Raw genomic sequence first — 57,671 nt, forward strand, 5'->3', positions numbered from 1 at the left:
AAACATGCAGTTGCATTGTTATCCATAGTTTTATTGTCGTTCAATATGAAAAATATGTACTATGATCGCAAATGGAATCAAGCTATTAATCAGATAAAGCACGGAACGACTAAAGAACTTCTATCCGAATATGAAAATTTGCACCCTGACTTTCACAATAACCCTTTTTTCCTTTATAATTACGCCGCGCTACTTAACAATATGAGATATTGGGACAATAGCGCAGAAATAATTCGTAGCTGTGAAAAATATTTGAATGACTGTGATATTCAAATGTTAAAAGGCGATAATTATAAAAAACGACATCATCTTATGCAAGCAAAAGTATGTTTTGAATTAGCATCGCAGATGTGTCCCGGAAAATTTGCTCCGTTATTTGAGTTGGTTAATGTATATGACAGTATTAATCAACCGATTCGGGCGAAAGAATTAGCTGACCATATAATAAACATGCAGGTAAAGGTTCCTTCTGCAACCATTACGGCTATAAAAATGAGAATGATTAAACGTGTGGAAGCGGAATAATTTTTGGTATTAAGACACCTAAATTTTAGACGGTTATGTGTTTTAATAATTCTCAAAGTAAAAACGCCGAACAAATCGCACGGGAATACGGGCGGAAAACGGATATTATCGAAGCATGGAAAGAGATCGTCGAGGAACGTCGCCGCAACGGGGAAAAAATATTCGACCTGACCGACGGAGCATATAACGTTCCCGCCATACTCAGTCCTTTTTCGGCCATCGTGACCGACGAAGAACAGTTAAAGCCCATGCGCTGGGGCCTGATTCCCTACAATACGAAAGATTGGAAAACGGTGCAGCAGAAAGATAAAAGCGGTTGGTACAAAAATGCCAAAGCGGAAAAAGTGTTCGACACTTGGCCCTATAAACTTTCCATCGAACACAAACGCTGTATCATTCCGTCAACGGGATATTTCGAACCCCATTATAATCCGGACGGAACGAAAGCGCCTTATTACGCCCACCTGCCCGAAACCGAAATATTTTCCATCGGCGGATTATGGAGCAGTTGGAAAGACCCGGACACCGGAGAAGATATAGAATCCTATACAATGATAACCATTGGGGCAAACGAACTAATGAGCCAAGTACATAACGGAGGCAATAGCCCGTTTCGCATGCCTTTAATCATCGACCCGAATAACGTGGACCGTTGGCTCGATCCCGATCTGCCCGACCAAGAAATAAAGACACTGTTTCGGAAATTTCCATCCGAGCGAATGGAAGCCTACGAAGTTTCAAAAGCCATGTGGTCGCCCCGCAATATGATGGACCGGCGAATCATAGAGAAATCAGCTAACTGAAATCAATCCTTGGCTTTTACTTTCAGAATGTCATTTATATCGGTCGTGAATTGCCGCGACAGATGTTCGTGCACCGTCTCCAACAGTTTATGCCGCCCTGCCGCAACGCCGACCGTCCCACGTCCCTGTTTGCGGTTCAGATCGTCCATGACGGACATCAGCCGGGAATGTTTACCCCGGTCGATCGGATCGAAAAGGGAAACCTGTACGCCCGTTCGGGGCGAAATATCCCCTAAAATCACTCCGGCTTTTTTGTAACCGAAACCGCTCCTGTAAATCTGCCGCAGAGCGTCGGCGGCCATAGCGGTCAATTCCAACGTGCTGTCCGTCGGCGTAACGAGTTTTACGATGCGCCGTTCGAAACTTTGCGATTGCTCCTTGTGCCAGTCGGTATAGATGAACACGTACAGTTCCCCGCAAACGCTCTTTTGTCTGCGTAACTTTTCGGCGCACGTCGCCGTAAACGAAGCTACGGCGGTATGCAGCATGTCGAAATCCGACACTTCGGACGGGAACGAACGCGACGTGCATATATGTTGCTTGTCGGGGGCGATCTCGTCGATCTCGATACAGGGTTCTCCGCGCAGCTCTTTCCACGTCCGCAGTCCCACGACCGACATTTTTTTGCGTACCCATTGCGGGGGCATCTGCGTAAAATCGTAGGCCGTATTCACTCCGGCGGCGTTCAGCATTTTTTCATACCTCGGCCCGATGCCCCATACATCGCCGACGGGAAATTTCTTTAATACCTTTTCAATATCTTCCGCTTTGTGCATCAAACAGCAGCCGTTCAGTTTTGGATACTTCTTGCACAGCTTCGATGCGATCTTCGCCAGCGTTTTGGTCGGTGCGATCCCGATGCTGACCGGCAGCCCGGTCGAGTGCCGTACCGTCCGGCTGATCGTGTGGCCGAGCGCGTCCAGTTTACCGGGATCGAAACCCCGGAAATCCAAAAAGGCTTCGTCAATCGAATAAACGATTGTCGGGGCGAAACGTTTCAGTATTGCCTGCATCCGGTCGGACATATCCTGATACAGCGGAAAATTCGGAGAGCACAACGCCACGTTGTAAGTGCGAAGCGTGTCCCGCACCTGATAAATCGGTTGGCCCATTTTTAGTCCGATGGCCTTCGCCTCATTGCTTCGCGCGATGATACAACGGTCGTTATTGGACAGCACCACCGCCGGGCGACCGTTCAAAGCCGGGTTAAAGACACGTTCGCACGAAATATAGAAATTATTCGCGTCGCAGATACCTACCATAACTTTACGAAAAGGTTGATCGACGCGAGCACTTTACCCCAGACGGTCAACTCATCGTCCGGGTGCACCTCGATAGGCCGGTATTTCTCATTCGACGGGAGCAGCCATAATTTATCCTGTTCTTTCTTTACCCGTTTCAGCGTAAATTCCCCGTTCAAAAAACAAACGCATATATCGCCATTATCGGGTACGGGAGTCTTGCGGATAACCAGCAAATCCCCGTCGTTGATTCCGTCGTCTTTCATGCTTTGTCCGTCCACCCACGCAAAAAACGTAGATTCCGGGTCCTTAACCAAGTCCCGGTTCAGGTCGATGCGGCGTTCGATGAAGTTTTCCGCCGGAGAGGGAAAACCCGCCGATATGCCGCCCTCGGCCAATGGTAACGATACATGAATATCTGTTTGCGCTTTTACAAGCGTCAGTCTCACATCTTTTTTAGACATACGCTATACAAACGGTAGACAAGTGGCGCATGTTGTATAGGCTCGTTTTCTGATTTCGTGTACTGAATATCTTCTGGGGCGTTTATTTTCTGTTTGCGAAACAGTTATTATTATAAAAAACAATATTCGAAAAAGTAAATTATTTACCCGAAGATATTTCTACAAACAAGCGCGGAAGTGAAAATATTTCGCTTGGTCTTGTGCTGCTATTTTTCTAATACGGTCTTTATTTTTCTTGAATCCCATTAAACGAACGCGAACACAAAGGTAAGGGGGCAGGGCATCCGCCGATATTTCCGGGAAAAAAATCATCCTCGCTGCGCTCCGGTATTTTTTTCCCGGAAACCCCGGCTTGCATGCCCTTATCGCCCCCTTGATACAGCGTGTATCGCGTTGTTAAACAGCAAAATTAAAAATTGATGTTAAACAATGTAATTAATTAATTCTAAAACATTTATTAATATGAAAAGAAAGTTAATTACATGGATCGTAGCGGCTGCCGTAATCGGGTTGACGATTTATTATTGGAAAACGATCCTGCACTGGATTCTGATGCTTATCGCCGGGCTGTGGGTGCTGCGGTTCCTATTCCGGCTGGCATGTCGGCTTATGCCGCTGATCGTTGCCGGATATATCATTTACACATTATTCACTAAATAAATTTTAAACGATGCAAACACGAAAGGTTTATCAAGAAAGAGGCTACAAGAACAGAACCGATTACCTCAGATCGCTGGCCGAGAAATACGGCATAGCAGAGGAACGAGTTTTTGTACTGGGCGATATATACGAACCTGAACAGGATTTCAACGAACTCGTAGAGCATGTTCGGGACATGGCAGGGTTGACAGTATTGTAACAACACGATGCAATTCACGGCAAAGGGGCGGTTTATCCGCCCCTTTGCCATTTTATAAACCTTTTAAAATAAATAATTATGAACAGAAAAGAGAAACAGCAAGCAAGGGCGGAACGTTACGAAGAACTTGCCCGCAAAGCAGAAACGCAGTCTACACAAGCGTGGGAAAAATCACATGAAATGGTATCGCACATTCCGATGGGGCAGCCTATTCTGGTAGGACACCATTCGGAGCGGGGACACCGCCGACTGCTCGACCGTTCGTGGAACAAGATGGGCGAGAGTGTAAAACTCGGCGAAAAGGCCGACTACTACCGGCAAAAAGCGGAAGCGGCGGCGAACAACGATGCGATCTACACCGGGGATGATGATGCCGAAGAACGCCTAAAGGAAAAGATCGCCAAGTTGGAGCAATTACAGGAACAAATGAAAACGGCGAACAAAATCATCCGTAACAAGAAAACAACGGAACAGGAGAAAGTCGCACAGTTGCAGGAGTTGGGAATATCCGAAACCAATGCAAAGGAACTGCTTAATCCGGATCGGTTCGAAGGGTTGGGATTCGCTTCGTTCAGTTTGCAAAACAACGGGGCTTGCATCCGAACGGCCAAACTAAGGCTGGAAAAGGTCATTGCACTGAAGAACGCTGAAACAAAGGAGTACGAGATCAACGGCGTAAAAGTAGTGGAAAATACCGAAGAAAACCGTTTGCAGTTGTTTTTCAACGGAAAACCGTCCGAGGAAATCAGATCAAAACTGAAACACAATGCCTTTCGATGGTCGCCCTCAAACGTTTGCTGGCAATCGTACCTGAACCGCTGGCAGATAAGCCAAGCCAAAACTCTGTTAAACGAATTGTAATCAAAGCGGGGAAACCCGCTTTTTTCTTTTTATAAATTTAAAATCAATAAAAATGGAAGTACAAGAAATCGCAGTTTTAATAGCCCTCTATTCGGACGAATCCATCCGCCGGGCTAAAATACTGCTTGAAAAAAGAGCCGAGGTCGCACGGATCAAACCGATAGTACGGGAGTATCAAACCCGCATACTGGCGGAAAACAGGTGGATTAATGAATTGGAAAAACCTTTTATAGATGTTCATGGCAACGAGGAGAAATACAAAGAACGGATCATACGTTCCCCTGAAGAAACGCACTGGTTGGCAGACGACGATTTTAACGAATACCTGCGACTGTGTTATCAGGAATGTATTAAAGCAGGATTTCATGTGGAAGACAGCGAACATTGCCCCTTGATGGATGCCGAGTATTGCGAGTTACAAGCGGAAAAAGATTTTGTCACTTTTTGGTTGAAACACATCCCCGAAGCCCAAAATATAACATTCGAAAAATTCAAGTTTACCGATCCTGACCGCTATCGTGACATTCTCGACCGTGCTTTAGTTATAATTCAGGAATATTTGGAAAATAAATAAAAATAAGCAGCCGGAACGGGAACTATTTAAGGTTCCCTTACCGGCTGCTTATTTTAAACAGTATTATAATGAGTTACGAGATTATTAAACGAATCCGGTACATTCAGGGCAGGGTAATTGGGGCCAATATCCGATCAAAATACTGCGAGGTAATAACTTGGTACAGTGTTTAAAAGATTATACGATTTTTAACTCTGCCGAGGATGCTGAAATTTGGGCCATGTGTTCCAAATACGATGAAAAACAATTTAGGATCGTTAATACAGAATTGTTATGGAAACAATAATTAGGCTATTGCAGAAAAAACGGAAACTGAAAGAAACATTAGAACAAATCAACAATGACAGCCGTTACAGAAATATTTCTTTTGTTTGTGCAGGCAGCCTGAGAAAAGGCAGCCGCAACTACATGAATCGCATGACGGACAAACTTTGCCGGACGTATGACGAGTTGGAACGCTGTAAAAGGGCTATAAAGATCGTTACAGGCGGTTATTTCGGGCTGGACGATGTAGATTCCTGTCGGACAGACATAATGGCTTATTGGCCCGAATATGAGGCGAACCTGACGATGTATGAACCGATCGTGTATTACGTCGAGATAATCCGCAAATCGTTTTGGGGAAAGTATAGGAACGTATTGGAGAATTACCCGATACGTTTGGACTTCGATACGCCCAACCGTACCGTATTTTGGGTGTATTCCAATAACATCATTCTGCACAGGTCGAAAGACCGACTTGAAAAATATATTTGTTTGAAAAACAAATAATTAGTATATTTGTTATGATGATTGATGAGAAAAGTTCTTAAAAAGGGAGTTTAGGCACATTTTTTAGGCACAAAATAAAAGAGGTCACGATTTTCATCGTAACCTCTTGATTTTCTGGCTCCTCAACAAGGACTTGAACCTTGGACCCCCTGATTAACAGTCAGGTGCTCTAACCAACTGAGCTATTGAGGAATATGTTTCCAAAAGAGAGCGGTTGAAGTTTTTTAATCGAACCCGATGTTTCTCTTTTGCGAGTGCAAATATATACCAAATAATTTATTCTGCAAACAGTTTTGGTAAAAATATCTTCGCTTTTTGCTATTACGACCGCGGGCGTGGCGTATCGGGAATATTGGTGTCGGTCGAGGCGGTCTTCCGTTCGAATGAAATGAAAAAATCCGGAACGTTTCTGATCCTCAGAAAACGTTCCGGATAGGGTCGGGATCGGTTACGGGAACCGGATCCGATCGACGGGCAGCGAATTGTGGAACGCCGTCCGCCGGTCGTTATTGCTGGAAAATTTCTTTGTACTTGTTGATAAAATAGACCGGTGTACAGCTCCAGGCATGGCAGTAGCTGTTGATCGGGTAGAAATTATAGGGGGATTTAAAGTCGTCCTTCGGATCGTACACTTCCCAGAAAGTGTCGGCTCCCTTGCGGATCATACTGCCCCAGTAATCGACCAGCAGTTCTTTTGCCTGCCGGTTCATGCCGCAGTGCAACATTGCTTCGATCAGATAGTGGTAGGCGTAGGGAGAGCCCGGATAGCAGCTTGCCGGATCGGCAAATGCGGCTTCGAGCGCCCGGACGCTCTCTTTTTGGGACAGCGTGCCCGAAAGAATCATCCATACCTGCGATAGGTAGGAAACCTGCCTGTCCGGGCCGGATACGACGACTCCGTTTTTCGAATCGTAGAAGTTTTTCCGCGAAGCCTTCCGCATGGCTTTGACAACTCCGGGCCATTCGGCCACTTCCTGTTCGCGTCCGAGCATCCGAGCGAGTTCGTAGCTCCGGTCAATGGCGAAAGTCATCAGCCCCTGCATCGGCGCGTGGCGGTTCAGGTCTTCTTTCCAGTCGAAAACAAGCCACCATTGCGGTTTCTTGTCCATGTCGTAGATGTCGTCTTTGAGGTAGGTGCGGGCGAATTCGATCTGGCGCACCACCACCGGCCATAGATCTTCGGCGGTTTCGCGGTCGCCGGTGGCCTTCAGGTATTCGTACAGGGTCACTCCGTAGAGCAGGCTGTAATCCATGCAGTGTTGCCCGGTTTGCGGGTGCGGGTCGGGGTATTCGAACACCGTCGCATGCAACCAGCCGTCTTCGTCGGCCAGCGCGGCGAGCAGGTAGAGGCAGCGCCGGGTAAGTTCATGGTTCTTGAACGAGTAGGTATTGGCGAGGGATTCGAGGTACAGATCGCCGATCCACAGCCGTTGGTCGCGTTTCGGGCCGTCTTCGTAGACGGTCTGCATACACTCTTTCAGCGTGATCAGGCCTGTCCGGTTGATCTGGGCGATTATGGGATCCGTGGTCGGAGCCAGTTCTTCGGGCGTGCCGCTCGCCGACGTTACGGCGGTAAACTGCATGTCGGTAATGGCGAAATCGAACGACGAATGGGCCAGCATCTCGATCTTTACATAACGGAAGGCCATACGGCGGGGCAGCGTGACCGTCGCCGGCGCGCGCATCACGGTGACCACTTCGTCTTGCAGCCATGCGCGGCTCAGACCGCCCGGATAGGGATCGAATGGGGTATTCAGTTCGGCGGGCACCTCGGCGAACGTCAGGCGGAACCGCAACGGAGCGTCGGCGTCGGTGTTCAGTTTGCCGATCGTGAACGAGAAGTAGCCGGTAAGATGTTCCCCGAAATCGACGGTCACCTCTTTCAGCGCCTTGAACGATTGGTTGTACAGCGTTTCCATGCCGTCGGTCTCGACCATCTTCCAGCCCTGGAAGGCATCCGGATCCTTTTCGCTGCGGACGAGGCATTGCGGTTTTTTGACGGTTTCGGTTAGTTTCGGCATGTTGTCGGCGGCTTTGCGCAGCCAGTTTTCCCGTTCTGCGGCGAAGGCTACCGGCTGGGCATGCACCGATGCGGCGGTCACCCCGAGAAGTACTACGGATTGCAACAGGTGTACGATTTTTCTCATCGAGTCAGATTTAGGTTAAAAAATATATGCGGTTAAAATATGAGTCCGTATGTCGTTTCGTGTCCGAAAGATCAATTCCCCAGCGAGCGGACGAATTCCAGAGCCTCCTGGCTCAGGTAACGGTCCGTCCGGTCAATCCAACCCGATTTCGGAAGTTCCGTACGCTGTTTGTCGATGCGTCCCGTGATCGGATAGGTCGGTTTGCTCAACGTTTCGTAACGGGCGCGCTGCGACGGACGGATCGTTCGGGTGAAGACCTGCTCTTTGGTCGGCTTGCGCTCGATTTCCCATTTGAATCCTTTCATCAACTGCGACTGCGTTTCCGGAATTTTATCCATCGGGTAGATCGAATAGGACGGGTTGCCTCGGTAGACGATCTCGCTGACCTGCCGCTCGGTGAATCGGAACGTGATGTCGGCGCATTCCGCGACCAAGAATCCGCTGATGTACCGGTCGGTACTGTCTCCGTCCTCCATGTAGTAGTAGGTTTGGCCGTTTCCGTTCACATCGGTTTTGAAGATCTCCCCATTGTTGAAATAGGTTTCGATCACTTTGCCTTTCACCTGGTTGAAATGCGTCGAATCGACCCTCGAGCACATCAGCGGTTCCCCTTTGAACACCGCTTTTTCGATGGTTTGGTTTTTCGTGAAGATATCGACCGTCTGGGCCGTGATTTGGTTTTCCCCGTTCCACAGCACCGGATTGGTGTACATGTGGATCGTCGAGTCGATCGAGAACCCCACGATCGAGTCGCACACGGCCTGGAAATCCGAGCGGTAGATGCGCACGTTGTAATATCCGCGGACGATCCTTACCAGCGAATCCGCCGGATCGACGATTGCCGCCGAATCGGCGGCCGCTTTTACCGTCGCCGAGTCCGCGGCAGGGGCGGGGGACGGCGTTTTCTGCACGGTCGAATCCGGGGAGGCCGCCAGCGTGTCCGCTGCGAAAACCTGTTGCAGCGAATCCAGTTTCAGCAGGGCCAGCGTATCTTCCGAGGTGGCTTTGCCTTTGAGGAACCGACGGGCCAGCTCTTTGCGCTGCCGCGCCCATTCCTGTTCCTGCTGGGCCCGGGCGATCGCCGCTGCTTTTTCTCGCGAGGCTTTGATCTTCGCTTTGATTTTTGCGGTGCGTGCTTCTTCCTTTTCCTTTCGGAGTCTCTCTTTTTCGAGCTTTTTGGGGTCTACCGGCCGTTTTTTCGCCTTTCGGACGGAATCGCTCGTCGATACGGAGTCCGGTACGGGGGGCTCCGATTGCGCCAGGGAGTCGGCCGTTTCGCCCGGGATGTTCCGTTGCGCGGAGTCGGCCGGGGTTTCCGTGTCGTTTCCGGCCGGAACCGGGGGCGGAGCGGGGGCAGACGCAGGAGGCGGAGCTTGCCCGTCCGGAAGCGTCGGAATCGGCGGACGTCCCGGCCCGTTCGTCGCGGGACGGACCGCCGCGCTGTCTGCGGCGGGGGACGGCGCGGGAGTTTCCGCTGCCAGCGAATCCGCTGTTTTCTGCGTCGGAACAGAGTCGTTGCGGAAACGGTTCAGCGTATAGATGAAGATGCTGTCCGAGCGCATGAAAACGGTATCGGGTTGTTCACCCTCCTCGTAGCTAAGCACCGATGGGTCGCGGGTCAGCAGGGCTTGTTTTTTATCGCCCCAGTATTGGCCGTAATCGCCGAAAGCCATGGCTTTTTGTTCCTGGTCGGCGATCTGGATGTTGTTTCGCAATACCGCGTCCTGTCCGGTTTGCCGGTACACGATTGTGTCGGCCCACAGTTCCTGGGTTTTGGTCATGATATAGGAGCTGTCGGTGAACGTATAAAGGTCTTCCTTGGCATTGTAGCTGCCCCGGCGGGCCGTGAGAAATTCGTCCTGGTCGTTCCAGATGTAGGACGGCGTATCGAAAGTCGCGATTTCGGTGTCCATGTTATACGTTACCGAATCGGAGCTGATCGTATATTGCGGGTTTTGCATTTCGACGTTCCGTACGCCGATCAGCTCGCGGTTGTCGGCGTAGTAATACCCTTCGTCGGACTCCATTAGGTTGTCTTTCTGCGACATGGTTCCCCCGCCGTAATAGCGTCCGATGTTGGTCAGCGTGTTGAACGTAAAATTATAGGTGTACAGCGTAGCGTCCTTGTCCACCATTTTGATCAGCGGGGAATAGATGCGCGCTTCGTTCAGCAGCCCGTTGTAGTCGGCCTTGTCGCCGTAGATGAACGTGCTGTCCTTGTTGACGACCACGTTGCGGTAACAGTCCATCATGCGGTCGCTGTACCGGATTGCGCTGTCGCAGGTAATGACGGCCCCGTTGTGGAAAAAGACGACGTGCCCGACCAGGCACAGCGCCGTGGAGTCGGCTATCTTGATGCTGGACATCACGTCGGCCCGGAAGTCCACGGTCGTGACTTCCTGCCCCCGTACGCCTGCTATGCAGGCCAGCAGCAGCACCGCGAACACGGCGGCTATGCGACTTCTTCGGATCACCGGCAGCGAATTATTTAAGGAGTTCTTTGTGCTGGAAATCGCAGTCGTGGAATTCCTTGTCGATCCGGATGTACATTCCCTCGATCTTGCTTGCGAGCCACTTGTCGAAAACTTCCTGCTGTTTCTGGGCGAGGGTCAGTTTCTCGATCTGCTTGTAGTCTTCGTTCAGGTTGGCCGAATGGGTCGGGATGACCTCCTTGAGCATGACCAGCTTGCACAGCAGGCTTCCGTGCGTGTCGACGGCGGCGAAAGGTTTCGACACCTCGCCGGGGGTCAGCGTTTGCAGTGCTTCCAGGTCTTCCCGGTTCAGGTTTTCCTTGTAGAACTTCGTCGAAGCTTCCGACGGGTCGACCATTCCCCGGTAGTAGAATTCGAGTTGTTCCAGATTGGATACGATCCCGCCGTTTTTAGCGGAAAAGCGGTCTTCCGAATATTTTTCCACGGCTTTTTCGAACGTCAGGTTGCCGGCCTTGATCTCCCTGCTGACGCTGTCCAACAGGTCGTAAGGTTCTTCCATATCTTTCTGGGTGTACTGCGGCTTGATCAGGATGTGGCGGACGTGGTACTGGCTACCCGTTTTGTCGATCATCTGGATCAGGTGGAATCCGTATTCGGTCTCCACGACTCCCGATACTTGTCCCGGTTTGAGCTGCGACATCGCCTTGGCGAACGGCTCCACCATCATGTCTTTGGTAACCGTACCTACGTCGCCCCCCCGAGACGCCGATCCCGGGTCTTCGGAGTAGATACGCGCCAGCATGTCGAACTTGTCCCCTTTCAGGATCCGCTCGCGCAGTTCGAGCAGGCGTTCCTGCGCCCGCATCTTGGCATTTTCCGCCGCGGAAGGATAACGGACGATCTGCGCGTATACGTATTGTTCCGGGATGACCGGAATACTGTCCTTGGACTGTCGTTTGAAATATTTTTCGACTTCACCCGGAGTGACGGTGACTTTGTTCTTCACCGTATTCTCCATTTCGTAGGCGTAGCTGTCTTCCTGGGCGCTTCTCTTCATATCCGCCCGTATGTCGAATATCGGCTTGTGGTAGTACATTTCGAGCGCGGCCAGCGATCCGAACTTTTCGGTTTCGTCGTTCAGGCGATCCTGCACCTTCTGGTCGATGATGCGTTCGTTATAGATCTTGATCGAGTCGATCTGGGACTGGTTGTAGAGCACTTTCTGGACGATCAAGTGTTCGAGCGCCTCGCAACGCGGATCCCGTCCGGAAGTATAACCCGTCTCTTTCTGCTGATCGATCAGCGATTGGGTCAGCCTTTCCAGGTCGGAATAGAGCACCATCGAATTCCCGACCACGGCGATCACCTTGTCCGCCGTAAACTGCTGCTGCGCCGCAGCCCGGTTACACAAAGCGCAGGCGAGCAATCCGCCCAGAACGATCTTCAATTGATATCCACGCATCGTATTTTAATTTACATTTACTACTATTTCCTTGTTGTCCAGCGCCCCGCGGTACAGGCTGTCCTCGTGGGCGCGGATGATTTCCTCTTTTCGTTTGTTGAAAATGACCCGTTTGATGACCTCCCGCACGCTTTCCTGCGGCGCATACTCCCCGGCCCTGCAAACGGACAGCACCCGGACGTAAAATATGAAGTCGTTCGCTTCGAACTCATTGACTTTCGCCGTGTTGAGTAGGTAGTCGTAATCCTGAGTCTTGTCGACCGGCAGCAACGACCGCAGCACCGCGAAGTCCGTCCATTGGTTCAGTTCGGTCAGTTCGAAATTGTTTTTGACGCACAGGTCGAGCAGATCCTGATAGCCCTCCTCGCGCGGGGTGAGCATCAGCTCTTCGATCGTCTTTTTCTTGTCGTAACTGCGCGGAATACGTACGATCCGGGCCTTCACTAGGGTCTTGTCTAGGATGAAATCGGCCTTGTTCTGGTTGTAATAGTCCGCAATCTGCGTATCGGTGAAAAGCGTGTCGATGTTCTTGTCCACGTAGAACTGGTCGACCTTGTGGGTCAGCAGCGAATTGCGGTACTCCTGCACCATCTGGTCGATGTCTTTCTGACTCTCTTCGAGCATCCGCTCGGCTTCTTTGATTTTCAGTTGTTTTTTGACCCATTGGTCTACGTAGGAACGCAGTATTTTCAGGCTGTCCTCGGAGGTCATATTCGGCGTGAAGATCGGGCTCACGTCGTGCAGGTACAGTTTTTTGTTCTCCACTTCGGCCAGAATGGTGTTGTGCTCCGCAAACGGATTCGGAAAACGCTTGCAGGAGTAGGCCGTCAGCAAGACCGCTACCAATAATATTTTCGGGACAAATTTCATCATTCGTTTGCTGCGATACAAAGATATACGATTCCGGGTAAACAACGGTTATTGCGGACTTATATTGTCATTTTTCCCGAAAACTTTCCCGTTTTCGGACGCTTCCGCCGCCGGAACCTCCACGTTGCGATTCCGCCGGAGCGTGCGTACGATGCCGGCGACGGCCAGCAGCAGGACGACGCAGGCCGCGGCGTACAGCACATGGTAACTCCGTTCGCTCCCGAACATCTCCTTCGTGAAGACGATCTTTTCGCCGCTGAGCATCCAGACGAAATAGGAGACGGCGTTGTTCAGCGCATGGATCAGTATACAGGGGATCAGCGATTGGGTCTTGTAGTAGATGAATCCGATCATCGCGCCTACGAAAAAGGCGTTCAGGGCCTGCTGCGGGATGCCGTGCACGATGCCGAATATGGCCGACGCGATCAGGATGCCGCGCCAGGGGCCGTATTTGCGGGTCAACGACTCCTGGAGGATGCCCCGGAACAGGATCTCCTCGAGGATCGGCGCGACGACGACGGTCGTAAGCATCATCCATCCGCCCAGTTTCATCTGGTCGCCGAGCCATTCGAGCCACCGGCTTGGGAAGAGCTCCAGCAACGGTTCGATGACCAGCGTCGTGGCGAGGACGGTAATCACTCCCCATAGCACCAGCGCCGGGTCCGTTTTCCGGAATCCGAACCGGAGCAGTTTTACGTCCGGCCCTACGCGCAGCCGCTTGGCGAACAGCGCATAGCAGATCGTGCTGAGGAATGTCAGCGCGTAGACGAGCGCTACGACCGGCCCCTGCGACGCGATTCCGAACCGGAGCAGCAACCCGCCTCCCAGGTTGAACGCCAGCATCGCTACGAGGTAGATGCCCAGAATGGCGAGCAGGTCGCTCCAGGTCGGGTAAGCCCCTTTCTGCGGATTGGTCTTCATAGGTCGTTCTGTCATCCGGCCGACCGGTTAATAAACCTGGTCGCCCAGCGTGGCTACCATGACCGCTTTGATCGTGTGCAGGCGGTTTTCGGCCTGGTCGAACACGACCGATGCGTCGGACTCGAACACCTCTTCGGTCACTTCCATTTCCGAGATGCCGAATTTGCCGAAAATATCCTTGCCGACCGTGGTTTCCATGTTGTGGAACGCGGGCAGGCAGTGCAGGAACTTCGCTTCCGGATTCTGCGTGGCGTCCATCACGGCGCGGTTGACTTGGTACGGGCTCAGCAATTCGATGCGGTCGCGCCAGATGTCGTCCGGTTCGCCCATCGACACCCATACGTCCGTGTAGACAAAGTCGCAGTCGCGTACGCCGTCGATGCGGTCCGTCACGGTAATCCGGGCGCCCGAGGCTTGCGCCAGTTCGCGGCAGGTTTTCACCAGCGCCGGGTCCGGGGCGCACTGCGCCGGGGAGATGGCTCTGAAATCCATACCCATTTTCGCCGACGCGATCATCAGCGAATTGGCCACGTTGTTGTGCGCGTCGCCCAGAAAGCACAGTTTCATTTCGGACAGCGGCTTCTGCGAATGTTCGCGCATCGTCAGCATGTCGGCCAACGCCTGCGTCGGGTGAAATTCATTGGTCAGGCCGTTCCATACCGGAACGCCCGAGTATTCGGACAGCGTGTGCACGATGTGCTGCCCGTATCCGCGGTATTCGATTCCGTCGTAGATGCGCCCCAGCACGCGGGCCGTGTCTTTCAGCGACTCTTTTTTACCCATCTGCGAACCGGTGGGGCCCAGATAGGTGACCCGTGCGCCCTGATCGTAGGCCGCCACTTCGAACGAACAGCGCGTCCGCGTAGAGTCTTTCTCGAACAGCAGCACGATATTTTTGCCCTGGAGCGTTTTTTTCTCTTTCCCGATGTACTTGTCCGCTTTCAGCCGTGCGGCCAGATCCAGCAGATAACCGATCTCCCCCGGCGTGAAGTCGAGGAGCGTCAACAAACTTCTTTTACTTAAGTCAACCATAACCATTCCGTGAGTTTTTCGATGCTCCGGCTCCGGTTCCGGGCCTGCGGGCATCCGCCGTCCGTGTCCGGGCGGCCGTTCAAATCAGCTTCAAAGATAAAACATAAATTTATAAATCCCTATTCCCCGCGCCGTTTCCTGTTGTCCGACCCGTCGTACCGCAGGATATGCCGGCGCCGCGACCGTCGTCGGCCGGCAGTCCGAAAAGTTCGCCGGTCGGGCGGATGTTGCCTCGATTTTGATAAATTTTGCCTATCTTGCACCGGATTTGGGGCCGGATGCGGCTCCGGACGCACGGCAAGGCGTCCGTTGCGGATGTACAATTATTAAAACCAAAAGAAATATGGGCAAAATCGTGGCGTTGGCCAATCAGAAGGGCGGGGTAGGAAAGACGACCACGGCCATCAATCTGGCGGCCAGCATGGCGGTGCTGGGCAAAAAGGTGTTGCTCGTAGACGCCGATCCGCAGGCCAATGCGACTTCGGGGCTGGGACTCGACATCAACGGAAAGGGGATTTACGACTGCATCACCGGACAGGCGCAGCCGGCGGAGATTATCCTGAAATGTCCGGACGTCAAGAAGCTGGACGTTCTGCCGTCGAGCATCAACCTGGTCGGGGCCGAAACCGAGCTGCTGGAGATCGAAGACGGGCAGCGGAGGCTGAAGGCGATCCTGGAACCGCTCAAACCGCAGTACGACTTTATCCTGATCGACTGTTCGCCGTCGCTCGGGCTGGTGACGCTGAACGCGCTGGTCGCTTCGGACAGCGTGCTGATTCCCGTACAGTGCGAGTATTTCGCGCTGGAAGGGCTCGGTAAACTGCTGAATACGATTAAGATGACCAAAACGAAGCTGAATCCGGGACTGGAGATCGAAGGGTTTCTGCTAACGATGTACGACTCGCGGCTGCGGCTGGCCAACCAAGTGGCCGGCGAAGTGCGGGAGCATTTCGGCGACCTGGCTTTCCGGACGATCATCCAGCGCAACATCCGGCTCAGCGAAGCGCCCAGTTTCGGCAAGCCGGCGCTGTTGTACGACGCTTCGTCGACCGGCAGTATCAATTACCTGAACCTCGCCAAGGAGTTTATTAAGAAAAACAAGAGTTAAGCGATATACGATGAATCCGAAAAACAAGGGCCTGGGCCGGGGCTTGGGCGCAATTTTTGAAATAGAGGGTTCGGCGCTGCCCGAGAAAACGAAGGGAACGGCGTTCGAGGAGATCGAAATCGGACGGATCGTCCCGAACCCGAAGCAGCCGCGCACCCGTTTCAACGAGCAGGCGCTCGACGAGTTGGCCGATTCGATCCGGACGCTGGGCGTGATACAGCCCATTACGGTCAAGAAGGAAGCAGATGGGAGATATATGATTGTCAGCGGAGAACGCCGCTGGAGGGCGTCGCAACTGGCCGACCAGGCGACGATTCCGGCCTACATCCGCGAGGTGGACGACCAGGCGTTGCTGGAGATGGCCATCGTGGAAAATATCCAGCGTCAGGATTTGAACGCGATCGAGGTGGCGCTGAGCCTGCAACGGTTGGTGGACGAATGCCGGCTGACGCAGGATTCGCTGGCGGAACGCGTCGGTAAAAAACGCTCGACGGTAGCCAATTACATGCGGTTGCTGAAACTTCCGGTCGAGGTGCAGTTGGCTCTGCGCGAAGAACTGATCTCGATGGGACATGCCCGTGCGCTGGCCGGGCTCGACGACCCGCAACAACAGATCGCACTGCTCAAAAAGATCGTAAAGAAAGGGTTGTCGGTGCGTCAGGCCGAGGAGCAGGTGCAGAAGATCCGGCAGGAAAAACCCGTCCGGGACGATGCGGACGAGGAGTTCCCCGAGAGCTACGTCCGGCTGGTCGATTACCTGGAGAAGTTTTTTACGCAGGAAATCAGCATCAAAAAGAATAATAAAGGCGGGGGAAAGATCGTTATCGGTTTTGAATCGGATGCGGATATCGAGGCGTTTATCGGCAAATTCAATGAATTTAAGAAGTAACATAGCCGTTTTCGGAAATTTTACGCGGAAGGGCGTTGCGACAATCGTTCTTTCTACGGTGCTGATCGTATCCCAGTCCGGAGTTTCGGCCCAGGAGCCGGGCGTCCGGTACAAGGTGGAGGGGGGCGTCCGCACGTCGTTGACTCCGGCCGCAGCCGACAGCAGCGCGGTCGCGCGGGATTCGATCGTGCGGGAGGCGTCGCCCGTCGAAATCGATACCGCGACTACGGCCCGCGAACGTCGCCGGCTGGAGCGCGAGGCCCGGGATACCGTGACGGTGCGTTACAGCAGGCTGTTCCGCGATACCATGCCGATTTCGCGAGTCTGCGCCATTTCGGCGATCGCACCCGGGTTCGGGCAGCTTTATAACAAACAGGCGTGGAAAATTCCGATTCTGTACGGAACGGTCGCTACGACGGCTTATTTCGCTTTCCAGCAAAACAGTAAATACAAGGGTCTCAAACGTCAGTACGATGCGATGAAGCGCGAGAATGCCACGCAGGAAGAGACCGATCCGATCCAATCGCAGATGATCCGGCACAATACGGCGCGGACGCTGCTGTTCGTCGGAGCCATCGGTTCGTATCTCTATTTTATCGGCGATGCGGCTATCTGCTACAAAGGGCCGGTCAATAGCGTCAAAAAGGCGACTACGCTGTCGACGATTTGTCCCGGCGCCGGCCAGATCTACAATAAAAGTTATTGGAAGATGCCGATCATCCTCGGCGGTATCGCCACGATGGGCTACGTGATCAATTTCAACAACCGCGGGTACGAGCGTTTCAAGCTTGCCTACGATCAGGTTGCCGCCGGCAAACCCGACGAGTTCAACGGTCGTTATACGGCCGACTACCTGCGTAAGCTGAAAAACAATTACCGCCGCAACCGCGACCTTTGCATCATCATCACCGCCGGACTTTACCTGTTGAACATCATCGACGCTCACGTGGATGCCCACATGAAGGATTACGACGTCAGCGACGACCTGTCGATGACGCTCGAACCGACGGTGACGAATTTCTATACGATGCGAACCGGCAATTCGAACGGTTACGGACTCTCCTTTAAACTTCGTTTCTGATGCCGAAATCCCTGACCGCCTTACTGATCCTGACGCTCCTCCCGTTGTTCGCCAAGACCCAGGCGGATCCCAGGGAGCAGCTCAACATCGTCGGTTCTCCGACCGTTTACGACTCGGTCGTCGCAAGTTGGCGGACGGACAATATCAACGAGACGTTCGGGGACTACCTGCGGGACTACATCGAACTCGATACCACGCGCTACCTGCCCGCGGTGTCGACCGTTACCGACAACGTTTGCCGGACGCGGCTCAAAAACATGGTTTCGCCGATCTACCTGCCTTATAACGACATCGTTAAGAAACATATTGTGGCTTACGCGACGACCCATAAATCGGTGACCCGCCGGATGCTCAGCTACGGAAAGTACTACTTCCCGATGATCGAGCACGAACTGGCCAAAAACGGCCTGCCGCTGGAGCTGAAATTCGTTGCGGTGATCGAATCGGCGCTGAATCCGACGGCCACGTCGCCGAGCGGAGCGGTCGGCCTGTGGCAGTTCATGCTGCAAACCGGTCGGCAGTACGGACTCGAGATATCTTCGATGGTCGACGCCCGGCGCGATCCGGTGCAGGCGACGGCCGCCGCCTGTCGCTATATGAAGGATCTTTACGATATCTACCACGACTGGACGCTCGTGATGGCTTCCTATAATTACGGCCCCGGCAATGTGAATAAGGCGTTGCAGCGGGCCGGGGCCAACGCTTCGACTTACTGGGACATTTATCCTTTCCTGCCGAAAGCGACTCGCGACTATGTTCCCGCGTTCGTAGCGCTCGCCTATCTGTACTATTATCATTCCGATTACGGGGTCGTCCCGTTCGCTTCGCCGCTGCCGTTGGCAACCGATACGGTGATGGTCAGCCGCCGGATCGACTTGAACCGCGTTTCGGAAAAATTGAACTTGCCGTCCGAATTGGTGAAGTTGCTGAATCCGCAGTATAAGCAGGATGTCATTCCGGCTACCGTGAAAAGTTATCCGCTGGTGCTGCCGCAGCAGGAGGTCTGTCGTTTTATCGAGTGCGAGCAGGCGCGTCTTGCGCAGGCCGACACGTTGCCGGCCGATACCGTTTCGGACGGACGACTGACAGCGTCCGCCGCTTCATCGCAACAGGGCGGTTCGAACGGAGACGGTTATTCCGGCCCCGATCCGTTGACCTATAAGGTCAAAAAAGGCGATACGCTCGGAGCCATCGCGCATAAATATAAGGTGACGGTTTCTCAATTGATGAAGTGGAATCAATTGAAAAACAGTAATCTGAAAATCGGACAAACCCTGAAAATCATTCGCTGACGATGATCGAGAACGATACGATAGCCGCCGTTGCCTCCGGGGTCGGGGGAGCCGTTACGCTGATCCGCGTCAGCGGCGGCGGAGCCATTGCCGCCGGCGACCGGATCTTCCGCGGGGTACGCGGCCGGCGGCTGGCTGATGCCCGGGGGTTTACGATCCTTTACGGGACGATCCGCGACGGCGAAACGGTTGTCGACGAAGTGCTGGTTTCGGTATTCCGCGCTCCGCACTCCTATACCGGCGAGGATATGATCGAAGTTTCGTGCCATGCGTCGGCGTATATTCAGCGCGAAGTCATGCGGTTGCTGGTCGAGTCCGGAGTACGGACGGCCCAACCCGGCGAATTTACGCTGCGGGCATTCCTGGCCGGTAAAATGGACCTTTCGCAGGCCGAGGCGGTGGCCGATATGATCGCGGCCGACAACCGGGCAGCCCATGCGCTGGCTTACGAGCAGATGCGCGGCGGTTATTCGGACGAGTTCGGGCAATTGCGCGGCCGGTTGCTCGAACTGGTGTCGCTGGTCGAACTCGAACTCGACTTCGGCGAGGAAGATGTCGAATTCGCCGATCGCACGCAGTTGCTCGACGTGCTGTCGTCTGTCGGGCAGCGGGTGGATCGCCTGATCGCTTCGTTCGGGCTCGGCAACGTATTGAAAAACGGAGTGCCCGTTGCAATCGTCGGGGTTCCGAATGTCGGGAAGTCGACCCTGCTGAATACATTGCTTTGCGAAGAAAAAGCGTTGGTTTCGGATATCGCCGGCACGACGCGCGACGTGATCGAGGATACGCTGAACATCGACGGCGTGACGTTCCGGTTTATCGATACGGCCGGGATTCGCCGTACGGACGATCCGCTCGAGAGTCTGGGGATCGAACGTACGTTCGACCGGATCGGCCGGGCGTTGGTAATTCTGTTGCTGACCGACGCGCGCGACAGCGTGGACGATATCTATGCGCAGTACGCTTCGCTCTCTTTCAAGGCGGGGCAGCGTATCGCACTGATTTTGAATAAGTGCGACTGTCTGCCGGACGAAGAGCTACGGCAGAAAAGGGAACGACTCTCGTCGAAAATCCCGCATCTTGTCCTTCCCCTGTCGGCCAAGCGGCAAATCAACCTGGACGAGCTGACCGATTTTTTGAAACGGAGCGTCGATTCCGAGACCCTAAACGGCGACCGGATCGTGGTTTTCAACAGCCGGCACCATGAAATCCTGCTCCGCGCGCGCGAAGCGTTGCAACGAGCTCGTGAAGGCATCGAATCCGGACTCGCCGGAGACCTGCTGGCGCAAGACATCAGAGAAGTTTTACATTGTATAGGCTTGATTACCGGTGAAATAACGACGGACGATATCCTCGGGTCGATTTTTTCTAAGTTTTGCATCGGTAAATAACTGTGTGTAATTAATTGATTATCAATATATTACATAATAAACAATGAAAAATAAAAGAAGGGACAATCCAACTTAGATAATATTGATAATCAACACATTAAACACACAGGAATAATAAAGTATTGTATCAATTTTTCATGATTTTGTCCCCCGTTTGTTCCCTGAACGGATACAAGAGACAAAATTCTGTCCCTCATGCAATTTAACGGTGGTAAATAGACAAATTTTATCAGTACCTCTTAAACTTATCCAAATTACAGATAATATCCAAATAGGACTGAATTGTTTTTCAGCCAAAATATATTCTGATAATCAAGCGATTGGTATATCTGAATATAACAACAGAAATCATCGCCAATGAGATTTCATATAATACATTTGATAAATATTCCAAACCATTATTGCGAAGTATTCGAATAATAGTACATTGAATATCCTCTTAAGTCTCACAGCGATTGTTATAGGGTAATTTGATGAATTCAATAAAAAATATTTGGAGTATTGCGAGATTATTCTGTACATTTGCACCACTTTTGAAAATTTATGATGCTGCAAAATAGAATGAACATATTATCTCAAACGACAATTCGAGGCAACAAATGCTTCGGAGTTCGGTCGTATGTTCTTCATGTTTGGAGCATTGAAACGTCTGCAAATTTCATAAATACTTTCCAGCGAACACATATAGGAGATAAGATGCGATAGATGCTCGTATCTTGATCTTAGAATAAACAACAGAGAAGAGTTGGAGAGTCCTTACCGAACTTTCCAACTATTTTGTTTTATGCCCATTGGTGACTGTTTGCTCCGTGCAATTCCTCTCCCGTCATTTCCGTCCAATGAGCGTAAGAACATCCAATTTATTAATTAACCGCACAGCGATGTGCACAAAAGAGAGCAAAATGAATTACAAGTTTGACGGAAGCAAGGTATATTTTACATCGGACACACACTTTTATCATTCGAATATCATTAGCTTTTGCAAGAGGCCATTCAAAAATGTAGAAGATATGAATGAAACACTGATCGAAAATTGGAACCGGGTAGTTAGTCAAGATGATATCGTGTTCCATCTGGGGGATTTTTGTCTGGGAGGATCCCATGAATGGACCAAGATTCTTAACAGACTGAATGGGAAAATCTATCTTGTTCTCGGTAATCATGACATGAAAAATATCAGGCAAGGGTACACCAGCAGATTTGAATTGGCAATCATGCAAATGCACATAGAGGTCGACAAGCAGAAAATCTACCTATACGTGGCAACTGTTCGGACACGTGCATACGAGCAAATATAACACGGGAAAAGACGCTTCACGGCTGGATATGATTTTCCCGACGCAATATGATGTGGGAGTGGATAATAATGACTTTACTCCGGTCTCATTCGCGCAGGTAAAAAGGATAATCCAAAAGCAGGTTGAACAATCGAATAAAAAACAGTAATATGAAAATACAATACATGAGCGATCTGCATTTTGAGTTTCGGGAGAACAGCAGATACATAAAACATAACGAATTCCCGGTAACGGGCGATATACTCGTATTGGCCGGAGATATTTTCTATCTGAAGGACAAAGTCTCCCCTTTATCAAGATTCTGGAAATGGGCATCGGAGAACTACCGACAAGTACTCATTATTCCCGGCAATCACGAGTATTACAATTATTGTGATGTGATGGAACGGGGATTACAATGGCGATGGATGTTCAAAGAGAATGTCGGTTATTATCAAAATCAGGTATTGAGAATAGACGATACCGATTTCATAATGAGCACACTCTGGTCGCATATCGAACCGGCAGACGAATATTTCGTTTGGAAAGGACTTAACGATTTCCGTCAGACCATGTATAAAGGGAAACTGCTCCAAACGGAAGCATATAATCAGATGCATGACTTCTGTTTAGGTCATATCAAAAAAAGTCTTGCCGAAAGTACGGCAAAACACACAGTGGTCGTAACTCACCACCTGCCTACTTTGCAGGTTGTTGCTCCTCAGCATAAAGATTCCGTATTGAACAGTGCCTTTGCCAGTGAATACGGAGACCTGATCGGTAACAGCCGGATCGATGCATGGATTTACGGACATTCGCATACCAATATCGACACAGAAATCGGGAGTACAAAAGTGATTTGCAACCAGATGGGATATGTATTTGAAAACGAGCATATAATCAACGGATTTGATCCGGGTAAATTTTTAACGATTGAAAACGAATGAGATATGGAACGACATAAGATAGAACCACATAAGAAGACAATCTTTACCAAGCATCTTTTCATAGACTTGGCGAAAGAATGCGGATTGAATGCTGCGATATTCGAACAGCTCGGAAGCGGGCGCGATACAGAAATCGTGGTTGATAACGATACATTGAAGATGTTAGTTAAACTTCAGGAGCAATTTGCCCGACTGGAAGAGATGGGTAACGATGAATACAGGGGATTTTATATCGAATTGCCCCGCCCTACTCCGGAAGAATGGGGAGATTGCGAAGCGTCGATTGCAGACGGAGAATATGAGAGCAAGGAAGAATACCTCCGGGATTGGGAATTGTCAAATCCCAGAGAAACGGTATGGTATCATGTCGGCTCCGCCAGATACAAAGAAAAGCGTACCATACAATTCACGGATAGGAAACACTCGTATTTTACTATTGCGAATTATTCCCGATATGGAGACAGAATAGGTGATCGTTTCTACCCCGAATGGCAAAGGGATTTCTTGGCAGAGTTGGCCTTATATTTTCATAAGCTAATCGATGCTATCATATAAGATCCGGAGAGGTTCAATGATTATGTGGCGAAGCATCTTCTTTACCAGCAGCGAGACGGAAGAATTGCGAGAAAGGAGTTCAACAGAATCGAATCGAGATTTAAAATTGAGGTCGAAGACGAGACGACGGTAATAAAAGCACTGGAGGATTCCGTCTGCAAGAATTTCGGACAGCCGTTAGATACAATGACGATACGTTCGTATTGCAAATACTATCGAATCGCTCATGAAGCCTATGACCGGTATTTGAAAGGTTTGATACTACACGAAAGATACGTACCCTTCCGAATGGAGTACCATTGGAATTACAAGATGTCGCATATTACAACATGGTTACATTCTGTGATTTGCAGGATAAATACGATCTCGACAGTGAGACGGATTTCAACAAATTCGCCTCGAACCATTATGGGGAACTGGGGTTGTCGCGGCTGAACATACTCGCTTCGAATTTTGACAGTCCCGGATGGAGAATCATTGTTTCCAATAGCTACTCGGCGTATGCGGATGTTGCGGTAGAAGTCGCCACTGCGCTTTACAAGTCTGGCATTCCTTTGGAAATACACGACGCTGGCAAACTTTTGCGAATACTCAAGGAGGAGGATCATGTGAGATTGATTCCGTACACATTTCACGATTACATGGGCCATCATGAAGAAGGGACCGTTTATCAACTTCCATGGGAGTACGAATGCATGGATAGCGAAGAGAATTCTTTATCATTGGAATAATACCATGAAATTATCTCCCTGGCAGAATGGGGAAAAATTAAAGAAATAAGAATCAACAAGAAACGGAATAAAAGACAATTGAGTTGAGTTACGATGTTAAAAATTCAAAATATCGGCACTATTTTGAATTAGTGCCGATATTTGGTTTTATTTGTCCCCGGAAACAGCTATAATATGAATAACGAAACAGTGACATCCATACTAAATTGCTGATACCCATCATAATTTCAGTATAGAGGACTTGTTTGCCTTTCTGCAAAAAAATTGGCATAAACAGGTCTTCCTTGTCATGGTATCTGTTCAAGCTAGTGAATGAAAATAGGCTGGTTAGAACCGGGCGTGGAATGTACGCCGAAGTAATGAAACAGACCTTTGCCCCCAAACCAGTAAAGGAAGTAAAGGAGATTTATGAACTATTACATGCCAATTTCCCATTTGCGAAATTCTGCGTCTACCAAGGAGAGATTATCGCACCTTTGCAACATCATCTTTCATCTAACCGCATCATCTATGCGGAAACGAACAGAGACTCGACAGAAACCGTTTTCAATTTTCTGAAAGGCAAGCAGCGTAATGCTTATCTGCGTCCTGATAAGAAAATGATATACCGATATGTGGATTTGGATAGCCGTGTCTTTTTTGTGAAAATCTTATCTCAGAGGCTCCTTTGCAAAAGGTATCTGGAGTTCCCATGCCCACGCTGGAAAAACTATTGGTGGATATATTAAGGTAAGCTAAAAAGAATCTATTTAATACCTCATGTCGCTATCCATTAATTCTTAGCCTTGGACAATACCCAACAAATGAAAAAGAAATTCGCCTGTTTTTATCTTTTTATCGCATAATATTTTATATCTTCGTAAATAAAAACGGTACAGTATATAATGAACAAACCCATGAACCGAATCAAAGAAGTGCTTGAAGAGAAAGGCATAAAACAGACTTGGTTGGCAGAGAAGCTTGGAAAAAGTTTTTGTATTGTCAATTCATACGTCTGCAATCGCCGACAGCCAAGTTTAGAGGTGCTGTTTGAGATAGCCCAAATACTTCAAATTGATCCCAAAGAATTAATAAAAAGTACAAAATAGTATATATGGAACTCCAGATTAACGGCAACAAAATATTTGCTCCTCTGAAAAATAAAGAGTTGGTTCTAACTCCCGAAGAGAGAGTTCGTCAGGAATACATCTGCCGGCTTGTTAATGTCTATGACTACTCGCTTGATCAAATGGCTCAGGAAGTTCAAGTGAGTAATTCTCATCGTGGGCTGGGTAAAGCTCGAGCCGATATTGTAATATGGAAGTCTTCATCAGATAAGAAGGATGACGCTTCTGCTATAATCGTTATAGAGTGCAAAGCCGAGCATATTACAATTCAAGAAGAGGATTATTATCAGGGATATAACTATGCATCTTGGGCTGGAGCGGATTTCTTTGTTACCACCAACCTGAAGGAGACTCGTATATTCAAGGTCGTTAAAGGAAAAATTCCAAAACGGCTTGAAGAGATTGTTGATATCCCCAAAGCCGAAGATCTGACCAATGCAAAAAAGATCAGGGAATTATTAAGTCAGACCAAAGCGTTTACGCGCGATGAATTCAGTAGGCTGCTTTTTAAATGCCATAATATCATACGAAACAACGACAAGTTGTCGCCGGAAGCAGCGTTTGATGAAATCAGCAAGGTCCTCTTCATTAAAATCCGATATGAACGAGATAATACCGGTACTCAGATTTTTTCAAAAGAGGAATTTACGAAACTACGAGAAGCCTACGACAAGACAAAGTCCAAACAAAGTCTGCCTTTTTATCAGCAATTATTCGAGCGTACAAAGGAGGACTATGCAAAAGATGGTCTATTCGAATCCAATGATACGATAAAGATTAAAGAGGCAAGTTTTGAGGCAATAGTTAAAGAACTCGAAGTGTACAATCTCTCCCGTACGGCAGATGATGTGAAAGGTATTGCCTTCGAGAAATTCTTAGGGAAAACCTTTCGCGGAGAGCTGGGCCAATTCTTTACGCCTTGCACCATTGTCGATTTCATGGTAGCATTACTTGACCCTGAGGAAGGTGAAATCATCTGCGACCCCTGTTGTGGTAGCGGAGGGTTCTTAATCAAGACCTTCGAGTATGTGCGCGAGAAAATTGAAAAAGACATACAAAAAGTTAAAGAGCAGATCAAAGCCCAGCTTTTCAATGAAAGCTATGAGACTCTGAGCGAAAAACAGAAATCAGCTATTGATGAACAGGTCAATGCCTATTTTGCTGCCCTTAACAAGGAACTTGATACCGGTAATTCAAACAGCCGTTTACAGAATCTATCCAGCAACTGTATCTATGGTACGGACGCCAATCCACGCATGGCACGAACCGCAAAGATGAATATGATTATGCATGGAGATGGACACGGAGGCGTTTATCACCACGACGGATTGTTAAATGTCAATGGTGTTTTTGAAAATCGTTTCGATGTGATTCTCACCAATCCGCCATTTGGTTCTCGCGTAGAAAAATCGCTGGAAATAACAGAAGCTGATGTGGAAACCGATGTGCAGAAGATTGCCGCATACGAGAAGAAATATGGTAAAGAGGTATATCAACAGGCCAGGAGCCAGATCAATGACCACATAGGGGATTCTGTACTGGATTTATATACGGTTGGCAAACTTAGCGGGCTGACCGAAGTATTATTTATCGAACGTTGTATCCGCTTGCTTAAGCCGGGTGGACGTTTGGGCATTGTCTTGCCGGAAGGAGTTCTCAATAACACTAATTTGCAAGCTGTACGCGAACTTTTCGAGGAAATGGCCAAAATAATTTTAATCACCTCTATCCCGCAAGACGTATTCATGGCCTCTGGGGCTACGGTAAAACCCAGCTTACTATTCTTCAAAAAGTTTACGACCGAAGAGCGGGCCCAGTTCGATGCAATTAAACAGGCGGCGACCGAAGAGGTAGGCTCCAAGTATCAATCGCAACTTGATAAGATTGATTCATTCCTGGCGGAACGGGGTAATTCTGCAGAGGAAAAGAAAGCAAAGAGGGCTGAAAGGCGTGCGTTAGAGACGAAAATTGCAGCCGAAATATGGGCGATCGTTAAAGAAAAATTTGATTATACTATCCCCATCGCCCAAGTAGAAAAAGCAGGCATTACGACAACCGGTGCCGAATGCGAGAATCAATTAATCGATTTGCTCGAAGAGTTTACGCCTTATCGCAAGAAGCATCATATGTGGGCCTCAAATGAGTTGAAATTTCACTATGAGATAGTCGATAATAAAGTCGTTCGAACCGATCAAGATGGCAATACGAAGGAGTTATGTTAAAGAGTAAAAGCACATACAAGTATTTGGATTTTGTAAAGTTATCGCAACTTTACAACTGGAGTGTGCAGTATCTGAATGACTCCAAAATCCGATTCACTACCAAATACCCGCTGGTTCAGATTAAAGAGTTCCTGACCCGTAATAAAACAGCTATTGAAATACAGGACGATGTATATTACAAGCGTGCCACCATTAAGGTACGCAACGGTGGAATCTTTCTGCGAGATACAGTTATAGGGAGTAAAATTGGCACAAAAAATCAATTCGTGATTTCCAAGGGACAATTCCTGTTGTCCAAGATAGATGCTCGTAACGGTGCATTTGGCGTTGTCCCAGAGGAGTTAGATGGAGGAATCATAACAGGTAATTTCTGGACTTTTGATGTAGATTATTCAAAAGTAAACCCACATTATTTAGCATTACTCACGACAACGAATGAGTTTATTGAATTCTGCGAACAAGCAAGTAATGGTACGACCAATCGCCACTATTTGCAGGAACCTCTGTTTTTAGATATAAAGGTTCCTCTTCCCTCACTAGCAGAACAAAATAAGTTGGTGGAGGAGTATAATGCTATAATTGAAGAAGGGAATAAAATAGACATCCAAATTGAATCAATTCGACAAAAAATACAATCGTATTTATTAAATGCCATCGGCATAAAAGATAGTAATAACCTTGAGAATAATAAGACTGCAGAATGTCAATATAAATACCTGAAATTCACAAATTTATCCGACATAAACAGATGGGATTATTGGAACCAGGAGCAGTCAATAACAACCTTGCTCCATACTACAAAATACCCCATAGTTACGCTTGGATCTTATAATCTAATACATAGAAAATGGGTGCGAGACTCTAATACTTTCAGATATGTGGAAATAGGAAGTGTCGAACCCTTGCGTGGTATTGTCAATGCAGAAGAGCTTAGTACGGATAAAGCGCCAAGCAGAGCTACTCAAATTATAAAAGAAGGAGATCTGATTATTGGTACGACGCGACCATACTTGAAGAAATTTGCAATAGTTCCTTCTGAATATGATAGTTGTGTTTGTTCGTCAGGTTTTCAGGTAATCGCAGCTAACAAGAATTACAATCTGAATTTCCTGTATGAGTATTTGCATACATATTTGGCAATAAATCAATTTGAATTTTATATGACCGGAGCCCTATATCCGGCGATAACAAACAAAGATTTAAAAAAAGTATTAGTACCATTCCCTCCTTTAGAAATTCAGAATGATATAGTACAGTATATTCAGGTTCTGAAAGAAAAGGTACAATCACTAATACAGCAGGCTAGTATAGCCCACACAATCGCAAAAAAAAGATTTGAGACCCAAATATTTTAAATAATATGACACGTGACGAATTGAATAATATTGCAAATCAGGTTCAAAAAACGAAACGGCCTGTGCCAATAACTAAACGCGAATTAATTAATTCTCTCGGATGTGAAAAACGCACTACAGGAAATATTGCATACATTAATTCATGGCTTGATAAATATAATTTAGTCACAGTCCCCAATTATGCTGATGGATATATAGACGATGTTACAGAATTGAAGTTTAAATATTCCATTAAACCAGATAGGTTCCAATTATATTCTCTTAATATAGGAGAATATAAAAACCTACATCAATTATGTATTGATTTTGAATCAACTGACAAATACTGCTGCCTAATCGGGTTAAATGGGTCCGGAAAAAGTAATGTTTTAGAGGTCATAAGTGCCATTTTTTATAGTCTGTACCATATTGCCACCTTGGTAGATGGGCTCAGAAAATACCCATGTCCATTTAAATATCGAATTAGCTATATCAATGATAATGAATTTTATGAGATCATTGATGGTAGATTAAAAAATGGGAATAAAGTAACATTAGATATTTTACCCAAAAATATCCTTGCTTCATATAGTGGGGAAGATACAAGGTTATGGAAAACATATTATAAGCCTATATATGAAAAGTATTGCAGCAAAATGACTGCTACTCAGGGATTTATTCCTCTATTTATGTTTTATATAAGTCGGCATGAATGGGATATTTCTCTATTAACACTGCTGTATTCTGAGGATATTGACGTTGTTAAGTTTGTTGCAGGAATAACAAAAGGTGCTGAATGCAAAATATCTTTTGAGTATAATAATACCAATATAAAGAAGTGGGACGGAACAGAAATCGAAGGTTTTATAGAAAAATTAAAAAAAAAGTCTACTTATAATATCGAATCGTTTAGGGCGACAATAAATGAAATTAATTTTATTGATCAGCCTAGTACTCTATTTTACTGTCTATGTAAATGCCGAACAGAAAGTGATAATCAAATTATACAAAGAATAAACATTGAATTTATAAATAAGGGAAACATTGAAGGTCTCAGCAAAGGAGAAAAAAAGTTAATCAATGCTAATACCATAATTCATATTCTTTCTGCTCCTAATAGTTTGTGTCTTTTTGATGAGCCTGATTCACACATTCATATTGCAAGAAAAGATGAATTAAAAGAATTGATTAATACAGAGAACCGCTATAGTATAGTTACAACCCACTCTCCCGTATTTGTGAATTGTCTTTGCGATGAAAATATTCGGTATTTGAAAGATGGCAAGATTGAAGATCTGGAGAGGAGCAAAAAATTATCACTTTTATCTGGCGGAGGCATTTCCATTTTTGAAGGTTCTTTAATATTAGGGACAAAAAAAATTCTAGTTGTCGAAGGCCCCTATGATAAAAAATACCTTGAAAAGGCTATTTCAATTTTTGCAAAAAGAAATTCTAAATATAAAGCTCTTAAACAAATTGCTATTATCCCAGCCGGAAGCGCAGGAAACGCAAAAACAATGTATGATGATGTTTTATCTAAACAAGTTGACGGATTAGAACTAATAGCTTTCCTATTCGATTATGATAAAGGAGGATTGGAGGGGTGGAAAAATATTGGCAATATAAAATCTGAGAAAGTAATTCCCATATTTTATCAGGACAATTATGCAAAAGAATACGAAACCAGTATAAAAAATATAGCAGATAAAGATTCGTATATGGTCGAAGATTTATTTTCACCGGAATCATATAAAGAAAAAGTCGAATATATTCATAAAAAGAATACACATAAAGAGTTCCGGTGCAATGACCAAGGTAAAACGACGGAAGCAATAAAAAAGCATATTGAGAACCATTACTCTCAATTTAAAGACGAATGGTTTGATGGATTCAAACCTGTATTGGATCAATTAATTAGTATTTTTAAATTATAGCCATGGGCAAAACAGTAACTACATATTTGATTGACGGAGATCCAAAGGGGACGCAGTATGCATTTATCAGCAACAAGATTTGTCAGATGTTTGTGATTCCGCGTTCGAACCTGGCCTATCTGAACGAGCAGGAGAAACTGCACAAGCCGGCGTTTTATATCCTGATTGGAGAAGATGAGACGACAAAACCGCAAGCCTATATCGGAGAGACCGAGAATTTTAAGGAACGGGTAAAAGACCACGACAGCAAAAAAGCATTTTGGCAAAAAGCACTTGTCTTTGTCTCGAAAGACGAAGATATGACCAAAGCCGACGTGCAATATCTGGAATATCGTGCGATTGCTGAGGCCAAGCGGTCGAACTCGTTCGTGCTAAACGAAAACAAACAGGTTCCCAAAGCGCCGAATCTTCCCGAGCATCAGCGGGATGCTATGGATGAATTTTTTGACGACATTAAGTTCCTTGCGTTATTCATTGGTTGTGGCATCTTTGAAATATCTCAGCCCAAGGAAGAACATCTGTTCTATACAAAGGCCAGAGGCTGTAATGCAAAAGGATTTTATAATTCCGCAGGGTTTACAGTATTAAAGGGCAGCATCGTAGCCAATAATTGTGTCCCCTCTTTTACATGGAAAGCAAAGAGGGAAAGAATGGTCGAAGAATATGCGACTTTGAATAACGGCATTTGGACGATGGACTCGGACAAGACCTTCTCCAGTCCCAGTACCGCCGCCGATTTCTGCACAGGTCGGCCATCCAATGGATGGAACGAATGGAAAGATAAGGATGGGAATACATTGGATTTGGTATATAGAAAGCAGTTGGAATAAAATAATTACCTTCTTGTAGGATGAGCAATCTACTATATATTTATTGATTAACTTTACAAAAAGCATATTTTATTTATCATACTGATAACACATTGGTCATCATCAAGAGTATAGACATTGTGTGCCTCTCTTGTGGTTTTATCCCAATGCCACCATTCATGCAAATCTGCTGATTTTGTTGCAGACATAATAAATGAATTGAGAACAATCTGCTTATCACCTGCTGTCGGTGCTAACTGCTTTTCCAAATCCTTGATTGTTTTGTAAAATTCAATCTTAGGGTCATCAGGCATAATACGAAGCAAACCTTTCGGGTCGACAAATGTGATATATTGCTTTTCAGGTGTGTCTATCCATAAGATATAATCAGGATAGAAATTACCTGCAACAAAGAATCCCATACCCACCTTACTTTTATTTCTTAGAAGATAAAGAGATTTGTTTTCAAGTACATCACCATTATTCTCTGTAAATTCCTTCAGATAATCAACAAACAGCTTTTCATCTTCATTCAAACTGACAGGGGTAATCTGTATATTGGTATTTCCCTTTTTCAAGCACACCAATGGCGCATACAAGTGAGAACGGAAATCGAACAGACACAGATTTTTGTTGAAGTCAAACTTCTTTTCGTATTCGTTCAATCCATTATTATCTGTAAGAATAGATTTTATATCTTCAATGAATTTATCCAATTCTTCACCAGTGGTATCTAAGCTATTTTGTGGTGTAACGGTGAAGGTATATTCATCTACAAAATTATTGTCAGTAGCCGAGATTTCTTGGAATTCAAGCAATGGTGCTTCCCATCTTTCTTGCTCGAATTTGCAGAATTTGTCCATATAAGACTTTAATGCCATAATCGCATAATCTGTGGCATACTCAATTTTGCGAATTGAATCTATTTCAAGTTGCTTTTCTGGAATAATTAGTTCATACCAACCATCTGTTTCAAGAATAGGTTTCAGCTTGTTTCTATCAATGCTGATATTGAAATAAGACTTCTCATTCTTGTATTGCTGAATCTCATCAAAAATGCGATAATAATCAAGCAAGGCAAGTGTTGACGCTGGAATCGTGAATCTTGTATCAATCATCTGAATATTCATTTTTAATGAGCCTGATGATTCAATGGATTGAATCTTGCTTCGGCAATCTAGTACCGACTTGTTACGAACAAGGTATCGCATGAAGTCTTCTTTGGGTACATCGAGCACCATACGTCGTGCTTGCTTCTTGAAATTCTTCCCGTCCTTTACTTTTATGACACGGAGTTTCTTTGTCTTCACTTCATCATAACGGTTGACTACCGGCAGAGTCACTTCGATAATATCATCATTGGTTGGAGCGCCTTCCTGTTCAAGGAATTTCTTGAAATCCTCCATATATTGCGCCTTCACACCGAAAATGGTAAGTGTTTCTACGCAATTCATATATCGCAAAGGCTTTACTGAGGTATCGTCAAGGCATGTAGACCTTTTTAGCATTCCTTTATATCCTTTCAAACGAACACCACGACCAAACAACTGAATTGCCTGCGAACCTTCACCTTTGGCAAAATTTATCAATCCCATTGTAGACACACGCCAGCTGTTCCATCCTTCGGTAAACTTTCGTGAACCGATAAGTATTCTAACCTTTGATTCTTTATCGTTGATGCTACTGAATAATGAAGTAGAAACGAATTCTTCGCTTCTGCTTACTATTCCCTTTGCTTCACAAGCCTTAATAAGATTAGCTGTATCTCCAATGTTTATCACACCAAAATAATCACCATATTCGCCAATCTTCATTGCAATTTCGCCTTGCACTTGCTTTATGGCTTCAATGTGCAATCGTGGAGCATCGGCAACAGTGTCGGTATTGAATATCAGATGAAGCATATCTTCATATAGCACTTGCGCTGATGGTAATTGGCCATACACATCTATTAGCGCATTGAAATCGTGTGAAAATAGATCACGTCCATATTTATCGGCAAGACCTGTTTCTTCTGACTTCACTTGCTCTATACAACGGATGCTTTCTTGTTTGTTACGAACAAATCTGTCGATAAAACATAACACTTCCTGAACATCACTTAACTCATCTTTTGATGTTGATGCCGTTACACGGTTTCCAACAAACACTAATAATGGATTCTCTATATTGAAAGGAATCAGTTCGGTTCGTTTTTCAATAGAATACTTCACTTGTTGGAAGAAGGAAAGCAAACAACCTATCAAATACAAATGACGGTGATTATCATCAATACCTGCTCTGAGGTTATAGATACGATAATCTTTTCCATAGCCATCGCCATAGAAATATTTGTATGAGTAGTCCATTATTATAGACTTGCCATATTCCGCTACCATCTGCCTGTCTTCCTTTTTTGAAGATGTGGCATTCAGTGCTTGTTTAAATGTAGCTGAGTACTCAAAGGCAAAACCTTCTTCGCTTAAGCGTGTACGATAGTCGTACCAAACACCGTCTGTTGAAGACATGCCACGATGGGCTTCATCCACAAGAACAAGGTTATTGCGTTCAAAGCTGTCTACCGATACGGTTTTCACTTTGCCTTCTTCCTTGAGTTTGTTCATATCAATGATGGCAATACCTTCATTTTGTCCGCTAGACATACCGCCACCATCTTTGTTGAAGATAGTGGCTTTAATTCCAGAAAGAGTAAGTTCATTTAAATGTTGTTTACTCATTCCTTCATTTGGCGAAAGCACAATAATTTTATTGATAGCGATACCGCCGTTTATTCGTTTTGCTCGCTTCAAATAGAATATAAATTGCTTTATGTTGATGTGCATTAAAAGTGTCTTACCACTACCTGTAGCACACATATACGCTAACTTGTTCATTGAGCTAATGGTATATGGTTCCATCGCAAGAGCACCCAATGTTCTTGCGTTTTCGCTATCAATGAATTCGTTAAGCGACTTGCAGAAGGCTGATCTGTCTGCAAAGTAGTTGTCGAGATACATCTCAGTGAATAACAGGGAGATGTATTGAAAATACTTCAGGCTGATTCCACCACGGTTTTCTCCAATTTCTTTTGTATACCGACAGATTCTCTCATCGTATTCTCGCAACTTGTCTGTTGTGATACTACAATGTTTCATCTTTGCTATCTGTGCTATGTAGTGATGAAAATGAGTATTGCCATTTTCATCCAATCCTTCATATTCAATGCTGTTGAGCTTGTTACCCAAACTTTTCAGTTCGGTGGTGCCTATCTCACCAAGAAAGTAACGGAATAAAACCAAATAGGTTTCAAAGCTGACTGATGGTGAACTTTTCTTTTTTGCCATATTTCGTTATTCCTCCCACATTCGTTTATTGAATTCTGTTTCGATAAGCACCACTTTCCATTGCTCATCGTCAAGACGCAGATTCTCAAGGTTGTTATCCCCATTGATATATATTACATCAAACTCACGGTCGGCAGGATTGATGCGATATTTCGAAAAATAGGCATCCAGTGCAGCATTGCTCGTTAGAATATTATCTTGATTAATGTTACGCCATATAATCAGAGCTTTACGACCATCTGGTAATGTTCCTTCTATCTGACGAAAGCTATATATGCCATTTTGGTCTTTTTGCAAATCAACTGCACCCTCATATGGAGGATTAACAGCTTCTTTGGTTGAGAAGTAGGAGATTGAAGATTGACTATGAACAGAAAGACCAATAAGGTAATTGAAGGTTTCAACGACATCAACTTGTCTTTCTTTGCATTCATTCTTCTCTGTAATCTTCATATTATACTCAAATGGAGTGATGAAAGCCTCAAGGTTAAGCAAGCTGCCTTTTGATTCCATATCAAGCATATAGCCTATTAGGTATTCATCTCCTAAGTTGGATCCGAAGAATGAGCCTTTATTTTCAAGCGTAATATTAGAAAGAGCATCCTCGTAGCTTTCAAGTTTCACATATTTCATCATTTGGGATATGCCACTTATTCGATCAGTTGGATACCCATCTTTCCAATTTGATCCATATATCACTTTCTTAATACGTGGAAGGGTTACAGAATTAAAATACTCCCCCATTTCAACAAGAATATATTTTCTGTTACAATTATTACTTCTATTCAATTCAATTACAGCATGACCTGTTGTTCCAGAACCAGCAAAAAAATCTAAAACGAGTCCTTCGGATGATGAACCAACAATGATATTGTCTTCAACTGTATATAGACTTTTAGGATAATTGAAAGGATTGTTTGGTATTATGTTTTCCAAAATGTTAGTGCCTTTCGAAGATGCATCGTATTTATCTCCCACCCAAATTGATTTTGGAGTTACTTCAATATCAGCAAAATCATATTGATATACAGCATAACCATCCTTTACTTTTTTGCAAAATAAAGTACCATTTGAAATACCTTTTACGCAACTATCATATCCCCATCTCCAGCGAAGAAATTCTCCTTTTCCACTATTAGGGAGAATTGCATAGTATCCTTTATCTGTGTAGGATTTTATTACATCATTAAGATATGCATCGTTAAAAGAATCAGTATCTTTGTTATATATATTAATGTAATTATCTTTTGGAATCACGAAAAACTCTTTTGTCTCTGGATGAAAAAAGAAAGGGAAAAACATATAAGGTCTTTCATATCTAAATTTTCCTGTCCCTGTTCTTTTTAGTGGCAATTCCCTTAATGCTTCACCTCCTTTTGATTTAGAGAATTTCTTTGACAGTTCATCGTCAGATAGGATAAAGTTATATGTTTCAGCATATTGTTTGTTTTTTGCATATATGATTGAATAATCATGAGCTTGAGCTATGAATCCTTGATCTCGCCCTTTTGGATTTGTAAAAATCGCAATATTAGAGATAGCGTTGTTCGCTCCATACACAGAGTCCAAACAACAACTTAAATATCTCATTTCATAGTCATCGATAGCCATCTCAATAATTCCAGTATCTTTTAAAAGCGCTTTGCTATTAATTAAACGACTATGAATCAATGATAACCAGCTAGAATGTTCATAACCATTTTTATAAAGTATTTTACTTGCATCTGTATTATAGGGAGGATCGATATAAATGCAATCTACTTTTTCAGTATTCCCTTGAAGAAGCAAATTGATAGCTTGGTAATTATCACTATTAATCATCAACCCATTAGTTTTCTCATCTATATCATCTATAGACGCAATTAGACGATCTCGGAATGTGGTTGAAAAATTCTTTGTATCAACAATCAAGTTCTGATTCTCCTTCAAAAAATCTATGCTTGGAGGATTTGTAAATGCTGTTGTATGTAGATCTCCTTTGATTTCATCAATAGCATACATATCAATCCATTCTTGAATCTGCGGCTTGTTATCTGCTATCTCTTGATAGAACGATTCATCAATATGGTCGAGGGTGATACACCAATTTGTTTCCACCACAAACTTCTTCTTCAGCCAAAGTTTGCGCTGGAAATTCTCTATCTGCGCCAAGAATGTGATTATCTCCTTACCGATACGTTTTACCGCACGCACCTTTGCAAGATAACTTTCTGCACGTACTTCGTCATCTGTGTCAAGGTCATCGAGATGCATTACTTCGTTCTTGATAAAGAAGTCAAGTTCACGTGTGAGAAATCCACCTAAATCCTTATGAATGAAATAATCGAATGTGTTCTTTGCTACATATCCGTTAAGATGTTTCTGAATCAAAGTTACAGGTTTCTTTGGGTCTGTTGATGTTTGGTACATCAATGGCATCATCAATTCAGGTACACCAATAATATATTCACGAATTTTTGCATAGTTATCATCAACATAGTTCTTCTTTTTGTCTGCAGGTATGTCAAAGATAAAGCGAATGATTAGTTCCTTCGATTCAGCATTCCATTCGAATGTCTTCAATTCAGGCCGCTCATCATTTTCTGTATACAGCATGAACGCACGTTTAGAATCGTCAGTTTCCTTATTATTGTTCTGCTCGATTGTAGCATCAACCAAGCGAAAATGAACATTTATCCCTTCCTTTGTAACAAACGAATAATCCTTGAAGTTTTCAGCAGTCTTGATGTAATACTGGTCTTGGTTAGCCCAATACAGTTTTACTTCTTCACCTTCATAAGGAATGGCATAGACACCTTCTTTATAACGACGTTTAGAGATAAAATCTCCTTCGTCGTAGTAACGATTAAAGAATGAATATAGTGCAGAATAGACGTCGCTTTCGAGTGCTGACATATCTGAACCTTGAGATAATTGTTTCTGCAAAGCAATATATTCTTGCTTTTTGGGAGTATTGTCTTGAAGAGCATCAATAGTCATACCCATTGATTCAACATCCGACTCTATCTTAGCCAACTTTTGCTTGATTTCATCAGTCTTTTCATTTGCAAATGGGGCGAGAATCTCTTGTATTTTCTTGGGTAGACGATTCTCGAAGTAATCAACAATCTCACGTTGACGAATATTGATGATTCTGTAAATACCGAAATCAAGGTCAGACTTATCTAACTCAAATATAGTTTTCAATAATGCGACGAAGCGCTTCTGATATTCATTCATTATGTTATTTATTAATTAGTTAGTACTCCAACGAACAATAAATAGATTGTCTGATGAAGTTGTTTGAATCATTTTTCTCTCAAGTTCAGCAACGAGCTCTTTTCTACGAACAGATATTTCATCTTCCCTATTTTCAAGTTCATTACGCTTTCTACGCTTCTGACGGCGCAAGTCCTCTGCTTTAGCTTCAAAGCTGATACGTTCTTCTATATTTTCAGCTTGGCGAGCAAGTCTTTCTGTCTCACGTATATTACGTTTTACCATATCAAGTTCTTGCTCAATACCATCAATAACATCACGTTCCCAACGATAGATTCTGTCTTCTTCCTCTTTGAAGAATGAAAGATTTCTGTTATCCACATTCTTTGTTGTTGTTACGATGTGCTGTTTTGAATTAGCATCCAGTCGAGAAACAATGGTATCGGGTATTTCGATATTCATCTTTTCAGTTCCACCGCAGAGGAATAGTTTTTCGGCTTCTTCTTGTGTCAAAAACTTGCCATCCTCAGTGAATGCAGTAAACAAGCAATATTGTTCGTCTTCAAATGATGAAATTTGAAGCTTTGATAAAACCAAATAGCCTGATTGGCATCTAAGATATTCAGGCAGTACTACGTTTATACCAGTGTCTTTATTGTTGAATACGATTTCACTGTTGCAGTTGTCTGTATCTAAAACCATAGCTTTGCCGAGGACATATTGAGCTAAAGGGTGAGAAAGTCGATACGGAGCACCATCTCGCAGTTGTGAGAGTAAATCATATTTACCGCACGCGCAATTCGCAACCGACTTTTTGAGAACGAAAGAATGTTGTTTATCATCGAATTTAGCTTTGCCATCAAGCACATACTTTGTTAATTCCCAAAGAATATGTTCATATCTATTTAAGAAAGTACTTGCTTCATCTTTTGCTACACGAAGATGTTCTTGCACGTCAATATCAAAGTTTTCCAAAATTTGATGGCGAGTATCTTTCATGCGTTCGTCTATCTCAACCTGCATATCAGTTTGAAGACGATCGAATGCTTCATTGATTTCTTCTTCAGTTCTACATTGCTGATAGATTTCCCAAATGCGAGTTTCAAAGTCGATAGCGTCTGCCTTACCGAGAATTTCATCAGAAGCGCCGAATATATCATCAAAAAGGTTGAATTTCTCGTTAAGGATATTGAATACACGCACATCTGCGTAATTCCTGATATTTACGAAGTTGACAACAACAACATCATGTTTTTGACCATAACGGTGGCAACGACCAATGCGCTGTTCAATTCTCTGAGGATTCCACGGTAAATCGTAGTTTACAACAAGAGAACAGAACTGAAGATTAAGACCTTCGCCAGCAGCCTCTGTTGCAATCATAATATCTGCCGATTCTCTAAAATAATCTACTAATGCCATTCTTCGGTCAGCAGATTTGATGCCACTAACTTTTGAAGGATTAGCTTCGCGCCAGTTTTTATATATTTGTGTTGTTTTAGAGTCAGAACCACGACCATTGAACAATACGATTTTACCTTCGTAGCCATTCGCTTCAAGATATTCTTTCAGATATGCCTGTGTCTTTGTAGATTCAGTAAATATCAATGCCTTTCGTGAAGCACCTTCTTTGGCTTGCATCTCAAATGATTTATCCAATGCTTGAAGAAGAGCTTCTGATTTGGAATCTTGCTTTATCTGTTTGGCTTTGTTGATAAATGATTGTAATAGCTCAATCTCAGCCTTTAGTTTATCAATGTCAATCGCATCCTCTTCCTCGGCTGATATATCTTCGTTATCATCAACATACAAATCTATTTCTTCATCATCGTCTATCAAATCCTCTGCTGTAAATAAGAGCATAGATGCCGTTTCGAGCATCTTTTCAAGACGTGATTTTATATTGGTCAATGTACTTATAAGAGCAAAAGTTGAAGAAGCCAATATCTTACGGATTATCATTGTAGTCAACTTCTTCTGCTGTGCAGGAACTGAGTAGATATCGTTTCTTCTGAGAAAATCAGAAATAGCTCGATATAACTCATATTCAGCATCAGTTGAGTCGAACTTCTGTGTCAGTGGTAATCTATTTGTATAATTGATATATTCTTTTACATCACGTCTCAATGTACGTTTATACATCGTAGACAATCGTGCACGAAGGTCGGTATTATTTTCTCCAGAACCGTATTCACTTCTAAATGATTTCTCGCTACCAAAAATATGATCATCAATTATGCTTGTCAAACCATAAAGCTCCAGTAATGAGTTTTGGAAGGGTGTAGCTGTAAGCAACAACTTCTTTGTTGTTGTGAGAGCATCACGAACTGCATGAGATGTTTTGCTTGATTGGCGATAAACATTTCTCAGTTTGTGAGCTTCATCAATGATTGATATATCGAAACCATGCATCAATATTTCATCCTTTTTACGAGCCACAAAATTATAGGAACAAATAATTGCCTTATTCTTTGAATATGGAGATCTGCCGTTCTTGATGGCTTCATTGTAGTTCTTGGTGTCAAGGATAATATTGTCAATACCAAATTTATCTATCAATTCTGTACTCCATTGTTTTCTTAATGCAGCAGGACAAACAATTATAATCTTTCGTTTGCCTATAGCCCAATATTGGCAAATGACCAAACCTGCCTCGATAGTCTTTCCTAAACCGACTTCATCAGCTAAAACGATACCTTTGGATAGTGGTGATTTGAATGCAAAGAGTGCTGCATCAATCTGATGTGGATTGATGTCAACAGACGCACTCATTAGTGATTGCGAGATTGAAGATAGTTCACCGCCCACAGCTTTTTGTGTAAGCAAGTTTGCGTAATACTTCGCGTGATATTTAGTTATCATACTAATAAAAAACTTCGTCACAAAACGCTTTAACAGATTTAGTCAGACGTAGATATGAAAGAGTATCCTTTTGATTCATCGCCTTCGACTACGTTATAGTTGAATGATAAATATTTTGCTCTTAGTTGACCTATTTATTAGGTGAATATGTTTGCGAAAATACACATTCGAACTTGAAAATACCATTATTTGTACCGTTTTCTTCTAAAAATCTACGGAATAGTTGGTAATGTGGAAAATTCACTCTCATCTGTCCCTTCCGTTCATTTTAAGATAATTACTGATTTACCTGGAGTTCTACATTCCTAAATTAGCCCACATTTCTGAGTTTTTTGGTTCGTACTGTAACCCAAATTAGTGGACATGTGCTTTTTTTGAAAAACCGGCCAATCGATTACAATTGAACCGATCGTCGAGTATGCCGGTAACGATGCCGTGTACTTCTGGCGAATTGATGGGAAGACAGTGGGCCGCGATAAAACATATACTTACGAAGCCGGGAATGATTCTTTCACATTCTATATTGACTTTTCGATTACGACAGATTACGGCTCGGACGAATTGGAGATACAGGTGGATATAGTGTCTTTGCTTTCCCCCAAAATTTTACTGGCGGTTCCGGAAGAAGGGTATATTGTTCCTGTAGGCGTCGATCTGGAACTCAAACCCGAGGTAATCAATTCCGAAAACACCGAATATACGTGGACGGTGTACGGAGAGAAAAAAAGTGATCAAAAAGATTTCATATTCAACTCGTCGAAAATCGGTATGTATGAAGTGGTGCTTATTGCTAAAAATGCTGACGGTGAAGGGGTGTTAAAATTCAATGTCAAGGTCTGCACTTCGGAAGAGATGCCGTTCGAATGGATGTGGGAAACAGAAACATTCAACTTAACGATTGGACGTACGGCTTTTATACGCTCTTATTGGATTAAGAATGCTTTCGATGCCACCTATTCATGGCAGGTAGACGGCAGTGATGAGATTGTGCAAACCGGGCATGAGTGCCTGTTTGCCTACAAACCAGAAACACAGGGGACACATCCGGTAACTGTTACGATGAAAAACCAGTATATCGAGCGAAAAAAGACGTTTACGGTTAATGTTTATCCTCCGGTTCAGCCCAGGCCGATTACCGCTACCAGTAAGGCTACGGCGGATCATGGTTATTTTTTCCTTCTGGCGCCAGCCCAACACGTCAATCGCGGTAATAGTGAAACCGTAATCCCTTTTGCGAACCAAGCGGCGGTCAATGCTTTCATCTACGACCATCCCGGTTCAACCGAATTCGGAGCGTCACTCGGTGCTTGGGGCGGATATCTGATGGTCGGATTCGATCATAGCGTCGAAAATAGCGGCGCATACGACCTGGCGATTAAAGGGAATCAGTTTCCGGATTGGTCTGAGCCCGGTATCGTATGGGTGATGCAGGATGAAAATGGCGATGGAGAGCCAAACGACACTTGGTGCGAACTTAAGGGAAGTCTTTACGAGGCGGAAGGATATGTCCGGGATTACGCTGTAACCTGCTGTAAAGGAGGAATCTACGAGCCGATTATATGGTAAGGTAATTTAGGCAATACCGGTAAAGTAGACTACATTCACAGTCATTATCCGCCTACGTTATATCCGCGTTGGATCGATACCGAAAGTTATACGTTGGTCGGCTTTCGCCTGCCATCGGCTACAGAGCAGTCATCTACTTCAGGATACTGGGAGAGCAGGGATTTAGGCTGGGGGTATGTTGATAATTACAGCCTGATCGATATGTTTGTCAACGATGGGAATCCAAATGCAGGCTGGGTTGCTAGTCGCCTGAGAATAAGCGATGCCGTTACCTGCGACGGAAAACCGATTCGTCTTGATTTTATCGATTTTGTCAAGATACAGACTGGCGTCAACGCTACGGCCGGAGGCTAGGGTGAAATTTCGACCGAAGTCGGTGCCGTCCAAGATCATAATATGATAAAAAATCAATAATCATACGGTTGTTCCCATCTTATTAAAGCTTATAAAATCTACGGGTTTTATAAGCTTTTTGCATTTATGACTATATAGTGTTCTTTCACTTGCGACAGATGTCTTCCAGATAGTGTTTGACCCGGATGTATTCGCAGGATTTGGCGATAACGTAGCCGCCGTTTTCCGACCATTCGAACGGGGAGAGGTGCTTTCCGGCGAGTATGTTTGCCGTCTACGCTGATTTTAAAATACCCATTTTCAAACAGCGTTTTTAGTTGTGACTAATTTATTGTTGTCCTTTCAGGTGGGCCGCTGGCGTTTTTTGTTATTGGTTGCTTTTCATTGTATTACAAGGGAGTGTTTGTATCGGATTAGTCATATATCTTCTTTCAAAAGGCATCTACCTGTTTTTTATCTCGTAGGTTTCATATTTCCCGTCGAACATGCTTTGTTCCAATGGCTCCAGTTTTCTTTTTTCTGCTCAGCTTCGTTAAAGCCCAACGAACCATCCGGATTCTGATGTAAAGAGTATGGGGCGGAACATTGCTCCCGGTCTCGAAGACCAATGCAAGCTCGGATTTATTCCATACTCTGATGTCTTAGCTATTCAAATTTATAATCTTTACAGTTTATGAGCCAATTTTTTCAGGGAAAGACAGGGCGCTTCGACCTGATATGGGCTTGACATTTTTGCGAGTTCATACAGGGGCAGGCGATAAGGATTTCCTGAGCGAGGATGACAAAGATGAGCCTTACTCTGGAGAAAGGTCGATTCCGGTTAATGCCTTATCATTGACGCGGGTTGGCAGGTCGTTGTTATCTTTGCGGTTTGTTGTCTTGCCAATGTTTATTTCGCTCTGAGAGGAGATGACTGGACGGATGAGCAAAAGGCAGAAATAGAATCGTTGCCGTTTCGTTACCTCGTCCTATTACAAAAAATGTAACGTCCCTATTTATTAGACTGTTACATTAATCTAAAGGCGTTCGATGACGAGACGGGCTTTTACATTCCGGGTAAGGCCGTTTTGCCGGAAGCTGCGGCCGGGCTTATTCGAGCGAGAACGAAAAATGGTCGTAAGGTTCCGTGCGCAGCGACAGGCCGACCGTCGACGGCGAGACGGCGAACAGCGGCGAGAACGTGTGAACGGTCACCGTTTTGCCGTCCGGATGGAATTCGAGTATCCGTAGCCAGCCGTCGCCCCCGTTGCCGTGCCAGCCGCCCCCTTCGGCCTGCGCGTTGAACATCATCTGGTTGACCGTGCGCCCGGCCCGGTTCTTATCCGTACGGAAACCTACGTGGCCCCGGTGCGACATTTCGTCTACCACGTGGCCGCAAAGTACCATCGACGAATTGGCCGACGGTTCGACCAGTTTTTCCCACAGGGCTTTCCCGCAGGTTACGTCCGTTATTTTGTAACCTTCTTTTTCGATCCGCCTGCCTTTTGAGTCCATGTAACTATGTGTCAGGTATATGACTTTGTGTTCGCTGTATTCGGGCTTGTTTGCCAGCGCTTTGGCTTCCGCTACGACGGCTGCCCGCGGATTGAATTCCAGCGAGACGATCAGAAACCGGTCGCCGCCGGGCGCCTGGAATTCGTACCAGGCGTTTTCGAGCGTCGGGATGCCCGCTTCGTTTTTGAACATACCTTTCAACAGGCCGGTGTACAGGCTCTTCCGGTTGGCGGGGAAGAACGAGTTCAGTTGGCTGTAACGGTTCTCGGCTCGGTCGAAACCGTGATCGTGGTTACCGGTGCACAAGATGTACGGAACCACGTCGTCGAGGATGCCGAACGCATCCGAGACGAACTGCCACTGTTTGTCCGAGGGCAGGTTGCCGTTTACTCCGTCCGGTACGGTACGTTGGTTCTGTTCGACCAGGTCGCCGGTGCAGAGCACCAGCCGGATGTTCAGACGTCGCTTGTTCTGCTTGATCCAGTGCATCATCAGTTCGAACGTCGGGTGGTTGTAATCGAATTTGGTGTAGGTTTGCGGATCGGGTATCAATACCATGCACCATGAACTGCTGTCGCTCAGCGCTACCGGTTCGGGATTCTGCGCGGCGGCGAACGGCCCGTTCAGACAGGCCAGGATCAGCAGGATAATCAGTTTTCTCATCGCTGCGATGGGGGCTGGTTTTACAACAGTTTATCGATTTCTTCGACGATCCGGTCCTTCTCGCTGGGACGCGGTGCGTTGTGGGAAACGATTTTCCCATTCCTGTCGACTAGCATATAGTGCGGAATTCCTTCGATTCCGAATTGCGTATAAAGTTCGTTGATCTGCTCCGAAGTCGGCTTGTAGTGGATTCCGGTCAGCTTTTCGGCGAGAACCGTCCTGCGCCACTGATCGTTCGGGCATTGTCCGCAGAGGAATACGAAAACGACGTTCTTATTCTGGTAGTGTTGCTGTAGTTCCAGCGAGAACGGCATTTCGGCCATGCACGGTCCGCACCACGGTGCCCAGAAATCGACGTAAACGACCTTGCCCGCGTGGTCGGCGACGATCGATTCGAACAGGTTCCCGCGGATCGTCGAGTCGGGTTCGATCAGTTGCGTTCCTTCGGCGGGTTCTCCGTTCAACACAGCGTTCAGTTCGTCGTTGGCGGCCTGCATTTTTTCGCGCATGTAGGCGTTGGCGAATTGTTCCGGCGCGATGTATCTGTTCAGGATATCGGTCGGTGCGTTGGGCAGCATCTCGAGGTAAAACCGGCAGCGGATCAACTCTTCGGTGAATCCAGACGTTTTCTCTCCCAGACGCTTTTGCAGGAATTGCAGCGCGTCGTCGTCGGATTTGATTGCCGGATTGTCGTCCATTTCGCGGTAGATCGACTCAAGCAGGTATTGATTGTACATATCCAGGAAGGCGGCGTGCTCCATCGTGACGATCCGGTTATCGTCGGGATCGTAGCTTTTTACAAAGCGAATGAAATTCTTCGGCAGTTCCGGCGCCTGGGCTTCCGGATTTTGCTGTTTGATCACCTGACAAATGTTGGCGTAAGTCAATTTTGCCTGCCACGTTCCGTATCGCAGCATGTCTTCCACCCATGCGTTCAGCTCTTTGACGGGACGGTGCTCTTTGCGGAACCGGTTCCATACGTCGCGGTATTCCCGCTCTTTGCTATCGGCGAAGGTTTCGAACTCTTCCGGCGAATATTTGCGGATGGCCTGTTCCATGCTGTTTTCACCCGTGTATTTCAGCCGCAGCGGTTGGTAATATTGCTGTAGATCGGCCATATCCCGGTTCAGCGCCGCCGCGCGTTCGTTTCCGGCGAACGTGATGACAGACTCCGGAACTGTTCCGTCGCGGATCGTATCGTTCCAGACGCGGGCGTCGAGTTCGATGTAGAGGCTGTCGCCCGGAGCGAGGCACAGGCGGTGGGTCTGCCGGTAGTTCATCAGCACTTCCTGCGGGTAGCCCAGCAGGGTTTCCATGCGAAAGGCGCCTTCTGCGTCCGCCGATACTTTCAGCGTATTCTGGCCGCTCTGTTTCAGCAGGCCGTTGAATCCGAATCCGATGTCCTTACGGTCGGGATGTTCGTCGAAATGACGAATTTTGCCGGCGATTACGACGCGGCCGGTTTGCCAGGGATCCGCTTGCCGGGAACAGGAGCAGATCAGCAAGGCGGAGAGCAGCAGGAGTGTGATGCGCATGATACGATTGGTTTGATTGATCGCCAAAGATAGCACAATAATCCGACAAATCGCCCATCCGCCGAGGGCCCTCGGCGGATGGGCGATTTGTCGGTACTGTCCGGGGCTCGCTTTAGTTCGCCGACAAACTATTTGACTTCGATCGTGTAATTGTTATTGTAGCAAACGAGCGCCCACTCGTCGTTCTCGTATTTGTGTCCGGGGCTTTTCTGAACGAAGCGATAGGGCGTTTGCAGCAGCGGCAGTTCGGCACGGTTCAGGAACGACGCGAAGTCGGCCCCGTGCATTTTGATGCCGCCGATGAAAAGTTTCGCGATGTCGTACCCCCGGTATGCGTACAGGCTCGGAAGCGAATTGAAAGCCGATACGTAACGGCGGTCGAAATTGAGTACCCGTTCGTTGCCCCGGTCTGCATGATAAGAGGTGACATAGCGCAGGTTCAGCTTGAAGAACAGGTTTCTTTCGATATTCTGCAGCCGGGCCCAGCGCGAACTCCCGATAACCCGGATCGCCGGATTCTTAATGCTTCGCGAAGTCAGGCTGTTTTGCACCGAACTGACGTAAGCCAGAATTCCGTCGATATTCGTTTCATCCGAAGCCAGCACGACGATCACGTTTTCTTTTTCTCCGCTGAGCAACCCTTCGAGGGCCGTTCCGCCCATGCCTTTGACATAGTTGAAGCGGTGCGCTCCCTGCGGGATCAACGGCTGTATCTCGGCCGCGAATTCCGAATCGTTACCGGTCGCAGAAATCACGATGACGTTTTTGTCTCCCGCGAATTCGTTACGCAGCTTGTCGTTCTTGACCGAGGACCCCGGCGCGGCCTGGAACAGCAGCGGACTGTCGACGCTTTCCACGACGGCCAGCGGCGATACGACCGGAATGCCGTGCTGTGCGGCGAATGCCGCGACCGGCGGAAAACATTCGTCGTAGACCGGGCCGATGATCAGGTTGGCGTTTTGCAGTTCGGGCTGTTGCAGGATTTCGGCTGTTTCGGCGGCCGATTTGCCGGTATTGAACAGGTCGACTTTGACCGAAATGCCCGAGGTTTTCAGTTCTTCGAGGGCCAGCAGCGCTCCCTGGTAAAATTCCAGGAACTGGCGTCCCGACACGCCGGCTCCTTTCAGCGGGAGCAACATGGCCACTTTAATGACGCCGGTTACGTCGACCGGCCTGATCGATGCGCTTTCCGTTGCCGGTTCCGTTCCCGGATGCTGCGGCAGGGAATCCCGTACCGGTCGGTCGGTTCCTTGCTGCGGGATCGGGACACGCAGGATGCTTCCCTCTTTCAGTCCGTCTTTCAGGATCGGTTCGTTGTAGGCCGCGATCGAATCGACCGGCAGACCGAAGCGTTTGCCGAGCGAATAGAGCGTTTCGCCTTTTTCCACGACGTGGTGGGTGAAACGGTCGGATACGCTGTTCAGCGCGTCTTTGTAGGATTCGATCTGCTCCTCGATCTCTTCGGTGTCGCTTTTGCCCTGGCTCGCCTTGCGGATGTTGATTTGCTGGCCGATCGACAGGTGCGCCGGGTCGAAACCTTCGTTGTCTTCCATCAGTACGTCGAGTCCTACGCCGTAGCGTTTGGCGATCGAGTAGGCGGTTTCGCCCTGGTTGACGGTATGGATATCGAACAGACGTTTCCTTTTACGGTCGGAAAGCGGTTTCTCGGACGCTTTGACGACCGGGATCTTGATTACCTGGCCGGCCTGCAGACCGTCGGCGACGTGCGGGTTGCTCGCCCGGATGGAGTCTTCGTCGGTGTCGTACACTTTACAGAGCGAGTAGAACGTGTCTCCCGGTTTTACGGTGTGTACGTAGTAGCTCTCTCCGCCGATCGTGACGATGCTCGTCGATTTCTGCGTTTGATTTTGTGCCTGAACGGTAGCCGCGGCCACTATCCAGCAAACGATAAACAGCAATATCTTTTTCATCCCAGGTTCAAAGTTACCCGCAAAAATACAAAAAAAGCCGATACGACGAAAGCCGCGCGCCGTTCGTGTCTATTCGACCCTGAATTTTTTGCTTACTTCTACGGGCATCGGTTCCGCGGACGGCGTATCCAGATCGTAAGGGGACAGCGCGTAGCGGGTGCCGACTCCGTTGGCCGTAACGGTCAGCAGGTGGTCGCCCGGGGTCAGTCCTTCGCTGGAGAGCGAAACGCCCGTTCCGCCCGCCGCCGTCTCGACCGTCTGCCCGTCGATGGCTACGGTGAAACTTTCGGGCTGCACGCCGACGGTCGTCCAGTGTACCGATATTTTCCCGTCCTTACAGTGAACGGGCGCTACGGCCATGACGGTAACATCGTCCGCCTGCCCGTTGTAGATATCGACCAGCGCCCGGGTCAGGTTCAGGTAATAGAAACCCCATCCGCCGTTGTCGCCGCGGAATCCGGGGGCCGTCAGCGATACCGGTTCGTAATCGTCGCTGTATTCGACGCTGTAACTGTCCACGAAAATATCCTTGTCCGGCCCGTACCCGTGCGATCCCTGACCGGTAAATTCGTTGAATTGGTGCAACATTACCATGCGCGGACGGTGTTCGAGGGCGGTTTTGAACGATTCGAGGTATGTCCATCCGTCCCGGCGGCCCCATGCTTCGGGCGCCTTCCAGCCGTTTTCGGCGAAACAGGCCGGATTGACCGTCGTGCATTCGGCCACGTCCCCTTTATAGGTCACGGTCGGTTTCAGCGAACCGTCCATCCAGCTCCAATACCCCAACTTATCGTGTCCGGTCAGTTGGTTTTGCGACGACATCCAGCGGATCGTAAAGCGCGAGCTGTCTACCGGAGGATTTCGTCGGCGCAGGTCGTCGATCTGTTCGGCCGTCCATCCGAGCGTCTGCTTGAAAAACGGAACGCGGAAGGCCGTTTCGGTCTTGCCCTCCTTGACGCCCATGGCTCCCGTATCCAGAATGACGGTCAACGGTTTTCCGTCGTATTCGTACCACAATCCTTTGAAACGGGGATTGCGCACCATGTATTGGTAGATCCAGTTCAGCTCTTCGTTCAGCGCTTCCATCGTCGCCGGGGGGCCGTTGCTCAGGCCCGGCATGATGATCGCCTGCGGAACGGGAAGACCCTCGTCGCGCATGTCGGCCATCACTTCGAGCGCCAGTTCGGTGTTGTGCACGATGGCGTTCACTCCGTCGCCGCGTTCGTCCCAGTGCTTGCAATCCCAGATATGGTTCGACCAGTCGAACAACACGGCGTCGGCGCCCGAATCCATCAGCCACAGCAGGTGCTGACGGATCACGTCGGGATCGGTAAAGTCGTAAAAGCCGACCAGCGGAACGGCCTGAGCCGTCGTCCACATGCTGCCCGGAGCGAACCACGGCTCCCATTGCGATACGAATGCGGTCGGATGTTCCGGTCGCTGCGGAATGTCGCGGCGGCGGACGTCGACGTCGATTTTATTGGAATGCAGTCCGGCGTTCGGCATCGGCCTGCCGGTCAGGTAGGGCCTGTAATCTTTCAGCCCGCACCACAGCGACGTGTCGCGCGGTACGGCCACCACCTCGATTTCGGCCGTGCCGACGTTTGGCAACGGCAGCAGCAACAGCGCCCTGCCGTTGCTGTCCGGAAATTCGTGCGATCCCCACCTGCGTCCGTTGACGTATGGCATCAGAATCACTTCCCGGACGGAATCGCCCTGCGAAGGCGTGTAGCTCGCTTCGATCTGCACGGTGCGTCCCATGTCGATTTGTTGAACATTGGCCGTGATTTGCAGTCCTTCGCGCTGCGAGCAGGACGACAGCCACAGGACGGTGCAGAGCGACAAAATTAATCGCGCAGTGCGGTCGGCGCCGTGCGCGAAACGGAAAGTACGGGTATTCATAGTTCGGTTCATTAAGGGTTCGAATGTTCGATAGATAAGGATAAAGGTAAAAAAAATTATCGGATAAACCGTCCGCCCATTCCGTTTTTTTTGTACCCGGATTTTTTCCGAAGAGTCCGTCTCAGGTTTTTTGCATCTGTATTTTTCGGAATATTTCCGGATGCGGAAGGCGTAAAATGCGTATTTCGGAGGTTTTTGACGGAAACGGATCGTTCCGGACGTTAAAAGTGCTGAAAAATTTGTTATTCTGATGGGAAACCCGTACTTTTAAAATTATGTTTCAATGTAAAAATTATTGATTATGAGTAAAAAAGAAAAAAGCATCGAATTGCTGAACAAAGCCGTGTCCGACGAACTGTTGGCTGTAAACCAGTATATGTATTTTCACTTCCGTTGCGACGATTACGGGTACGACCTGCTTTCCAATCTGTTCAAACGCACTGCGATCCACGAAATGCTGCATGTGGAACGCCTGGCCGAACGGATTCTGTTCCTCAAAGGAGAGGTGGAGATGACCCCGTCCGGTTCGGTCGAAAAAATCCACTGCGTGAAGGAGATGCTGAAAAAAGCGGCTGAAATGGAAACCGGCAGCGTGGACGATTATAACAACTGGGCCAACGAGTGCGGGGCGAACGCCGATTCGGTGACCAAGAAAATGTTCGAAGCCCTGGTCGGCGAGGAAGAGGTGCACCTCGACCAGTACGAAACGGAGATCGATAACCTCGAAAAATACGGGGACAATTACCTGGCGCTGCAATCCATCGAGCGTAGCAAAAGCGTCGCTACGCAAATGGCGGCTCCCGCTGCCGGCGAATAGCGATGCGTCGTTGATATCTGTTGCGAAGAGGAATCCACTGCTGGATTCCTCTTCGCGGTTTTAGGCTTCTAAGTAGAAATCAGAAACAAATTAAAGTGATTTTACAGGGATTCTTCCTTTTTGCGGAGCTGGGAATTTAGGGAGTCGTAACTTGTCTTTAAAACTCTATGTCAGAATATTTACGACAGAAATAAAAACAAAAAGCGCCCCGTAAGGACGCTTTTTGCGGTATGGACGAGACTCGAACTCGCGACCTCCTGCGTGACAGGCAGGCATTCTAACCAGCTGAACTACCACACCGTACTGATGTGCAATCTTGTTCCCTGATTGCGTTGCAAATGTAATGTAATTTTTCGATTCTCCAAAATTTTTCGAAAAAAATCAGGAATTTTTCAGCCAGCCGTCAGTCGCGTTTGAAAATCGAAAAATGTACGCTTCCGTAACTGCGGCTCTCCGCGAAGCCCGGATAACGGCTTACATCCAGGTTCTTAGAGTGCTCCAGGATCAGCCATCCCCCCTCCCTGAGCAGGTTCCGGTCGAAGACGGCGGCGGGGATCGTCTCGCTCCCTTCGATGTCGTAAGGCGGATCGGCGAAGATGATGTCGAACTGTTTGGCGCAGCTTTTCAGGTAAAGAAACGCATTGGCTTTTACCGGATGGATATTCGTAAAACCGAAACTTTTGGCCGTGTTGCGGATATATTGGTGGTGCACGGCGTTGATTTCGACCGATACGACGGAAGCCGCTCCGCGCGAGGCGAATTCGTAGCTGATCGAACCGGTTCCCGAAAAAAGATCCAGTACGTCGAGTCCTTCGATCTCCAGGTGGCTGTTCAGTACGTTGAAAAGGTTCTCCTTGGCGAAATCGGTGGTAGGCCGCGCGCGCAAGTTCTTGGGAGGCTGGATAACCCGGCCCCGGTGGATGCCGCTAATGATTCTCATGGTTCAGACGGATCAGATGGGTGAAGTCGCATACGTTTTCGCTGCCTGCGACAGATCGGTTTACGGACGGGCGGAAAAGCCGCGTATGGCGGAAATAACGGGCCGCGGCGCGGCGCAGTTGAGGGGCGTCCGTCCCGGAAATTTCGATCCGGAAATTCGTTCCGGCATATATTTTTGTCAGGGCGCCGAGGTAATAAAGCAGGTCGGCGTCGCTGTGGCGCGGCAGGGTTTCGGCGAATAACAGCCCCTCGTCGTAGGCCGACAGGTGAACGAAGCTGCGGGTCAGCGCCGCCGCAAGCAGCGGTTTCCGGGCGTGCCGGACTGCGCTTTCGAGCAGCGGATGCGTATAAGCGAGCCGATCTCCGTAAGCCGAATGCAGGCAGTCGTATACTGTGCGTGCGATGCTTATCAGCGCGATCTTTCCGTCGCGCGGCGCGGTGGCGACCGTGCGGCGTTCCGCTTCGCCTGGAATGCCGGACAGGGTCATGTACCGCTCGGCGTCTTCCTCCCGGTAATATTCGGCCGGGATCAGGCAAACCCGGTCGGTGTCGTACAATACGGTCGCCCCGCCTTCCGGGCATTGCAGCGCTTTCTGTCGCAGCAGCGACCGCAGCGCGTCGGCCTGTTCTTCGCCGTGCGGCAGCGGGCAGGACGCCAGCGTTCCGATCTTTCCGCCGGACACCGGGCAGAAGGCGAACCTTCCGTCCGAAAACTGGATCAGCAGCCTGTCGGGCGCGTCGGTCGTTTCCATCGTTCGTGTAATTTCATCGTTTTAAAATACCGGTTTTCGACTGTGCCGCCGGAATAAATCCGGGAAAATCGTTTTCAACCCCGGAAATATTGACGTAAATTTGTAACGGTCGGCCGGCCGTTATCCGAAAGTCCGGATACTCCGGCCGTTGTGTCGTCCGCAACTCAATAACGCCCATGTTAGCAGAACATATCGCCTCCCAAATTTACGAGAATTTCGCATTCGAGCCAACTCCCGCGCAGAAAAATGCGATCGAGCGCCTCGGCGGGTTCCTCTGCGGCGATGCGCAGGATCGGATTTTTATCCTGAACGGATACGCCGGAACGGGAAAGACTTCGCTGATCGCCGCGTTGGTGAAAACCTTGTCCGGACTTCGGGTCAGGACGATCCTGCTGGCGCCTACGGGGCGGGCTGCCAAGGTGATGAGTCGTTACGCCGGAGCGAAAGCCTACACCATCCATAAGAAGATTTACCGGCAGAAATCGCTGGCTTCCGAGGACGCTTCCTTTTCGCTCGACTATAATAAAGAGAAGGGGGCCGTATTTATCGTCGACGAGGCGTCGATGCTGTCCAATTATTCGTCCGACGGTTCGATATTCGGCTCCGGGCAGTTGCTCGAAGACCTGATCGCCTACATCCGCAAGGGCTGCGACTGCCGGCTGATCGTCGTCGGCGACAGCGCGCAGTTGCCCCCGGTGGGTCACGACGGCAGTCCGGCGCTCGATCCGCAGAAAATGAGCGTGTACGGGACGGCCGAAGCCGCTCTGCTGGACGACGTGGTGCGGCAGGAGGCCGATTCCGGCATTCTGTTCAATGCAACGCTCGTGAGGTGTATGCTGGAAGCCGGGATTATCGATATTCCGCTTTTCGACACTTCGTTCGACGATGTGGAGGCCGTCGACGGCGGGGATATCCTTGAGGCGATCCAGGGCGCTTACGACAGGTACGGCATGGAAGAGACGATCGTCATCACGCGGTCGAATAAACGGGCCAACCGTTTTAACGAGGCGATCCGCCGGCACGTATTGTTCGCCGAGGAAGAGATCGGTTCGGGCGATATGCTGATGGTGGTCAAAAACAATTACCACTATACCGGACGCGAGGAGGAGTGCAGCGTCGATTTTATCGCCAACGGGGATACCGCGCTGCTGAGACGCATCCGCAAGTTCGAAGATTTTTACGGGTTCCGTTTCGCGCAGGCCCGGTTGTCGTTCCCGGATTACGACGACCTGGAACTGGAGTGTAAGATTTTGCTCGACACGCTCGGTAGCGATTCTCCGTCGCTGACGCGCGAGCAGGGCAGCCGGTTGTTTTTCGCGGTAGCGGAAGATTACGCCGACGTTCCGTCGAAGGCGAAGCGCTATAAACAGGTGCGCGAGAATCCTTACTTCAATGCGATGCAAGTGAAGTTCGCCTATGCGGTGACGTGTCACAAGGCGCAGGGCGGGCAGTGGCGCTGCGTTTTCGTCGATAAAATGCTGTTCGGCGACGAACAGATCAGCCGCGACCTGCTGCGGTGGCTCTATACGGCGATCACACGGGCGACCGAAAAATTGTACTTTATCAATTTCGACGAGCGATTTTTTGACGGAAAATAGCTAATTTTACCGTCCGATCGATCCAATAAAATATAGAAGAACCTTGGCAAAAGAGAAAACCAAAGAGACCAAATACGTCGAGACGCCGCTGATGAAACAGTACTACGGCGTGAAAGCGGTGCACGGCGACGCCATCCTGCTGTTTCGGGTGGGCGATTTTTATGAAACTTTCGGCGAGGATGCGATCCGGGCCAGCCGGATACTGGGCATTACGTTGACGCGCCGGGCCAACGGCTCGGCTTCGTTCGTCGAACTGGCCGGGTTTCCGTACCATGCCATCGACACCTACCTGCCGAAATTGGTGCGCGCCGGCGAACGGGTAGCGATTTGCGAGCAGCTCGAGGACCCGAAAACCACGAAGAAGATCGTCAAACGTGGCGTGATCGAATTGGTTACGCCGGGCGTGTCGTATAGCGACAACGTGTTGAACTGCAAGGAAAATACTTTTCTCGCATCGGTTTTTTTTGGTAAGAAGCGCACCGGCGTGGCGTTTCTGGATATTTCGACCGGCGAATTTTATGCGGCCGAAGGCGACGACAAGTATGTCGACAAACTGTTGGCCAACCTGTCGCCGAAAGAGATCATTTACCAGAAAGGGTGCGAAGCCGAATTTACGGAAGCTTTCGGATCGCGGTACTATACCTACCGGCTTGACCCGTGGATGTTCGCCGAAGATGCCGGCAGGGAGAAGTTGCAAACCCAGTTCGGCACCGCTTCGCTGAAGGGATTCGGCATCGACCGGATGCCGGAAGCCATCGTGGCGGCAGGAGCCATTCTTTATTACCTCGAATTTACCGAGCACCGCGATACCAAACACATATCGTCCATCGCGCGGATCGACGAGGACCGCTTCGTGTGGATCGACAAGTTTTCGATTCGGAATCTCGAACTGTTTTCGGCCAACGGCGGCGAGGAGGGCCGTTCGCTGTTCGATGTGCTCGACCGGACTTCGTCGCCGATGGGCGCGCGGATGTTGCGTCGCTGGATATCGCTGCCGCTGAAGGATCTGCGGCAGATCAACCGCCGGCTGGACATCGTGTCGTTGTTTATCGGCGACGCCGCGCTGCGCGAAACGCTTGCCGGAGCCGTCGGCGTGGTCGGAGATCTGGAACGGATCATCTCGCGGATCGCCGTAGGGAGGGTGACTCCGCGCGAGGTGGTGCAGCTCAAAAATGCCCTTTTTGCCGTCGAAAAGATCAAAAATACGCTGGAACGCTCCGGGGCGGAGCCGTTGCGGGAGCTGGCCGACAAGCTCGACCTGTGCCTGCAGGTGCGCGACCGGATCGAGCGGGAGGTCTATCCCGATCCGTCGAACCAGATCCAGAAGGGGGGCGTCATCGCTTCGGGCGTCAACATCGAGCTGGACGACCTGCGTAACGTCGCGGCGCACGGTAAAGAGATTCTCGCCGGTATCCAGCAGCGCGAGAGCGAAGCGACCGGCATCCCGTCGCTGAAGATCAGCTTCAACAACGTGTTCGGTTACTACATCGAAGTGCGCAATACCCACAAGGACAAGGTGCCGCAATCGTGGATACGCAAGCAGACGCTGACCGGAGCCGAACGCTATATCACGTCGGAACTCAAGGAGTACGAGGAGAAGATTCTCGGAGCCGAGAGCCGTATCCTGGTGCTTGAGCAGGAGTTGTTTGCGGCGCTGCTGGCCGAACTGGCGCAGTATACCGCGCAGATCCAGGTAAACGCTTCGGCGATCGCGCGGATCGACTGTCTGCTGTCGTTCGCGTCGCTGGCCGTCGAACGGAACTATTGCCGGCCCGATGTCAACGATTCGTCGGTTCTCGACATCCGCGAAGGGCGTCACCCGGTGATCGAGACGCTGATGAAAGTGGGCGAGGAGTACGTTCCGAACGACGTGCTGCTCGACGACTCGTCGCAGCAGATCATCATCATTACCGGCCCCAACATGTCCGGTAAGTCGGCGCTGCTGCGGCAGACGGCGCTGATCGTACTGATGGCGCAGATGGGATGCTACGTGCCGGCGAAAGAGGCCCGTATCGGGATCGTGGACAAGATCTTCACGCGGGTGGGCGCTTCGGACAACATTTCGCAGGGCGAATCGACGTTCATGGTCGAGATGCTCGAGTCGGCCAGCATCCTGAATAATATTTCGGAGCGCAGCCTGGTGCTGCTCGACGAGATCGGACGCGGGACGAGTACCTACGACGGGATCTCGATCGCCTGGGCGATGGTCGAGTACATTCACCAGCATCCGACGGCGCGGGCGAAGACGCTGTTCGCGACGCACTATCACGAACTGAACGAGATGGAAGAGTTGTACGAACGGGTGAAAAACTACAACGTGTCGGTCAAAGAGGTGAACCGCAAGGTGATCTTCCTGCGGAAACTGGTGCGCGGCGGTACGGAGCACTCGTTCGGTATCCATGTGGCGAAAATGGCCGGGATGCCGGGGCAGGTGACCGAGCGGGCCGCCCGGATACTGAACGATATGGAGTCGGCCCACCGGGGCAAGCTCAAGGACAATAAGAAGAAAGCTCCCACGGTCGCCCAGTATGGAAGCAACGGCATACAGCTCAGTATGTTCCAGTTGGACGATCCGGTGCTCAAGCAAATCCGGGACGAGATCCGGGGGCTGGATATCAATTCGCTGACGCCGCTCGAAGCGCTCAATAAACTGAGTGAGATTAAAAAAATTACGGGGATTTGATTTGTATGACATGATGTTGTTGGCAATTAGTTGATTGTCAGTGAAAAAATGACATTGTTCCGGACATTTTTTCATAGATGCGTGACAAGTTGACAACTTGTTTGGATTCCGGCGCCGGGCATTCGTTTTTTTTAATTTACAGAGTCACAGGACATAGCCGTTCGGGCAGCGTCCTGTGGCTTTTTGTTTGGTATGCGTGGCATATATTTTGAGTATTTTCTTTCCGGAACCGGGAAGAGAGAGCCCGGGTAAGGTTTAAAAGAATGTTTAATAATTTAAAATATTTGGGAGGACAAAACTATGATGCCTGTAAAAAAATCTCAGAATTGGTTACCGGGAATTTTCAACGATTTCTTCGGGAACGAATGGATCGAAAAAGCCAACAGCGCTTCGCCGGCCATCAACATCATCGAATC

General features: G+C 47.8%; 40 protein-coding genes, 2 tRNA genes and 4 pseudogenes (1 of these 46 running past the window's edge). 27 read left to right on the plus strand and 19 right to left on the minus strand.

All coding sequences use genetic code 11. The features are described 5' to 3' along the window. Positions 1-45: 45 nt before the first annotated feature. Entirely contained in the window at positions 46-525 is a 480-nt protein-coding gene (locus tag PGR91_RS07525; RefSeq protein ID WP_147387383.1) for a hypothetical protein, read from the plus strand. 35 nt (positions 526-560) lie between these two features. Further along, complete coding sequence (locus PGR91_RS07530) at positions 561-1,328, plus strand: SOS response-associated peptidase (RefSeq protein ID WP_118656137.1); 768 nt, start codon at positions 561-563, stop codon at positions 1,326-1,328. A 2-nt stretch (positions 1,329-1,330) separates the two neighbouring features. Here the strand turns inward: PGR91_RS07530 and PGR91_RS07535 are convergent, their stop codons facing one another. Together PGR91_RS07535 and PGR91_RS07540 are read right to left on the minus strand one after the other, a co-directional pair. Beyond that, a complete protein-coding gene (locus PGR91_RS07535) occupies positions 1,331-2,590 on the minus strand; it encodes a Y-family DNA polymerase (RefSeq protein ID WP_118656139.1) in 1,260 nt (419 codons plus the stop codon). Beyond that, the gene (locus PGR91_RS07540) at positions 2,584-3,033 is read right to left on the minus strand and encodes a LexA family protein (protein ID WP_118656141.1); all 450 of its coding nucleotides are present in this window, start codon (positions 3,031-3,033) and stop codon (positions 2,584-2,586) included. The genes PGR91_RS07535 and PGR91_RS07540 overlap by 7 nt, the downstream gene beginning before the upstream one ends. A gap of 462 nt (positions 3,034-3,495) precedes the next feature. Between PGR91_RS07540 and PGR91_RS07545 the strand changes: the two genes are divergently transcribed. From PGR91_RS07545 to PGR91_RS07560, 4 genes are all read left to right on the plus strand, one after another. Further along, positions 3,496-3,693 carry a hypothetical protein gene (locus PGR91_RS07545; protein ID WP_055204427.1) on the plus strand — a complete coding sequence of 66 codons (198 nt, stop codon included), beginning with the start codon at positions 3,496-3,498 and terminating at the stop codon, positions 3,691-3,693. 10 nt (positions 3,694-3,703) lie between these two features. Beyond that, positions 3,704-3,892 carry a hypothetical protein gene (locus tag PGR91_RS07550; protein ID WP_118656143.1) on the plus strand — a complete coding sequence of 63 codons (189 nt, stop codon included), beginning with the start codon at positions 3,704-3,706 and terminating at the stop codon, positions 3,890-3,892. Positions 3,893-3,970: 78 nt separating this feature from the next. Continuing rightward, the gene (locus tag PGR91_RS07555; protein ID WP_118656145.1) at positions 3,971-4,753 is read left to right on the plus strand and encodes a DUF3560 domain-containing protein; all 783 of its coding nucleotides are present in this window, start codon (positions 3,971-3,973) and stop codon (positions 4,751-4,753) included. 52 nt (positions 4,754-4,805) lie between these two features. Then, a complete protein-coding gene (locus PGR91_RS07560; protein WP_118656147.1) occupies positions 4,806-5,327 on the plus strand; it encodes a hypothetical protein in 522 nt (173 codons plus the stop codon). An 886-nt stretch (positions 5,328-6,213) separates the two neighbouring features. Here PGR91_RS07560 and PGR91_RS07565 read toward each other — a convergent pair. The 7 genes from PGR91_RS07565 to argF all read right to left on the minus strand — a co-directional run bounded on the left by PGR91_RS07565 (position 6,214) and on the right by argF (position 14,962). After that, a tRNA-Asn gene (locus PGR91_RS07565) sits at positions 6,214-6,290 on the minus strand. Positions 6,291-6,604: 314 nt separating this feature from the next. Next, positions 6,605-8,245, minus strand: coding sequence for a family 78 glycoside hydrolase catalytic domain (locus tag PGR91_RS07570; protein ID WP_055205059.1), 1,641 nt, complete (start codon positions 8,243-8,245; stop codon positions 6,605-6,607). A gap of 71 nt (positions 8,246-8,316) precedes the next feature. After that, positions 8,317-10,719: an OstA-like protein gene (locus PGR91_RS07575; RefSeq protein WP_257937094.1), complete on the minus strand. Its 2,403-nt coding sequence runs from the start codon at positions 10,717-10,719 to the stop codon at positions 8,317-8,319. Between the two features lie 10 nt (positions 10,720-10,729). Then, a complete protein-coding gene (locus tag PGR91_RS07580) occupies positions 10,730-12,139 on the minus strand; it encodes a peptidylprolyl isomerase (RefSeq protein WP_101572907.1) in 1,410 nt (469 codons plus the stop codon). A 6-nt stretch (positions 12,140-12,145) separates the two neighbouring features. Further along, entirely contained in the window at positions 12,146-13,012 is an 867-nt protein-coding gene (locus PGR91_RS07585; protein ID WP_228385793.1) for a hypothetical protein, read from the minus strand. A gap of 45 nt (positions 13,013-13,057) precedes the next feature. Then, positions 13,058-13,945 (minus strand): CPBP family intramembrane glutamic endopeptidase, encoded by an 888-nt coding sequence (locus PGR91_RS07590; RefSeq protein WP_101572905.1) that lies wholly within the window; start codon positions 13,943-13,945, stop codon positions 13,058-13,060. A gap of 12 nt (positions 13,946-13,957) precedes the next feature. Beyond that, a complete protein-coding gene (argF, locus tag PGR91_RS07595; RefSeq protein ID WP_055205161.1) occupies positions 13,958-14,962 on the minus strand; it encodes an ornithine carbamoyltransferase in 1,005 nt (334 codons plus the stop codon). 343 nt (positions 14,963-15,305) lie between these two features. Here argF and PGR91_RS07600 point away from each other — a divergent pair, with 343 nt between their 5' ends. From PGR91_RS07600 to PGR91_RS07670, 15 genes and pseudogenes are all read left to right on the plus strand, one after another. Then, complete coding sequence (locus PGR91_RS07600; RefSeq protein ID WP_055205062.1) at positions 15,306-16,070, plus strand: ParA family protein; 765 nt, start codon at positions 15,306-15,308, stop codon at positions 16,068-16,070. A gap of 10 nt (positions 16,071-16,080) precedes the next feature. Continuing rightward, on the plus strand, positions 16,081-16,959 hold the full coding sequence (locus PGR91_RS07605; protein ID WP_055205063.1) for a ParB/RepB/Spo0J family partition protein: 879 nt from the start codon (positions 16,081-16,083) through the stop codon (positions 16,957-16,959). A gap of 307 nt (positions 16,960-17,266) precedes the next feature. Further along, positions 17,267-17,977, plus strand: a pseudogene (locus PGR91_RS13590) (DUF5683 domain-containing protein); the annotation flags it as partial. A gap of 62 nt (positions 17,978-18,039) precedes the next feature. Continuing rightward, a complete protein-coding gene (locus PGR91_RS07615) occupies positions 18,040-19,332 on the plus strand; it encodes a lytic transglycosylase domain-containing protein (protein ID WP_101572903.1) in 1,293 nt (430 codons plus the stop codon). Positions 19,333-19,334: 2 nt separating this feature from the next. Beyond that, positions 19,335-20,723, plus strand: coding sequence for a tRNA uridine-5-carboxymethylaminomethyl(34) synthesis GTPase MnmE (gene mnmE / locus PGR91_RS07620; RefSeq protein ID WP_118656151.1), 1,389 nt, complete (start codon positions 19,335-19,337; stop codon positions 20,721-20,723). 902 nt (positions 20,724-21,625) lie between these two features. After that, positions 21,626-22,169 (plus strand): annotated as a pseudogene (locus tag PGR91_RS07625) (metallophosphoesterase). A gap of 1 nt (position 22,170) precedes the next feature. Beyond that, positions 22,171-22,947 carry a metallophosphoesterase gene (locus PGR91_RS07630; protein ID WP_118457528.1) on the plus strand — a complete coding sequence of 259 codons (777 nt, stop codon included), beginning with the start codon at positions 22,171-22,173 and terminating at the stop codon, positions 22,945-22,947. A 3-nt stretch (positions 22,948-22,950) separates the two neighbouring features. After that, positions 22,951-23,502: a hypothetical protein gene (locus PGR91_RS07635; RefSeq protein ID WP_228385792.1), complete on the plus strand. Its 552-nt coding sequence runs from the start codon at positions 22,951-22,953 to the stop codon at positions 23,500-23,502. A gap of 299 nt (positions 23,503-23,801) precedes the next feature. After that, a complete protein-coding gene (locus tag PGR91_RS07640) occupies positions 23,802-24,233 on the plus strand; it encodes a hypothetical protein (RefSeq protein ID WP_228385791.1) in 432 nt (143 codons plus the stop codon). 344 nt (positions 24,234-24,577) lie between these two features. Beyond that, a pseudogene (locus PGR91_RS07645) lies at positions 24,578-24,966 on the plus strand (DUF6577 family protein). A 151-nt stretch (positions 24,967-25,117) separates the two neighbouring features. After that, a complete protein-coding gene (locus PGR91_RS07650; RefSeq protein ID WP_101572897.1) occupies positions 25,118-25,321 on the plus strand; it encodes a helix-turn-helix domain-containing protein in 204 nt (67 codons plus the stop codon). A 5-nt stretch (positions 25,322-25,326) separates the two neighbouring features. Further along, positions 25,327-27,561, plus strand: a complete 2,235-nt coding sequence (locus tag PGR91_RS07655) for an N-6 DNA methylase (protein ID WP_118656153.1) — start codon at positions 25,327-25,329, stop codon at positions 27,559-27,561. After that, positions 27,555-28,916, plus strand: coding sequence for a restriction endonuclease subunit S (locus tag PGR91_RS07660; RefSeq protein ID WP_118656155.1), 1,362 nt, complete (start codon positions 27,555-27,557; stop codon positions 28,914-28,916). Before PGR91_RS07655 ends, PGR91_RS07660 begins: the two co-directional genes overlap by 7 nt. Before the next feature lie 5 nt (positions 28,917-28,921). After that, on the plus strand, positions 28,922-30,829 hold the full coding sequence (locus tag PGR91_RS07665; RefSeq protein ID WP_118656157.1) for an ATP-dependent nuclease: 1,908 nt from the start codon (positions 28,922-28,924) through the stop codon (positions 30,827-30,829). Positions 30,830-30,831: 2 nt separating this feature from the next. Beyond that, on the plus strand, positions 30,832-31,659 hold the full coding sequence (locus PGR91_RS07670; RefSeq protein ID WP_101572887.1) for a GIY-YIG nuclease family protein: 828 nt from the start codon (positions 30,832-30,834) through the stop codon (positions 31,657-31,659). A 53-nt stretch (positions 31,660-31,712) separates the two neighbouring features. Here PGR91_RS07670 and PGR91_RS07675 read toward each other — a convergent pair whose 3' ends face one another. From PGR91_RS07675 to PGR91_RS07685, 3 genes are read right to left on the minus strand one after another with little or no spacing between them, the layout of a single operon-like run. After that, on the minus strand, positions 31,713-34,961 hold the full coding sequence (locus PGR91_RS07675) for a DEAD/DEAH box helicase family protein (RefSeq protein WP_118457538.1): 3,249 nt from the start codon (positions 34,959-34,961) through the stop codon (positions 31,713-31,715). 6 nt (positions 34,962-34,967) lie between these two features. Beyond that, on the minus strand, positions 34,968-38,180 hold the full coding sequence (locus tag PGR91_RS07680) for a site-specific DNA-methyltransferase (protein ID WP_118656159.1): 3,213 nt from the start codon (positions 38,178-38,180) through the stop codon (positions 34,968-34,970). 15 nt (positions 38,181-38,195) lie between these two features. Continuing rightward, a complete protein-coding gene (locus tag PGR91_RS07685) occupies positions 38,196-40,967 on the minus strand; it encodes an SNF2-related protein (protein WP_259335504.1) in 2,772 nt (923 codons plus the stop codon). Between the two features lie 444 nt (positions 40,968-41,411). Between PGR91_RS07685 and PGR91_RS13525 the strand changes: the two are divergent. Beyond that, a pseudogene (locus PGR91_RS13525) lies at positions 41,412-41,507 on the plus strand (PKD-like domain-containing protein); the annotation flags it as partial. Further along, positions 41,487-42,587, plus strand: coding sequence for a PKD-like domain-containing protein (locus tag PGR91_RS07690; protein ID WP_147386961.1), 1,101 nt, complete (start codon positions 41,487-41,489; stop codon positions 42,585-42,587). The pseudogene PGR91_RS13525 and the gene PGR91_RS07690, both read left to right, overlap by 21 nt. A 1,443-nt stretch (positions 42,588-44,030) precedes the next feature. On the opposite strand, the gene PGR91_RS07695 is transcribed toward PGR91_RS07690, so the two are convergent. The 4 genes from PGR91_RS07695 to PGR91_RS07710 all read right to left on the minus strand — a co-directional run bounded on the left by PGR91_RS07695 (position 44,031) and on the right by PGR91_RS07710 (position 50,466). Then, entirely contained in the window at positions 44,031-45,098 is a 1,068-nt protein-coding gene (locus PGR91_RS07695) for a metallophosphoesterase (protein ID WP_055205562.1), read from the minus strand. A gap of 20 nt (positions 45,099-45,118) precedes the next feature. After that, a complete protein-coding gene (locus tag PGR91_RS07700; RefSeq protein WP_145996555.1) occupies positions 45,119-46,633 on the minus strand; it encodes a TlpA family protein disulfide reductase in 1,515 nt (504 codons plus the stop codon). Positions 46,634-46,761: 128 nt separating this feature from the next. Further along, the gene (locus PGR91_RS07705; protein WP_118656163.1) at positions 46,762-48,564 is read right to left on the minus strand and encodes a LysM peptidoglycan-binding domain-containing protein; all 1,803 of its coding nucleotides are present in this window, start codon (positions 48,562-48,564) and stop codon (positions 46,762-46,764) included. A 69-nt stretch (positions 48,565-48,633) separates the two neighbouring features. After that, on the minus strand, positions 48,634-50,466 hold the full coding sequence (locus PGR91_RS07710) for a hypothetical protein (protein WP_118656165.1): 1,833 nt from the start codon (positions 50,464-50,466) through the stop codon (positions 48,634-48,636). A gap of 301 nt (positions 50,467-50,767) precedes the next feature. On the opposite strand from PGR91_RS07710, the gene PGR91_RS07715 reads away from it, so the two are divergent. Next, positions 50,768-51,283, plus strand: coding sequence for a bacterioferritin (locus PGR91_RS07715; RefSeq protein ID WP_101573154.1), 516 nt, complete (start codon positions 50,768-50,770; stop codon positions 51,281-51,283). Positions 51,284-51,509: 226 nt separating this feature from the next. Here PGR91_RS07715 and PGR91_RS07720 read toward each other — a convergent pair. The 3 genes from PGR91_RS07720 to PGR91_RS07730 all read right to left on the minus strand — a co-directional run bounded on the left by PGR91_RS07720 (position 51,510) and on the right by PGR91_RS07730 (position 52,974). Further along, positions 51,510-51,583: transfer RNA gene (locus tag PGR91_RS07720), tRNA-Asp, on the minus strand. 103 nt (positions 51,584-51,686) lie between these two features. Then, a complete protein-coding gene (locus PGR91_RS07725; RefSeq protein ID WP_118656167.1) occupies positions 51,687-52,223 on the minus strand; it encodes an RsmD family RNA methyltransferase in 537 nt (178 codons plus the stop codon). Further along, positions 52,210-52,974, minus strand: coding sequence for a DUF3822 family protein (locus PGR91_RS07730; RefSeq protein WP_118656169.1), 765 nt, complete (start codon positions 52,972-52,974; stop codon positions 52,210-52,212). Before PGR91_RS07730 ends, PGR91_RS07725 begins: the two co-directional genes overlap by 14 nt. A gap of 176 nt (positions 52,975-53,150) precedes the next feature. Here PGR91_RS07730 and PGR91_RS07735 point away from each other — a divergent pair, with 176 nt between their 5' ends. The 3 genes from PGR91_RS07735 to PGR91_RS07745 form a co-directional block, all read left to right on the plus strand. Next, entirely contained in the window at positions 53,151-54,572 is a 1,422-nt protein-coding gene (locus PGR91_RS07735; protein WP_101572860.1) for an ATP-dependent DNA helicase, read from the plus strand. Between the two features lie 91 nt (positions 54,573-54,663). Further along, entirely contained in the window at positions 54,664-57,255 is a 2,592-nt protein-coding gene (mutS, locus tag PGR91_RS07740) for a DNA mismatch repair protein MutS (protein WP_172970802.1), read from the plus strand. Between the two features lie 300 nt (positions 57,256-57,555). Beyond that, positions 57,556-57,671, plus strand: partial view of an Hsp20/alpha crystallin family protein gene (locus PGR91_RS07745; RefSeq protein WP_055203750.1) — the 5' end (the start) only. 313 nt of this gene lie beyond the right edge of the window; the window shows 116 of its 429 coding nt (coding positions 1-116); the start codon lies at positions 57,556-57,558; its stop codon lies off the right edge, out of view.

Source organism: Candidatus Alistipes pullistercoris (assembly GCF_027665465.1).
Taxonomy (GTDB): domain Bacteria; phylum Bacteroidota; class Bacteroidia; order Bacteroidales; family Rikenellaceae; genus Alistipes_A; species Alistipes_A hominis.

Excerpts from the sequence above, each read along its gene's own strand:
- PGR91_RS07550 (WP_118656143.1), top strand. The coding sequence starts at position 3,704 with ATGCAAACACGAAAGGTTTATCAAGAAAGAGGCTACAAGAACAGAACC.
- PGR91_RS07535 (WP_118656139.1), bottom strand. The coding sequence starts at position 2,590 with ATGGTAGGTATCTGCGACGCGAATAATTTCTATATTTCGTGCGAACGT.
- PGR91_RS07605 (WP_055205063.1), top strand. The coding sequence starts at position 16,081 with ATGAATCCGAAAAACAAGGGCCTGGGCCGGGGCTTGGGCGCAATTTTT.
- PGR91_RS07590 (WP_101572905.1), bottom strand. The coding sequence starts at position 13,945 with ATGACAGAACGACCTATGAAGACCAATCCGCAGAAAGGGGCTTACCCG.
- PGR91_RS07665 (WP_118656157.1), top strand. The coding sequence starts at position 28,922 with ATGACACGTGACGAATTGAATAATATTGCAAATCAGGTTCAAAAAACG.
- PGR91_RS07525 (WP_147387383.1), top strand. The coding sequence starts at position 46 with ATGAAAAATATGTACTATGATCGCAAATGGAATCAAGCTATTAATCAG.
- argF (WP_055205161.1), bottom strand. The coding sequence starts at position 14,962 with ATGGTTGACTTAAGTAAAAGAAGTTTGTTGACGCTCCTCGACTTCACG.
- PGR91_RS07715 (WP_101573154.1), top strand. The coding sequence starts at position 50,768 with ATGAGTAAAAAAGAAAAAAGCATCGAATTGCTGAACAAAGCCGTGTCC.
- PGR91_RS07735 (WP_101572860.1), top strand. The coding sequence starts at position 53,151 with ATGTTAGCAGAACATATCGCCTCCCAAATTTACGAGAATTTCGCATTC.
- PGR91_RS07655 (WP_118656153.1), top strand. The coding sequence starts at position 25,327 with ATGGAACTCCAGATTAACGGCAACAAAATATTTGCTCCTCTGAAAAAT.
- PGR91_RS07615 (WP_101572903.1), top strand. The coding sequence starts at position 18,040 with ATGCCGAAATCCCTGACCGCCTTACTGATCCTGACGCTCCTCCCGTTG.
- mutS (WP_172970802.1), top strand. The coding sequence starts at position 54,664 with ATGAAACAGTACTACGGCGTGAAAGCGGTGCACGGCGACGCCATCCTG.
- PGR91_RS07570 (WP_055205059.1), bottom strand. The coding sequence starts at position 8,245 with ATGAGAAAAATCGTACACCTGTTGCAATCCGTAGTACTTCTCGGGGTG.
- PGR91_RS07560 (WP_118656147.1), top strand. The coding sequence starts at position 4,806 with ATGGAAGTACAAGAAATCGCAGTTTTAATAGCCCTCTATTCGGACGAA.
- PGR91_RS07635 (WP_228385792.1), top strand. The coding sequence starts at position 22,951 with ATGGAACGACATAAGATAGAACCACATAAGAAGACAATCTTTACCAAG.
- PGR91_RS07600 (WP_055205062.1), top strand. The coding sequence starts at position 15,306 with ATGGGCAAAATCGTGGCGTTGGCCAATCAGAAGGGCGGGGTAGGAAAG.
- PGR91_RS07545 (WP_055204427.1), top strand. The coding sequence starts at position 3,496 with ATGAAAAGAAAGTTAATTACATGGATCGTAGCGGCTGCCGTAATCGGG.
- PGR91_RS07670 (WP_101572887.1), top strand. The coding sequence starts at position 30,832 with ATGGGCAAAACAGTAACTACATATTTGATTGACGGAGATCCAAAGGGG.
- mnmE (WP_118656151.1), top strand. The coding sequence starts at position 19,335 with ATGATCGAGAACGATACGATAGCCGCCGTTGCCTCCGGGGTCGGGGGA.
- PGR91_RS07700 (WP_145996555.1), bottom strand. The coding sequence starts at position 46,633 with ATGCGCATCACACTCCTGCTGCTCTCCGCCTTGCTGATCTGCTCCTGT.
- PGR91_RS07695 (WP_055205562.1), bottom strand. The coding sequence starts at position 45,098 with ATGAGAAAACTGATTATCCTGCTGATCCTGGCCTGTCTGAACGGGCCG.
- PGR91_RS07580 (WP_101572907.1), bottom strand. The coding sequence starts at position 12,139 with ATGCGTGGATATCAATTGAAGATCGTTCTGGGCGGATTGCTCGCCTGC.
- PGR91_RS07650 (WP_101572897.1), top strand. The coding sequence starts at position 25,118 with ATGAACAAACCCATGAACCGAATCAAAGAAGTGCTTGAAGAGAAAGGC.
- PGR91_RS07725 (WP_118656167.1), bottom strand. The coding sequence starts at position 52,223 with ATGAGAATCATTAGCGGCATCCACCGGGGCCGGGTTATCCAGCCTCCC.
- PGR91_RS07675 (WP_118457538.1), bottom strand. The coding sequence starts at position 34,961 with ATGGCAAAAAAGAAAAGTTCACCATCAGTCAGCTTTGAAACCTATTTG.
- PGR91_RS07730 (WP_118656169.1), bottom strand. The coding sequence starts at position 52,974 with ATGGAAACGACCGACGCGCCCGACAGGCTGCTGATCCAGTTTTCGGAC.
- PGR91_RS07660 (WP_118656155.1), top strand. The coding sequence starts at position 27,555 with ATGTTAAAGAGTAAAAGCACATACAAGTATTTGGATTTTGTAAAGTTA.
- PGR91_RS07710 (WP_118656165.1), bottom strand. The coding sequence starts at position 50,466 with ATGAATACCCGTACTTTCCGTTTCGCGCACGGCGCCGACCGCACTGCG.
- PGR91_RS07585 (WP_228385793.1), bottom strand. The coding sequence starts at position 13,012 with ATGATGAAATTTGTCCCGAAAATATTATTGGTAGCGGTCTTGCTGACG.
- PGR91_RS07540 (WP_118656141.1), bottom strand. The coding sequence starts at position 3,033 with ATGTCTAAAAAAGATGTGAGACTGACGCTTGTAAAAGCGCAAACAGAT.
- PGR91_RS07555 (WP_118656145.1), top strand. The coding sequence starts at position 3,971 with ATGAACAGAAAAGAGAAACAGCAAGCAAGGGCGGAACGTTACGAAGAA.
- PGR91_RS07630 (WP_118457528.1), top strand. The coding sequence starts at position 22,171 with ATGAAAATACAATACATGAGCGATCTGCATTTTGAGTTTCGGGAGAAC.
- PGR91_RS07530 (WP_118656137.1), top strand. The coding sequence starts at position 561 with ATGTGTTTTAATAATTCTCAAAGTAAAAACGCCGAACAAATCGCACGG.
- PGR91_RS07680 (WP_118656159.1), bottom strand. The coding sequence starts at position 38,180 with ATGAATGAATATCAGAAGCGCTTCGTCGCATTATTGAAAACTATATTT.
- PGR91_RS07705 (WP_118656163.1), bottom strand. The coding sequence starts at position 48,564 with ATGAAAAAGATATTGCTGTTTATCGTTTGCTGGATAGTGGCCGCGGCT.